We start from the raw sequence: 41,488 nt of genomic DNA on the forward strand, positions 1-41,488 counted from the left end.
GTCATCAGCCGCACCTTCCATGGGGCGCATTGACGAGTTGTTGAGCAGCGGCGTGTTGCCCCCACCCTGACCCTCCCCCGCTTCGCAGGGGAGGGGACAACTCCCTCCCCTGCGAAGCGGGGGAGGGAAGGAGCCCGCGGCGGAGCCGTGGGAAGGGTGGGGGCAACACGCCGCCTCCTCACACCGTCCCCTGCGTGTCCTCCTTGATCCCCAGCGCCTGCATCCGCTCGTAGAGCGAGGCGCGCGAAATTCCCAACAGCTTGGCGGCCTTGGCCTTTACCCCGCCGGTGCGCGACAGGGCACCGACGATGGCCGCGCGTTCCGTGTCCTTCAGCACGTCGCTCAAGGGACGGTCGCCCGCCTCCGTCAGGCGGTCGCCCGAACCGGCAGGACCCGCCGCGCGCGGCAGGGCGCCACGAATGTGGTCGGCGGTCAGGGACGCGTCGTCGGTCATCGCCGACACCCGCTCCAGCACGTTGCGCAACTCCCGCACGTTGCCCGGCCAGTCGTAATCCTCCAGCACGGCGATGGCCCCGGCGGTCAGCTCCCGCGACGGGGCGGCGGTGGTGAAGGCCAGCTCGTCGAGAATGCGGTCGGCGATGCTGCCGATGTCCTCCGTCCGGTCGCGCAGCGGCGGCAGGGTGATCGGAACCACGTTCAAGCGGTAATAGAGGTCGGCGCGGAACTGCCGCTCGCGGACCAGGGCGTCGAGGTCACGGCTGGTCGCCGCGATCACGCGCAGATCGACGCGCACCACCTTGTTGGAACCGACCGCCTCGAACTCCCGCTCCTGCAGCACACGCAGCAGCTTGGCCTGGAGCGGCAGCGGCATGTCGCCGATCTCGTCGAGGAACAGAGTGCCGCCGTCGGCCAGCTGGAACTTGCCCTCGCGCATCTTGCGGTCGGCACCGGTGTAAGCGCCGGGGGCAACGCCGAACAGTTCCGATTCCAGAAGGTTCTCCGGGATCGCCGCGACGTTCACCCCGACGAAGGGCGCGTTGGCGCGCGGGCTGGCGGCGTGGATGCCGTGGGCCAGCAACTCCTTGCCGGTGCCGGTCTCGCCCAGCAGCAGGACGGTGCTGTCGAGCTGGGCGGCGCGGCGGGCCAAACGCTTCACCTCGCGCATGGAATCGCTGTTGCCGATCATCTGAGACAGGGAGTATTTCGCGCGCCGCTCCTGCGCCAGCTCCTGCCGGGCACGGGTCAGCTCCTCTTGGAGCTTCTGGTATTTCGACATCAGCGGGCGCAGCCGGTCGGCCCGGTCGAACAGGGCGAAGCCGATGGCGCCGATCAGCGTCCCGTCCTCCTCGCGCAGCGGCAGGCGGGTCACCACGATCGTCCGCTCCCCGATGTCCATAAGGTCGAGCAGCATGGTCTGCCCGCTCTCCACCACATGGCGCATCTGGCTGTTGGGAATGACCTCCTCCACCGGGCGGCCCAGCGCATCGTCCGGGTTGCCGGAATAGCCGAGCAGTTCCAGATAGCGGTCGCCGATCCAGGCGATCCGCGCGTGCTGGTCGACCACGATCAGCCCAACGCAGGCATCCGCCAGATGGTGGAACAGCGACTCCACCGCCCTGGCCCGCAGATGTTCGAAGTTTGGTTCGAGGCTCATGCCTTCTTCCTTCTTGGTGGGGGGCTTGGTGGGGCGCCCGGTGGGGGGCGTCGCGGACCTAGCATCAGGTGGGGGCACCATACCAGGGAATCCAGTTGGGGGATGGCCCGGCCCGCACGCACGACGGAAATCCTATGCCGAATTACGCCGTGTGCCATGGGACACGCTGTTGTATGGTGCGGAACGACGCTGACCGACCGAAGACCTGTCCCTGGCATGCTGCCGAAGGCCGATTCGAACGACCCGACCATGCCCGACCACGAGCAGCTTCTGCTGGCCGTCGCCCGCAACCGTGATTCCACCGCCTTCCGCGCGCTGTTCGATCATTTCGCGCCGCGGATCAAGGCCTACATGCGCCGGCTCGGCGCCGACAGCAGCGCGGCTGAGGAGTTGGTCCAGGACGTCATGATGGCGGTGTGGCTGCGGGCGGACCGCTTCGACCCGGCGCTGGCCAGCGCTTCCACCTGGATCTACACCATCGCCCGCAACCGCCGGATCGACCGCGTCCGGCAGGAGCGGCGGCCCGAGCTTCAGCCCGATGACCTGATATCGGACGGTGGGGAGGAGCCGACGCCCGACCACCAGTTCGAAGCGGCCGAGACGGCCTTCCGTCTGCGCGCGGTGATCGGCAGCCTGCCGCCGGAGCAGGCCGACGTGCTGCGGCTCGCCTATTACGAGGACAAGGTTCATGCGGAAATCTCCGCCGAACGCGGCATCCCGCTGGGTACTGTGAAGACTCGCCTGCGGCTGGCCCTCGTCCGCCTGCGCCGATCCTTCGGGGAGGGGGTGTGACCGTGCCGGCCCATCATCCCGCCCCTGAACTTCTTCTCGACTACGCCGCCGGCAGCCTGCGCGAGGTGCAGTCGCTGCTGGTCGCCGCGCATCTCGCCTATTGCCCGGACTGCCGGGCCCAGGTCGCGGAGCTGGAAGCCTGCGGCGGCGTCCTGATGGCCGACCTGCCGCCCGAACCGGTGTCCGACACCCTGTTCGGCACGCTCATGACCCGGCTGGGCGAGACCGCCGCCCCCCCGCCCGTTCCCGCGCCGGTTGGCAAGAGCCTGTTTCCCGGCCCGCTGCGCCGAGCCATCGGGGCGGAGCCGGAGGCGCTGGAGTGGGTGCGAGTCGTTCCGGGTGTCCATCTGTCCGCCTGGGGGCTCGGCGCCGGGACGGCCTCGGCCTGTCTGCTGCGCATGGCGCCGGGGTCGCGGGTGCCGGCCCACCGCCACACCGACAGCGAGATGCTGCTGGTGCTGAAAGGCGGCTTCTCCGATGAGTTCGGGGGCTACCGGGTTGGCGACGTGGCGTCCTACGACACCGGCACGCCGCACCATGCTGTGGCCGACGCGGACGGGGAATGCCTGTGCCTGCTGGTGCAGGACCAGCCGCTGGTGTTCACCGGCCCGCTCGGCTGGCTGCTCAACCGCGGTTTCCGCTTCTGAGCGGAAAACTGGAACGGGACAGGAACATTCCTTCCCCGCCGCGGGCCCTCTGCTGCTAGACTGCGGCCATGGCTGTGTTCGACGATTGCAAGGTCCTTTGCCGCGACTGCGCGGCGGCCCTCCGTGGGAGCGAGCCGCGCTGCCCGAAATGCGGCGGCCGGCGGCTGGTCCGGCATGAGGAGCTGCACGGCCTCGCCATCGGACACATCGACTGCGACGCCTTCTACGCCACGGTGGAGAAGCGCGACCGGCCCGAGCTGGTCAGCCGCCCGCTGATCATCGGCGGCGACCGGCGCGGGGTGGTCGCCGCCTGCTGCTACATCGCGCGGATGGCCGGGGTGCGCTCGGCCATGCCGATGTGGCAGGCGCTGGAGGCCTGCCCGGACGCCGTGGTGCTGCGGCCCGACATGGCGAAGTACAAGGCGGTGGGCCGGCAGGCGCGGGAGCTGATGCACGCCTTCACGCCGTTGGTCGAGCCGCTGTCCATCGACGAGGCTTTCCTCGACCTGTCCGGCGTGGCGGAGCGGCTGAGCATCAGCCCGGCCCAGGCGCTGGCCGAACTGGTCCGCCGCTTCGAGAACCAGTTGGGCATCACCGCCTCGGTCGGGCTCAGCTACAACAAGCTGTTCGCCAAGATCGCCTCCGACCTGGAGAAGCCGCGCGGTTTCTCGGTGATCGGACGGGGGCAGGCGCTGGACTTCCTGGCGCCCAAGCCGGTGTCGATCCTGTGGGGCGTCGGGCCGGTGCTCCAGCGCAAGCTGCAATCGGACGGCATCCGCACGGTCGGCGACCTGCGCGGCTGGTCGGAGATCGACCTCGTGCGCCGCCACGGCAAGATGGGCCGCCTGCTGCACCGCTTCGCCCGCGGCCAGGACGACCGACGGGTGGAGCCGGAGTCGCCGAGCAAGAGCATTTCCGCCGAGACGACCTTCGATTGGGAGACCGCCGACAAAGCCGCGCTGAAGGACGCGCTACGGCCCCTGGCCGAGACGGTGGCGCGCCGCCTGTCGGCTGCGGGCCTGCGGGGGCGAAGCGTGGTGCTGAAGATGAAGTCCGCCGATTTCCAGACCATCACCCGCTCCCGCCGCGTCGATCCGCCGGCTCGGTCGGCGGGGCTGATCTGGCAGACCGGCTGCGAGATGCTGGACGCCGAGCCGGACGGGCGTTCGATCCGCCTGATCGGCGTCGGCTGCACCGATCTGCTCGACCCGGAGACCGAGGCGGAGCCGGGCCTGTTCGACGGTTTCGGTCCGTCTCCGCCGGGTTGAAGCGAATTCGGACCAATCCGGTCCAGGGCCCGCTTGCCGAAGGGCGGTGGCGGCGCCCACTCTTCTCCAAGACGTTTCGGGATGGAGGAACGGGATGAGTCAGGCGGTGTGCGCGGGCGCCATGATGACCTGCAGCTTCGGGGCGGCGCCGTCCGCCCTGGTGGTGCTGCCGCTGAACCGGACGATGGCCGGCGGGCCGCCGATGGCGAACATCATGGACAACAAGCCGATCATGAACATCCCGCCCTTCGGCGTGTGCACCAGCCCTGCGAACCCGGTGGTGGCCTCAATGATTCCCGTGCCGCCGCCGGGCGTGATCAAGCCGCAGCCCTGCGTTCCCTGCACCGTCGCCCCCTGGGTGCCCGGCGCCCCGACCGTAATGGTCGGCAACATGCCGGCTTTGACCTCCACCAGCAAGCTGATGTGCAACTGGGGCGGGGTGATCCAGATCGTGGTGCCGGGGCAGTTCACCGTGCAGACGCCGTAGGGAGTGTGTTGGGGTGAGGTGTAGGGGGGATTGCCCCCACCCTAACCCTCCCCCGCTATCGCAGGGGAGGGGACTACCGCCGCTTCGCAGAAGGCACCCTCCCCTGCGAAGCGGGGGAGGGCCGGGGTGGGGCAACATCGTCACTCCAGGGTTTCCCTCACCCCGCCGGAGGCTGCAACACGGCAATTTCCTTGCCGTCCTCCGAATAGGTCCGCAGCGGTTCGATCAGCAGGCCGCGGCGGTAGACGCCGTGCTGCATCAGCGCGCCGGAGGGGAAGAAACGGCGCAGCACCCCGTCCTGGAGTCCGTCCAGGAAGGCCGCGCGCTCGCTCACCGTGCCGTCGTCGTAATAGCCTAGCACCGGGCCGTGCAGGCGGTCGTTGGCGTAACTCTCGCGCCGCATCGGGCGGCCCTGCGGGCTGTGGAACAGGGCCTCGCCCTCGCGCTTGCCGTCGCAATACTGGAAGACGGCGGCCACTGTGCCGCTCTCGTGGAAGAAGACCGAAGGTCCGTTGAGAAGGCCGCCTCGGTAGGTCATGCGGCAGGTCGGGCGGGCGTTGGCGTAGAAGGTGGTCTGGCCGTGCTGCACGCCGTCCGCATACTCGGCGACCTGAACCAGGGCGCCGCCGGGGGCGTAGTTGCGCACCTCCCCGTGCAGCGTCCCGGCGCGCAGCCGGGCGCGCAGAATCGGGTGGCCGTCCTCGCCATAGGCGGTGTAGAGGCCGTGGAACTGCTCGTCGCGCATCTCGCCGCTGCGGACGATGCGGCCCAGCTCATCGCGCTCCTCGACGGGTTGGGGATCGGATGCGGCGTCGTCAGCGGTCGCGTCGGCCATCTCAGTTCACCTTCACCAGGGTGCCTTTGACGGTCATGATGGCGCCGGCGCTGACCTCGCCCATGGTCTGGGCCTTCAGCGTCGCCGACAGCCCCTCGGCGGTCAGGCCGAGGCCGGCCTTCAGGTTCATCGCCATGCTCGCCTTGACGTCCATGCCCATGCCCGACTTGATCTCCATCGCCATGCCGGACTTGGCGTTGAAGGCGCCGCCGGCGTCGAGCTTCATGTCCGTCCCGGACTTGACGCCGACCTCGCCAGAGGTGGCGGTCACCTTCACCGACTTGCCCTTGATGACCACGTCGCCGGTCACGTCGATGGTCAGGTTGCCCTTCACCGTCAAAGTGTAGTCGCCGTCGGCCTTGTGGGTGAAGTCGGCCTTGTTGGTGTGGGTCTCGTTGCCCTTCACCGTCACGGCGCGCGTGCCCTTCGCGACCTCGTGAGTCTCGTTGCCGTCCGACACGGTGATGCTGTGATCGTTCTTCACGGTCAGCTTGCGGTCGTGCTGGATGTCGATGGTGCTGTCGTTCTCGACCGTCTCCACCTCGTCGTGCTTCACGAGGCGGGTCACGTCGTTCAACACCTCGACGTTCATGTCCTTCTGGGCGTGAACGAAAATCTCCTCGGCGTCGGCCTTGTCCTCGAAGCGGATCTCGTTGAATTTGCCGGTGCCGTTCTTCGATGTCTGGGTCTTGATGGTGCTCTTGGTCGAGTCGTCGGGCAGGGTGTAGGGCACGGTCTGCTCGGCGTTGTAGACGGAGCCGGTGACCAGCGGACGATCGGGATCGCCGTCGAGGAAGGTCACCACCACCTCCTGCCCGACGCGCGGGAAGAACATGATGCCGTAGTTCTTGCCCGCCCAGTTCTGCGCGACGCGGACCCAGCAGGAGCTTTTCTCGTCCTTCTTGCCCAACCGGTCCCAGTGGAACTGCACTTTGATGCGCCCGTACTTGTCGAGCCAGATCTCCTCTCCGCTCTTGCCAACGACGATGGCGGTCTGGGTGGAGTGGATGCGCGGCTTCACCGCCGTATCGAGCGGGCGGAAGGGCAGGTCGGGCGGGAAGGCGGTGAAATGGGCGTTGAAATGGCCGCTCGCCCCGTCGATGCGCACGGAGTACAGGACATACTCGGCGTTCAGGTCGCTCTTGCTGTGGCCGGACACGGTGATGCGCGTCCCGGCCTCCAGCGACCGGCATTCGCCGCTGCCGCGCACCCGGCGTCCGGGGAAGGCCAGGGCCTGCTGGCGCAGCTTGGCCATCGCCTCGCCATCCGACGAGGTGGTGTGGCGGCCCATGTAGTCGCTGACCGTGCCGAAGCCCGACGCGCCTTCCGCCGTGGCGTAGAGGTCTGTCGAGGGCGTTTCGAAATGGTAGCCGTCGATGCCGTAGCTCTTGGTCGTCACGCGCCGCTCGACGCTGAGCCCGTTCAGCACATGGTCCTCGTCGTCGTGCCCTTCGGTGGTGCGGTATTCGAAGGCGTCGAGCAGCGTGCTTTTGGCGAAGGCGTTGGCCCCGTCGCCCAGCACCAGCGTGTGCTTCCCGTCCTCATGCGCGAAGTAGTAGAAGATGCCTTCCTCTTCGAGCAGACGGGCGACGAAGTTGTAGTCGGTCTCGCGGTACTGCACGCAATATTCGCGCTTGGCGTAGGTGCCGGTAAGCGACTTCTTGAGGTCGGTGTAGCCGGCGCCCTTGCAGACCTCCTCAACGATCTCCGGGACCGTCTTCTCCTGGAAGATACGGCAGTCGCCGGAGTGGGTCAGCATCCACAGCCAGGGGTGAAGCTCCGCCTCGTAATGGGCGACCTGGCCGCGGTCGTCGACGTGGGTCAGCTCGATCCGGCCGACGATGGCGTTGATGTAGCGCACCGTCTCCTGGTCGCCGAGCGTGATGGCGACGGTCACCGCCTTGCCGACGACGCGGTCGAAGGCGATGTCCTCGTCCGACGAGATCATGGTGACGCGGTAGGTGAACAGCGACGACAGCCGCTCCTCCCCCACGATGGTGCGCAGGGCCAGCGCGTCCGCCCCCAGCGGGGTGGTGATGGACAGATACTGGCCGTCTTGGGAAAAGCGCTTCGCCATCCTCGCCGCTCCCCGGTCAGGCCGCCGTGCCGTCCACGCTGACGGTGAAGCGGCCGTCCGCGCCATGGTCCACGGTGATGCGGCCCACCGGCTGGCCGGCGGCGACGCGGTCGAGGATGCGGATCGCCACCTCCGGCACCACGAACTCCGACAGCAGCGTGTCGATCATGCGCGCCCCGGCGTCGGAGTTCAGCGCCCGCAGGACCAGCGCCTCCACCGCCGCGTCGGTGACGGCCAACTCGGCGCCGCGGTTGCCGGCGGTGCGGCGTTGCAGCTTGTCCAGCTTCATCGTCACGATGCGGCGGATCTGCGCCTCGCTCAGCGGGTAGTAGGGCACGACCGACAGGCGCCCGAGGAAGGCCGGACGGAAGCGGCGGCGCAGCACGTCGGAAATGGCCGCCAGCCCCTCCTCGCGCGCCTCACCGATGCGCCCGGCGTCGAGCGCGTCGCGGCCGAGCGCGAACAGCTCCGTGTCGCCGAGGTTGCTGGTCAGCAGAATCAGCGTGTTGCGGAAGTCCACCTCCACGCCCTCGCCGTCCTCCAGCACGCCCTTGTCGAAGACCTGATAGAACATGTCCAGCACGTCGGGGTGGGCCTTCTCGACCTCGTCCATCAGCACCACGGCGTGGGGGCGGCGGCGCACCGCCTCGGTCAGGACGCCGCCGCTGCCGTAGCCGACATAGCCCGGCGGGGCGCCGCGCAGGGTCGCCACCGCGTGGGCCTCCTGATACTCGGACATGTTGATGGTGATCAGGCTGTCCTCGCCGCCGTTCAGCAGCTCGGCGAGCGCCAGAGCGGTTTCGGTCTTGCCGACGCCGCTCGGGCCGCTCAGCAGGAAGACGCCGATGGGGCGTTGCGGCTCGCCCAGTCCGGCGCGGTAGCCGCGCACGGCCCGCGCGATGGCCTGGAGCGCCTGCGGCTGGCCGACGACGCGGGCGGCCATGCGGTCCTCCAGCGTGGCGACCACCTCCAGGTCGTCCTTGGACATCGAACCGACCGGGATGCCGGTCCAGTTCGACACCACGGCGGCGACCACCGCGCCGTCCACCCGGTGCGGGACCAGCGGGCTGTCGCCCTGGATCGCCTTCAGCTTTTCCGTGGCCGCAGCGGCCTCGACGGCGTGGCCGGCCTTCAGGGCGGCCTCCACCGCATCGACCAGATCGCGCTCGCGCGTCCAGCGCTCGTCCAGAGCGGCCTTCTCCAGGGCCAGCGCGCCGCGGCGTTGCGAAATCTGCGACAGGCGGGCGTGGTGGGCGGTGCCGGGTTCGGCCTCCAGCCGCTCCGCCTCGCGGGCCAGGATGGCGTCCTCGCGCTCCATCGCCTCGATCGCTTCGGGCTTGGAGCTGCGGGCGATGGCGACGCGGGCGCAGGCGGTGTCGAGCACGCTGATCGCCTTGTCGGGCAACTGGCGGGCGGGGATGTAGCGGGCGGACAGGGCCACGGCGGCGGCGATGCCGTCGTCGAGCACGCGGACCCCGTGATGCTCCTCGAAGCGGCGGACGAGGCCGCGCAGCATCGCCGCCGCCGCCGTCTCGTCCGGCTCCGGCACCGCGACGGGCTGGAAGCGGCGGGCCAGCGCCGGGTCCTTCTCGAAATACTTCTTGTACTCGGCCCAGGTGGTGGCGGCGATGGTGCGGAACTCGCCGCGCGCCAGGGCGGGCTTCAGCAGGTTGGCGGCGTCGCCCTGGCCGGCGGCCCCGCCGGCACCGATCAGCGCGTGCGCCTCGTCGATGAAGACGACCATCGGCACGGGAGAGGCCGAGACCTCCTTGATGATCGACTTCAACCGGTTCTCGAACTCGCCCTTCACCCCGGCTCCGGCCTGGAGCAGCCCGAGGTCCAGCGTGCGGATGACCATGCCGCGCAGCGGCGGCGGTACGTCGCCCTCGGCGATGCGCAGGGCCAGCCCCTCGACGATGGCGGTCTTGCCGACGCCGGGGTCGCCGACCAGGATCGGGTTGTTCTGGCGGCGGCGCATCATCACGTCGACGACCTGCCGGATCTCGCGGTCACGCCCGATCACCGGGTCGATCTTCCCGGCCTTGGCCTGGGCGGTCAGGTCCTGGCTGTACTGGTCGAGCATGGCCCGCCCGTCCGAGGCGGTGGAGACCGGAACGGCGGCGGGAGAGGAGTCGGATGCGGCGGCGGACGGCCCGCCCGCCTTCAGGGCGCGGACCAGCTCCGGCAGGTCCGATGCGGTGCGCTCGCGCGGCAGGGTGAGCAGGGAGGGGGCGGACTCCGTCACCACCGCGCGCACGGAATCGCAGGCGACCGCGGCCCAGAGGATGGCCGGGAGGAGGATCTGCGGGCTGTCCAGATGGGTGACGGAGATCAGCAGCGCCGTCTCCAGCATCTCCGGCACGCGGGGTGAGAAGGCCGGGGTGCGGCTGTTGCCGCGGCGGATGCGGTCCAGCGCGGCGTCGAGTTCCGTCTCCAGCCGGCTTGTCTCGACGCCGTAATGGCGCAGGATGCCGGCGACGGTGGCGTCCTTCAGCCGCAGCAGGGCCAGCAGCACATGCTCCGCCTCGACGTCGTAATGGGTCTGCGAGACGCACAGCGCGGCGGAGCGTTCGAGAACCTTGCGCCCGTCGCGGTCGAGCTTTCCGATGAGGGACTTGATGTCGGCGGTCACGGGACGGCTCCCTGGGATGACGTTGCGGGCGGGGCGGGGTCGAGGGTCAGGCGCCCGTCCTTCAGGTTCGGGCGGCCCGGCGCCCGCAGCCAGGAGGTCCAGCCGAGGCGGCTGCCCTCTGGCGGCTTGGTGGACAGGCGGGTCGGCGGCACCTTCGTGGCCTCCAGCACCAGCACGATGCGGAAATCCATGCCGTCCCCGGTGTGGAAGCGGGCAAGCGCGCAGAGCGTCTGGTGGTGCCGCCCGTCGGGCAGGAACTCGCGGAAGCGCTCCAGGCTGTCGAGCGTCAGTTCGATGGCGTAGCAGCTCTGCTGGTCCCAGACGCGGCGGCCCAGCACGACCGTGCGGCCGAGGCTGTTGTTGCGCGCGCCGAAGCCGCCGCCGATACGGGTCCGGCTCTCCTCGTCTAACGGCAGCCAGCGCCCGACGAAGCTCTCCACCCGCACCTTCACCCGGAAGACGGCGCCGAGGATCGCCTCCAGCCCGGCCGACGACCGGCGGCGGTTGCCGAGGATGCCGGAGAAGGCCAGCAGCATGCGGTCGGGCGTGCCGGGCAGGCGCTGCTCCAGGCCGGGCGTGCCGATGCCGGCCAGCGCGCGCAGCACGCGGGCCATCAGGGTGCGTTCTGGGTCGCGCTCCAGCAGGGGCAGGCTGCCCTGGCGCGTCCGGTAGAAGATCGACATCAGGCGGTGGTTGAAGATGTCGTAGAAGGCAGAGCCCGCCGTGTCGCGCCGCGCCGCCCGCTCCACCAGCAGTTCGGTAGCGACGTAGGGCAGGGGGCCGTTGATGCCGGCCACGCCCAGCACGGGGGAGCGCACCACGCCGCGCCCGTCCTCGGTCCGCCGCGCCTCGACGACGTCGCTGGCGGGGAAGACGAAGCTCGGGTCGTGCTCGATGCGGACGGCCTCCTGCTCCGGGTCGATGCCGGTGCCGAGCGGCGCGTAGCCGGGGGCGGCGCGCTCCAGCAGGGCGATGGCCTGCAGCAGGTCGAAACCCCAGGGCTCGGCCTCCAGCCGGTCGATCAGGGCGGGAGGTTGGCCCGAGGGGTGGAAAGGGCGGTCCGTCACAGGACCGGCTGGCTGCCGGCGAGGCGCGACCATGCCTTCCAGACCCCTTCCCGTTGCACCGAGCGCAGCCGAAGCTGGGCGAAGGCGTTGACGTTGATGTAGAGCCCGAGGAAGCGGCTGAGCACGCCGCCGAAGACCAGCGGGCTGGCGCCGACGAAGTTCCGCTCGTCCAGGGCCACCGTCACCTCCAGCCCGCGCACGAAGCCGCGCCAGGCGTCCTGCCCCATGCGGTGCAGCACCGGGCGGGAGGACAGGCCCTGCACGCCGCGGATCTGGTGCTGGGCCGACGGATCGTCGGGCGCGTGCAGCAGCAGGATCGATTGCAGGGCGCGCAGCCCCTCGGCGTCGCCGGTGAGGCTGAGATGGTTGACCGACAGGTGCGAGATCAGCTTCCAGGCCGAGGAGCCGCCCGCCGGGGCCGGGCGGCCGGGCGTCGGCTTGTGCAGACAGCGGATGGTCGCGATGGGGGCGGATTCCTCGATCATCAGCGCCGCCCCTGCCGGCACCTGCTCGGCCAGCGCGCGGTTGGTGCAGAGCGTGCGCACCAGAAGCGTCTCGTCCGCCGGGTCGGTCGGCGTCAGGTCGAGATGGTGCAGGCTGAGATGGATGTCGGTGCCCGGCACGTCCTCCCGCTGGGTCGGCTCACGCGCGGCCAGCCAGAAGCCGCGCGGCTCCGTTTCGGCCTCGGCGTGCTGGTGCGAGAAGAGGGGGACGTAGCGGTGGTGCATGCCGTCGCCGTCGCGCAGGCCGCTGACCTCCAGGATCGAATGGACCTCGGTCGTACGCTCGCGCAGGGCGTCGGGGACGACGCGGTAGGCGGTGCGCCGGTGGTTCAACCGGATCGGTTCCGCCGTGCGGTTGAACAGGTTGACAATGGGCGTGCAGCCGAGGACGAAGCTGTCCTTGCGCAGGGTCAGCCGGTTGGGCAGCGGGCGCGACATGGCGATCAGGATGTCCACCACCTCCCCCGACAGCCGGCCCTGGGGAATCGGCAGGTCGTAGAAGTCGAACTTCTGCGGAAACTCGAAGTATTCCTGGAGCAGGCCGTAGGCGGGCTGGGCGTGCTTGGGGTGGGGCAGCACCGTCTCGTCCGGGCCGAAGCCCACCGGGGCGATCAGGGTCTCGCCGCGCAGCCGAACCGGCGGCTTGCCGGGCTGGACGTAGGCGATCTCGACGACGCCGCACAGGAACAGCTCGTGCAAGGCGGAGGTGAGGATCGTCTCGCCGTCGATGAACAGCCGCAGCTTGTCGATCGGCAGATTCTCGAAGGACTGGTTGCGCGTCTCCAGCCGCAGCCGCAGCACCGAGGCGGTGGCGGCGCCGTCGAGGAAGTCGTAGCGGTCCGCCGGTTCAACCGCGGCGTCGGTCACCGCGACCGGCCACAGCGTCACGTCGTAGGCGGTGCGGAAGCGGCAGCGGATGTTGTCCTCGGCCACGGCGTGCAGCGGCGTGCCGCGCGGCACGCGGAAGCCGCCGGTCAGCCGCCCCTCGCCGGGGGTCGGCTCCATCCGCGCGATGCCCATGGCCGGGATCGGCGCGATCATCTGCGGGTGCAGGATGCCGAGCAACGCCTCGGAGAAGCGCGGGAACTCGCGCTCCAGATTCAGTTGCAGGCGCCCGGACAGGAAGGCGAAGGACTCGATCAGCCGCTCGACGTTGGGGTCGGCGGCCTGATCCGGTCCCAGCGCCAGCCGGCGCGCGATCTTGGGATAGCTGCGCGCGAAGGCTTCGCCCGCCCGGCGGACGTAGAGAAGCTCGCGTTCGTAATGGTCGAGGAGGTCCTCGCGCCGCATCCTGGTGCGTCCTTTCAGCCGGATTCGGCGTGGCCGCGCAGGCCCACGTCGAACTCCAGCCGTTCGGTGACGGTGCCCGCCACGACCTCGCCGGAGATGCTGGTGACCATGGTGCCGCGCCCGGTTCCGGCGCTGACGGTCACCCGCGGGCGCTTTAGCCGCGGCTCGAAGTCGATGATGGCCTGTCGCACCATCCGCTCCACCTGACGGCGGTCGGCGTCGGAGGCGGCGTCCAGATGCGTGATGTCGGAAATCCCATAGTCCAGCGCCGTTCCGCCGAGGTCGGGGCGGCGCGTGCCGGTGCTGCGGCTGTCGAGGATGCGCGCGACCTCGCGCCGGATCGACGCCTTGAGGTCGGGCATGGACAGCACCGTGGCCGACGGCTCGTCGCCCGTCGGGTGGTCCGGTTCGAAGTCGATCAGCCGTTCGAACAGCAGCGACCGTCCGCCGGTCATCGTCTTGGGCTGGGTCATCGCCGTGTCCGTTGGGGGTGATATCCCTCTCCCGCCCCGGGAGAGGGAAGGGGCCCGCGCGGAAGCGTGGGAAGGGTGAGGGTCGTGCAAAGGAACAGTACCTGATCCTTGCACGACCCTCACCCGCCCGCTTCGCGAGCACCCTCTCCCGGGGCGGGAGAGGGTTGTTCACAAGTTTAGCTGTCGGAGACGGTGCCCTTCAGCAGGTTGAACTTCACGCCGCCACCGCCTTCGTGCTTCTGCTCCTCGGTGTAGCGCTTGTAGGTCCAGTAGATCTCGGTGGCGTTGATCTCGATGGTCTCGGTCGTGTCGCCTTCGTTGACGCTCAGGCTGTGCTTGGCGATCAGCGGGTTGGTCAGCTCGATCGTCAGGAACTCGCCCCACTGGTGGGTGTCGCCGATCGGCTTCAGGCAGTGGATGGTCCACTGCTTCTTCGCCGTGTCGGAGTTGGCCGAGCGCAGCAGCAGCGAGATCAGCTTGGGCGAGGCCCGGTCCCACTTGCGCTCAAGCGTGATGTTCTCGACCTTCGGGGTGTGGACCGTGCGGCGGGCGTTGGTCGACACTTCCATTTCGACGGTCATGTCCTGCGACAGGGATTCGCACAGGATCATGTCCTTGAACACCACGCCCCCGGCGATCTCGACCGCGGACTCCCCCTGGACGTTGGGGATATCGAGAATGATCATAGACATGCGGATTTACTCCGGACGATGCGTTCGGGGGGAGGGGATCAGGCTTCCGGCGCCGGCAGTTCGGCGACCATGCGGATGGAGGCCGACAGCTCTTCGAGCTGGAAATGCGGACGAAGGAAGATGTTGGCGCGGTAGACGCCCGGACGGCCCGGCACGTCGTAGACGTCGATGCGGGCCTCGCGCAGCGGGAAACGGGCCTTCGTGCCCTGCGACGCCTCGTCGTCCAGAAGGACGTAGTTGGCGATCCAGGTGTTCAGGTGATCCGTGATGTTGTTGCGCGTCAGGAAGGCGCCGATCTTGTCGCGCAGCATCACCTTCAGGTAATGGGCGAAGCGCGACGACACCAGCATGTACGGCAGCATCGCGGAGATGCGGGCGTTCGCGTTGGCCTCGTCGGTGTTGTAGACCTTCGGCTTGTTGGTGGTCTGGCCGCTGAAGAACGCCGCGTAATCGGTGTTCTTGCAGTGGACCAGCGAGATGAAGCCGAGGTCGTTCAGCTCCTTCTCACGGCGATCGGTGATGGCGATTTCCGTCGGGCACTTCAGGGCGATGTCGCCCTCGTCGGTCTTGAAGGTGTGGCTGGGCAGACCCTCGACCTTGCCGCCGCCTTCCACGCCGCGGATGGCCGCGGTCCAGCCATGCTTGGCGAAGCTGTCGGTGATGCGCGCGGCCAGCGCCCAGGAGGCGTTGCCCCACAGGTACTTGGAGTGATCGCGGCCGTCGGTGTCCTCGACGAAGTTCATGCCTTCGACCGGAACGGTGTTCGGGCCGTAGGGCAGGCGCATCAGGACGTGCGGCATGGTCAGCGAGACGTAGCGGGAGTCTTCCGACGCGCGGAAGGAGCGCCACTTCACCATCTCGGCCGTCTCGAAGATCTTCGACAGGTCGCGCGGGGCGCCCAGCTCGCCGAAGTTCTCCATGTCGAACATCGCCGGCGACACGGCGCTGATGAACGGCGCGTGGGCGGCGGCGGCGAGGTTCGACATCTTCTCCAGCAGGGAGATGTCCTGCGGGTGGCGGCCGAACTCGTAGTCGCCGACCAGCATGCTGTAGGGCGTGCCGCCCAGCGTGCCGTACTCGGCCTCGTAGACCATCTTGAACATGGCGCTCTGGTCGAACTCGACCGCGCTGTCCAGATCCTTCTGGAGGTCCTTGCGCGAGACGTTGAGGACGCGCAGCTTCAGCGTCGTCGAGGTCTCGGTGTTCATGACGAGGTAGTTGAGGCCGCGCCACGTGCCTTCCAACTTCTGGAAGTCGGGGTGGTGCATGACCTCGTTCAGCTGGTCGCTGATCAGCTCGTCGATCTGCGCGATGCGCTGGTTGATCGCCTCGACCACGTCGATGGCGGAGGCGTCGCCGGTCTCGGCGAGGACCTGGTCGACGAATTCGGTCAGAAGGTCGCGGGCGTAGGGCCGCTGGCCCTCTTCGCGCGCCATCTTGCCTTCGACCATCATGCGGTCGAGCAGGGACAGACTGGCGGCGCTCTCAACGGACGTTTCCGTGCTCACCTGTTCGCTCCGTGAAGGGGGTTCTGATTGGGCTTGACGGGACGGGCAATCAGGCGGGCTCGCCCGCGGGCTCGCCGGCCGGGGCACCGGCCACCGGGCCGAGGAGCTTCTTCAACTCGTCCTGCTGCTCGGTGCTGGTGATGACGTCGTTCAGCAGGCCGTTCAGCTCGTCGTTGCCGTCCAGCTTGGCCAGCAGATCCGACAGCTTTTGACGGGCTTCGAACAGGCGGCTCAGCGTCGGCACCTGCTTCAGCACCTCGACCGGCTGGAAATCGTCCATGTGGCGCATGTTCAGCAGGATGTTCAGCTTGCCGCCGTCCTCCTGAAGCTTGTTGTCCACCTGGAAGGCGAGGCGCGGGCCGACGGAGGCCATCACGTCGTTGAAGTTGTCGCGGTCGATCTCGACGAACTTGCGCTCCTTCAGCTTGGGAAGGGGCTTCTCCGGCTTGCCGCTGAGATCGGCCAGGATGCCGACCAGGAAGGGCAGCTCCTTCATCTCCTGGGCGCCGCCGGTGTGGACCTCGTAGGTGAGCTTCACCCGCGGCGGGCGGACGCGCTCCAACTTCTTCTGACTGCTCTCGCTCATATCTGACGACCTCATAGGGTTGTGCGCGTCGCGCGCCGGCTGTCGAGCTTCGCCATCATTCGAAAGGCACCCCCGTGGAGGCCAGCCGAGATGGACCCCAATTGGACGACATCGCCCCGGAACACCTCCGTTTCGGAGGGAATGCCCGGCGTACGAAGCATCGCCCGCTCAGCTTCGAAGGTGCTGCAAGAGGAAGTTGCGGGCCTCCAATAGTTGACTCATCCGCTCGGCACTGGAGAGCAGGCCGGTGTCGGGGTGGAAGATCGGGGCCAGCGTGCGGAAGCGGCTGTTCACCACCTGCGGGTCGAGGCCCCATTCATGGGTGAAGCCCAGCACGTAGGTGGCTTGCCAGGGCTTGCGGATCGGCTGGCGCAGCGGGCGGAAGGCCAGCGTCTCCAGCGCCGCGGTCAACTGTTCCAGCCGCAGGCGGCAGCGGCTCATCTCGCTTTCCACGGCGTTCAGCTCGCCCGCGGTGATGAGATGCGCGCCGTCGTCATTGCCGATGGTGGCGGCGACCCAGGCGGCCTTGCGCACGGTCGCCGCGTCCAGCGGCGTGGCGTGGCGCACCCGCAGCTTCGGCACCACCCGCACGCGGCGGGTGCCGCCGTTCTTCAGCGTCACGGTGCGGTGGGAGACGTCCACCGGCTCGGGGCTGCCGGGATCGGGCAGATGGGTCAGCGCCTCCGGCCCGACCAGCGTCAGGCAGGAGCGGATCAGGGCGGGCACCGTCATGCCGCGCGCCGTCGCCGCGGAGTCCACGGCGGCGAAAAGGGCATGCTGACAGGGTGCGGTGATGGTGGGCAAAGGGCCTCCGGGTACGCACGGCGGTAATGCCCCGCAAGGTGTGCGATGACGGGCCGCCGCGGAACGCCTTGTTGGTCCACTCCCGGAGTCACGCCGCCGGAACTGCGTCCGTTGCGGAGCGAAGGCGGTCAGGCGTCCTTGCCGCCGCGGAATTCCTCCATCACGGCGCGGATACCGGTTTCCAGCGCCCGGACACGGCGGCGCTGCCGCTCCTCCCGCCGCGTGGCCTCCTGCGCCTCGCCGCGCAGGCGGTCCACCTCCTCGACCAGCGAGGGGGCGACGGTGCCGCGGTCGGTGTAGAACAGCCCGACCTGGATGACTTCGTAGAGGGTGGTTCCGGCGGGCATCAGCCGCTCCAGCGCGGAGAGGGCGGCCAGCCGCTCGCCGGAGCTGTCGCTGCGCAGCCGGGCGAGGATTGCGTGCAGGCGGGCATCCCGGTTCATGATGGCCGCTTCATGATGGAGCGTGTCCTTTGTGGTTGGCCGGGGAGTATCGCAGGGGCTGGGGAGCGGCAAAAGCAGATCAGACCAAGTTGGGCCAATCTGAACGGGATGCACCCGCGGAAAGCCGCTATAGCCGGACCCTTGGGAGGCTGGCCATGCTCTACGGTTTCGGGCGTCTGGCGCTTGTGTTGTGGCTGTGCGCCGTGGGTGGACAGGCGTTCACGCTGTTCGCCTTTCACAACGCGGTGGCGGAGGCGCACACGGCGGAAATCGCCGCGCGCGCGTCGGCGCTGGCGAGCCGCGTGGCGGCCAGCGCGGCGGAGCGCGCCGCCATCGGCTTTCCGCTCGCCGACCAGAATGACCTGCAACGGCTGATTGAAGTGGCCTCCACCGGTGGCGGGGGCGTGCGGCTCTATGTGGTGGACCCGCGCGGGACCGTGCTGTTCGCCACCGCCCAGGCGGCGGGGACGCCGGTGCCGGCCTCCTGGATGGGCGCCGCCGCGGGGCTGCCGGCGGAGCCGTGGGACCTCGCGGACCGTGACGGCGTGCTGGTCGGCGTGCCGGTGGCCGACGCCCTGGGCAAGCCCGCCGGCGCCGTGCTGGGCCTCGCCCCGCAGCAGGACGCGCGGGTGGAGGTTCTGGCCGCGTTGCGCGAGACGGCGACGGTCACCGCCGTCTTCCTGGCCGCCATCGGGATTCTCGCCGTTCTGGGCACGCGGCTGCTGCTGTCCGGGGTCTGCCGGTCGGTTCTGGAGCGGACGGCTTTCTACGCCGCCGAGGCGCGGCAGCTTCAGGCCGATGGGTCCGCCGCCGTCGCGGTGGGCGATCCGGCGCTGTCCGCCGTCCTGGCCGGGCTGCGCGCGGCGGAGACCGAGGCCGCCCGCATCGACGGGGAGGTGCTGCGATGACCCGCCCGATGACGCTGTTCCCCCAGCGCAGCGTGTTGCGGCGCTTCATCCCGCTGATGGCGGTGGTGGTCGTCGTGCCCTGGCTCGCCACGTTGGCGGCGGCGCTGATCGCCGCGGCGGGCCTGGCCGACCGGGGAGCCGCCTCCCGCGCCGAGATCGTCGGGACGGGGATCGCCCATGACCTGGAGAAGGCGCTGGCCCTCGGCCTGCCGCTCGACCGCATGGCCGGGATGGACGACTACCTGGGCGAGGCCGGCGCGGTCTTCCCGGAGATCAAGCTGATCCTGGTGGTGGACGGCGCCGGCCGTCCCTTGTTCCAGAAATCCGACGCCGCGCGGCCCGACCTGTCGGTGCGGCTGGTGCCGGCGGAAACAGACTGGTCCGCGCTGGGGCTGGTCCTTCAACGCTTTCCCATTCGTCAGGGCGCCGCGACGGCGGGTGAGGTCCTGCTGGGCCGCAGCGCCGTGGCGCAGCCGGCCAACGCACCGCGCATCCTGATCGACTTCGCGGTGGCGCTGAGCATCGCGCTGGCGCTTGGCGGGCTGGCGCTGCGCACCATGCTGAACGCCCAGGTGATGGCGCCGCTGCGGCTGGCGGCGTCCTTGGAGGCTAACCTCGCGCGCTCCGCCTACGACCGCATCGCCCCGCCGGTGGAGCAGAGCCTGATCGGCACGCTGCTGGCCGAGATGAACCGGGTGGTGACCGGCGTGAACGACCGCTTCGCCCGCCTGCGCAGCTATCTGGCCGAGGTGCGCGATCTCAGCTTCAACAAGGACGCCGCGGCGGAGGTGGCGCCGCTGATCGAACGGATCGAGCGGCTGGGCCGCTTCTCGCCCGACCGGCTGACCGCGCTGGCCCCGCCGGACGCCGGGTCGTTGCCCTACGCCACCGCCTTTTGCGCCGGTGTGGGGGCGGCCGTCGCCACGGCGGTCGCGGCGCGGCACCTGCCGCCGGCTGTGGCGCTCGGCGGGGTGGTTCTGGGCATGGCCGCGGCGGTGCCGCTCGCCCTGGCGCTCGTCCGCCGCGCGCCCATCGCGGGAGCGCTGGCGCTGGGCGCTTGGGCGCTGCTGAACGGGCTGGGTGACGGGGCTGCACTGTGGTTGGCCGGCGCGGTGCTGGGCGGCCTTTCCGCGGCGCTTCCCTTCCAGGCGGTGCGGCCCGCCGCGGAAAGCCTGCGCGCCGGGCCCGCGGTGTCCGCCGCGGGCGGTCTGGTGGCCGGAACGGGGCTGTCGGTTCTGTGCATCGGTGGTGGCGTGCCGGGCGTTCTCATGGCCGGCGCGGTGCTGTCCGGATTGGCCGGTCTGCTGGCCGCCGTCCGGCTGGAGCGGCGGAGCGGCCTGACGCTGCCGCGCATGACCCTCCGCGCTCTGCTGGCGGTGGACCGTTGGTGGGCGGACGGGACGCTGCGTTCCAAAGGTTGGGGGTTGTGGCTGGTCACAGCGCTGGCCTTGGCGGTGTTGAGCCGGGCCGACGACGGCGGAGCGATGGACGCCCGCCGGGTCGCGGAACTCCTCTGGCTGCACGCCACCCCGGCTTGGCTGGCGGCCGCGCTGGTCGCGGTGCTGGTGCCGCGGGGGGCTGCCGCGCTGTTGAGTCTGGGCGCGACGGCGGGGGTCGGGCTTCTCCTGGCGCTCGGCCCGGTGGAGCCGGGAACGGCCGTCGCGCTGGGCGCCGCCGCAACGCTTGGCGCCGGCCATGCGGGATTCGCGGCGTCGGGGAACTGGGGGGGGCTGACCGCGGCCCGCGCCGCGCTGACCCTGGCCGGAACGCTCGGCGTGCTGTGGCTGTCGGGCGGAAGCAATGCGGTGGTGGCCGCCGGAACGCTCCCCTCCCTGGCCTTGCTCGCCGGGATCGCCGCGCTGCCGCCGCTGGCGCTGGCCCTGTGGCGTCACGCCATGCCACGCCGGCGCGTTCCGGTCGAAGAGGAGGCCGCGCGATGACCGGTCTTCGCCAGCGCATGACGGTGGCCGCGGCCGCGGTGGTCCTTGCCGTGCTCGTCACCGCCGCGGTTTTCGCCCTGCTGCGCATCGAGAGCGGGGCCACCCGCCACGCCGAGGACGAAGGGCGGATGACCCTGCGGCTGTGGGAAGGGCTGCTCGACCAGTCCGCCGCGGCCGCTCGGGTGGCGGTGGGCGATCCCCGCCTCACCGATGCCCTGGAGCGCGGCAACGCGACGGCGGTGGCGGAGCGGCTCGGCGCTTTGGGCTTCACGGCGGCGACGGTGGTCAACGGGGCGGGACAGACCTTGCTCACCGTCCCGGCCGACCAGCCGATCCGCCTTCTCGACGAGCGGCGCATCGGGCAGGTGCTGGCCCGCAACGACACGCAGGACGGTCTGGTGCTGACCGGCGGTGCCGCGCAGCTTCTGCTCGCCCGCCCCCTCGGCGCGCAGCGTCCGGCCGACCGGGCGCTGGTTGCCATCCGTCCGCTGACGGGCAGCCTGGAGGCGCTGGCCGGCGTCCTCGGCGGCTCGGCCTTCCTGGTCGGCAGCGACGGCACCTTGTACGGCCACGCCGGACCGCTGGCCTGGGCCGACGTGCGTCCCGCCGCGGAACGCGGCGAGGAGGTGCAGGCGACCATCGGCGCCCGCGGTTACGGCGTGCGCAAGCTGCGTCTGCCCAAGGTGGCGGGGACGGAGGGGGACGGCACGCTGTACCTCGTCACCGTGCGCGAGACCACGCTGGCCGCCATGGCCGACAGCCTGCTGGACAGTTCCGCCATTCTCGTCGTGCTGATGGTGCTGGTGGCGGGGACGCTGGGGCTGGACTGGTATTTCCGGCGCGTCTTCACGCCGGTCTACGCCTCGATGTCCGCCCTGTCCGCTCTGGCGGCGGGGGACACCGGCGTCGCCGTGCTGGGGGCGGAGCGCGCCGACGAGGCCGGGCAGCTCGCCCGCACCGTCGAGGTCTTCCGCAGCCGCAGCCGTGCGCTGCGCGACGCCGAGGAGCGGCGCGCCCGCCACTGGCTGCGTCAGCAGTCCTTCATCCGCCGCCAGATGCTCCGCCTGTCCGAAACCCTACCGGAGCAGGGGCGGCGGGAACTCCTCGCCGACCTTGCCCGCATCGAGGCGGCGTCGGAGGGCCGGACGCCCTGCGCGCGCACCGACGATCCCGGCGCGCTCGCAGTCGCCTTCGAGGTGATGGCGGAACGCGTGCGCGACCAGCACACCGCGCTCGACGGCATGGTCCGCCAGCTTCAGTCCGCGCTGGACACCCGCACCGAGCTTGTGGAGTTGCAGAAGCAGTTCGAGATCGCCCGGCGCATGCAGGCGGCCATCCTGCCCCCCGACCTGACCACGGCCCCCGACCTGGAAGCGTCGGGCCTGATGCGCCCGGCGGCGGAGTTCGACGGCAGCTTCTACGATTTCTTCCTGACGGCGGACGGCTCGCTGGCGGTCCTGATCGGGCAGGTGTCGGGCGGCGGGCTGGCGGCGGGCTTCATGACGGTGACGGCGCGCGCCGCGCTGCGGACGCTGGCGGCGGCCGGGCTCGGGCCGGCGGCCTGCCTGACCGGTGCCAACCGGCTGCTGGCGGCGGACAACGCCGCGGGCCTGTCGATCGGGCTCGCCATGGGCGTCGTGTCGCCGCGCTCGCGCCGGCTGGTCTTCGCCGCGGCGGGCGTGCCGGAGCCCTTCCTGCTGCGGCGCTTCGGCGACGTGGTGGACCTGCCGGTGGCGGCCAACCCGCGGCTCGGCCTTGATCCGGCGATGACGGCGGTGGAGACCGCGCTCGACCTGCCGGTGCCGACGACGCTGGTGCTGTGCAACGGCGGGCTGCTGGATGGCGAGAACCGCTTCGGCGTCGCCTTCGGGCGGGCGCGGCTGACCGGCATCCTCGGCAACCTCGACGACCTGTCCTCGGCCAGCGTCACCGCGGCGGTGTCCGCCGGTCTGGCCGAGCATGGCGGCGGCGCCGCGATGGCGGTGGACCGGCTGTGCGTCGCTTTGCGGGTGCGGGCATGAGGGCGGGGCGCATTCTGGCCGGCGCGCTCGCGCTGATGGGCGCCTTGCTGGCCGGGCCGGCGGCAGCGGAGGTGGCCCCGGCGTCGGACGGTGGGCCGGCGCTGTTCCAGTGCAGCCGCTACCTGCGCAACGGGGAGGCGCTCTACGGCATCCCGCCGGGCATCCTACACGCCATGAGCGTCGTGGAATCCGGGCGGGCCGGGATGCCCTGGCCCTGGGCGCTGAACGTCTCGGGGCGCCCGCACTATCCGGCGACGCGGCGCGAGGCCCTGCGGCTGATGCAGGACGGCGAGGGCGGCCTGCGCGGCGACGTGGCGGTCGGCTGCATGCAGATCCACACGCGCTGGCACGCCGGGTCCTTCGCTGGGGGTGAGGACATGCTGGACCCCGCGGTCAACGTCGCCTACGCCGCGCGCTTCCTGCGCGAGCTGTACGACCGCCACGGCTCCTGGACGGAGGCGGTGCGCCGCTACCACGCCAGCGATCCGACGGCGCAGGACACCTATCTCTGCCTCGTGCTCGACCGGCGGGTGCGGCTCGGCTACCAGCGCGAGACGGCGGAGATGCGCCGGCTGTGCGGCGGCCCGGAATCGTGAGCGTGGCGCCATGAAGAAGCTCCTGGTCGGCGTGCTGGCGCTGCTCCTCCTCCTGGTGGCCTTCGCAGGCGGCTATTTCCTGGCGGGCGGGGGCTTGCCGGGCGCCGCGGACGACCCTGCGCCCGCCGAGGCGAAGGCCGCGCCCGCCGCCGCGCCGCAGGAGGCGGCGAAGGCGGAGCCGGAGAAGGCCGCCCCGGCCGCCGTCCCGGTCCGGCCGGCTGCCGCCGTGAAGGCGGCGACGGCGCGCTTCTCCATCGAGCTCGGCGTGTTCCGCTCCGCCGGGAACGCCCAGGATTTCGCGGCGGCGCTGGCCGGGCGGGGCCTTCCGGTGGAAATCGTCGAGACCATGGACGCCGCCGGCGGGCAGTGGCACCGGGTGCGCGCCGGCGCCTTCGCCGACCGCTGGCAAGCCGAGGCGCGCCGCCCATCCTTTGAGCGGATCGCCGGGCTCGGCGGGGTGGTGGTCGAGGAGCCGCTTCCCGCCGTCCAGCCCGCGAAGGCCCGCGGCGGCGAATGATCCAGTTCGGACCAAGGGGGTAACCCGCCGGATTCGCGGGCTTCTCCGCAGGACGGGGGCGGCCTCCGGGCCATCGCCGCGAAACCCCCGCCGGACTACGCCAGAACGAACCAGACAGCGCGCGGATTTGGGCCGCCGGGATGCTTCTATCAGGCTGGGCCGCCGTCCTGTGGGGCGGGCGGTCCATCCGACGGTTCTTCTTCCCCAGGATTTCCCGCGATGACCACGATCACGCTCGGACGATGGCAGGTGGCGGCTCTGGCCGCCGGCGTCGCCGTGCTGACCGTCGTGGCCCTGCTGCTCGGCGCGGTGATGGCGGCGCTGATCCTGACGGGCGGTGGAGACACGCCGATGGCGTCGGCCTCCGCTCCTGCCACCGCGTCCGCCACCACGCCCCCCGCTGGCGGCGGACTGGGCGCGATGGCTCGGAGCAACATCGCCGACAGCTTCGAGGCCCGCCAGGGCGTGATCGAGACAGCGGACATTTTCAGCGACGAGGCGCGCGGACGGGCGATTTCGGCCACCGAGCCGGTGACCCGCGGCGCCGCGGACGCGGCCCGCCGCTTCCTGCCCGGCTGGATGGCCGGTACCGCCGCCCACGTCATCGAGAAGACCGGCTACCGCGTCACCGAATTCGCCGGCAACAGCGTGGAAGGCATCGTCGAGGACACGCTGAACGACCGGCTGGACTCAATGAAGGAAGACGGTGCGGTGCCGGTCCGCCATTACGCCATCGAACTCGGGCGTTTCGCCACCCCGGCCAACGCGGAGTCCTTCGCCGCCGCCGCCGCCCAGCGCGGTGTGCGCGGCACGGTCGATTTCGCGCCATTGCCGGGCGGCAACGCTCCCTACGCCGTGCGCACCGGGCGCTACGCCGCCGCCGACGAGGCCGCCCGCGCGCTGGACGCGCTGACGCGGGCGAACGGGGTGTCCGGAACCGTCGTCACCCTTGCCGAAGCGGGAGAGCGCTGAACGCCATGAGTCCGGTGAACGGAAAACGAGTGGGATTTGCCGGCGCGCTGGCGCTGGCGCTGCTGGTCGCGGGATGCGCGGACAAGCCGCGCGCCGCGCTGGACAGCGTGTCCTTCACGGTCGCCCCCGCCGCCAACGACACCACGCCGGTCGCCATCGACCTCGTGTCCGTCCGCGACAAGGCGCTGGTGGACAAGCTGGGGGCGCTGACCGCCGCGGAGTGGTTCGCCCAGCGCGAGCAGTCCATGCGCGACCATCCGACCACGCTCGGCGTGACGAGCTGGGAGCTGGTCCCCGGCCAGACGCTGAAGACGGACCTGCCGCCGGGCGAGCCGGCCTGGGCCCTGCTGGTCTTCGCCAACTATTCCACGCCGGGGCCGCACCGCCTGCGCGTGCCGGACACACGAACGCTGACCCTCACCGCCGGGGACAAGGATGTCGAACTGGTTCCGTGATGTTCTTCCCTTTGCCGTGAGGATCGCATGACCGAGGCGCGCGACATTCCCGACGCCATCGACTGGCACGACGGGATGCTGCTGGCCCCGCAGCATTTCCAGCAGCAGGCGCTGCGGCACGAGCGGCAGCTGACCTACCATGTCCGGCAGGCGCGGCCCTTCCATTGGGGCGTCGTCCATCTCCAGGTCGACCGGGTGCAGCTCGTCTCCGGGCTGGTCCAGGTGCGCGAGCTGGAGGCGATCCTGCCCGACGGCCTCGTCGTGGACTACCGCGCCGGGACCGACGAGCCGCTGGAGGTGGACATCTCCGCCTACGCCGACCCGGTGGGGCAGACGCAGATCACCATCCACCTGATCGTTCCCGCCGCCCGCGGCGACCGCGCGCCGGGACCGGGGGAGACGCCGCGCTACGTCTCGGTCGAGGGCGCGCCGGTCGCCGACCAGCACGGCGGGGAGGAGCTGTCCATCGCCCGGCTGCGCCCACGGCTGGCCCTGTTCGCCACCACCGGCCCGACGCAGAAGCCGCCGCAGAAGTTCGTCTCCATGCCGATCGCGCAGGCGACCTTCCGCAACGACGCCTTCGTGCTGACCGACTTCGTGCCGCCGGCGCTGACCGTGGCCGCCAACGCGCCGCTCGGCCGGCTGGGGGCGGAGGTGGTGCGGCGCGTGCGCGAGAAGGCGCTGTTCCTGGCCGAGCGTTCCGGCGTCGGCAACGGCAACCCGGCGACCGAGCTGGCCGAGGCGGCGCGTGCGGAGATCCGCAGCCTCGTCACCGGCCTGCCGCCGCTGGAGGCGCAGCTCGGCGTCGGTATCTGCCATCCGTTCGACGTCTACCTGTCGCTGTGCACGCTGGCCGGGCATCTGTCGGCCTTCGCCAGCGGCGCCGTGCCGGCCAAGCTGTCGCGCTACGACCATGACGATCCGATGGCGAGCTTCGGCGAGGTGCGCGACTTCATCCTGCGCATGATCGATCGCGTGAAGGAAGGCGTCGCCCGCATCCCCTTCACCTTCGAGGACGGCATGTTCGGGCTGCCGATGGACGAGGCCTGGCTGAAGGGCCGGTTGGTCGTCGGCGTGCGCGGCCCGGCCTCCGCTCCGGTCAGCGAGGTCGCCGCCTGGATGGAGAACTGCATCGTCGCCTCGCGCTCGCGGCTGGAAACGTTGTCCGGCCTTCGCGTGAAGGGGGCAGAGCGCGTCGCGCTGGACGACAGCGGCGAGGGTGGTGTGGCCGCCCCGCGCGGCGTGGTGCCGTTCGAGATCAAGGTCGATCCCCGCTACATCGTCCCCGGCGAGCGGCTGGAGATCTGGAATCCGGACTCGCTGGGCAGCCGCTTCCGCCCCGTCGAGATCACCCTCTTCGTCAGCGCCTGAGGCCGGGAATGACCGCCATGCTGCACCGCCGGGACTTGGTCGATCACTTCCTCGCCTTCGCGCGGGAACTCCAGAAGCACCGCGCCGCGGTCGGGGCGGGTCGTCCCGCCGCCACGGTGGCGAAGCCAGAAGGCGCCGCGGGGGAGACGGCGGACAGCCTGCCGGCCTTCCTGACCGAGGACGCCCTCGCCATCCCGGCGCCCCGCGGTGCCGCCGCGACGGTGCCGGCCCTGGCGCTGGAGCCCGACGCCGAGATCATCATCCGCCGCCTTCAGGATTTCCTGGAGGCTCAGGCGGTGCAGGTCGGGCGCACCGGCACCGACCTGATGATCAGCCAGCACCGCGAGGCGCAGTACGCCATGGCGGCGCTGGCCGACGACCTGTTCATCCACGATGTGGAGTGGAACGGGCGGGAGCTGTGGCGCAGCGTGCTGCTGGAGCAGGCGGTGTTCCGCACCCGGCTGGCCGGCGAGCGGGTGTTCGACCGGATGGAGGCGCTGCTCGCCAGCAACGACCGGCGGCTGGTCCAACTGGCGGCGGTCTATCTCTGCGTGCTCGGCATGGGCTTCAAGGGGCGCTGCCGGGTGCCGGGCGGCGAGTCCACCCTGCGCGACTACAGCGCCCGCCTGTTTGAATTCATCGCCGGCCGCGAGTCCGAGCTGGGCGCCGGGGTGCTGCCCGGCGGGCGGACGCTGATCCCCGCCGCCTACGCCTACACGCTGACCGACGGCAAGGCGCGCACGCTGGCGCGCGGGCCCCGCTGGCCGCTGGTGCTGGGGGCCATCGCCGGCCTGTGGCTGGTGCTGGGTCAGGCGCTCTGGTGGATGTCCACCGCACAGCTTTCCAACGCGGCGGATGCGGTGCTTCAGGCATCGGTCCGCGTGACCCGCTGACGGGAGAGGACGGTCATGGAACTCCTGGCAGCGGTCCTGTCCGGCATCGCCGGCAACCAGATCTGGGTCTTCGCGGGGCTTCTCGTCCTCGTGCTGCTGATCATCGCGGTGATGGTGGCGATCCTGCTGCGCGCCCGCAACGCCGCACCGCCCGCCCCGGCGGAGCCCGCCGCCCTGCCGCCGCCCGACGCCGCGGTGGAGGAGGGCGGGGCGGTCCCGGCGCTGGCCGGCACGGCGCCCGACGTCACCATCCGCGACATCCGGCGCCTGTTCCGCGACGGCTTGGCGGCCTATCGCGAGACGCTGTCGCGCAACGTCTATCTGGTGCCCTGGTACCTGCGCACCGGGGTCGCCGCGTCGGACGACGCCGGCCTGCTGTCCTGCGCGGAGGAGGTGCGCCCCCCGGTGACCGCCGAGCGGCACGCCGGCTTCTCCTGGCGCTTCTACGACCGGGCGGTGGTCATCGACGTCGATGATCCCCGCGCCGCCTGGGCCGGCGTGCTGGACCTGCTGGGCCGCCGCCGCCCGATGCTGCCCGCCGACGGGCTGATCCTGACCGTCCCGCTGGCCGAGCTGGACGACGTGCGCCGCGCCACCGCGCGCGGGACGGAGCTGTACGCCCGGCTGTGGGAGATCCAGCGCACGCTGGGCTTCGCCCTGCCGGTCTATGTGGTGGTGACGGGCTGCGAGGATGCCCCCGGCTTCGCGGCGCTGGCCGAAGCGCTGCCCCCGACCCTGACCGGCGGGATGCTCGGCTGGTCGAGCCCCTACGCGCTGGAGACCGCCTTTTCCCCCGACTTCGTAAGCGAGGCGCTGCAGTCGCTGGCGGATGGCCTGCTGGCGGTGGAGCTGGAGGTGTTCGGCGCGACGGCCACGCCGGACGGCGCCCCGCTGTTCGCCCTGACCGAGCGGCTGACCGGGACGGAAGCGGCTTTGCGCGCCCTGCTCGGCACCGCCTTCAAACGCACCGCCTATCAGGAAACGCTCTACGTCCGTGGCCTCTACTTCACCGGCCGCCCCGATCCCGACGCGGCGGCGCTGTTCGGGCGCGACCTGCTGAACCGCAAGATCTTCCCCGAGGCCGGCCTGCCCAAGCCGACCCGAGCGCTGGCCGCGTCCCGCGCGTGGCGCCGCTACTCCTGGCCGGTGGGGACGGGGGTCGCCGCGCTGGCCGCGGTCCTGCTGCTGTGGGTGGGGGTGCAGCGCGCCTCCACCCTGTCGGACCGGCTGGTTCCGGTCCTGGCCGACATTCCGGGCGGGCTCCAGCAGCTCGCCGACCAGCGCCCGGCGGTCGAGGCCGGGGCGCCGATGACCGCCGCCTACGGCGATCCCGCCGCCCGCTTCGTTCAGGGCGTGACGATGCTGCCCACCGACTGGACCTTCAACCCGCTGCCGGCCTCCTGGATCAGCGGTGTTCCGGATTCGGTGTCGGGCGCGCTGGCCGTCGGTTACCGCCGGCTGGCCCTGTCCACCGTGCGCGACGTCGCCGAGGACCGGCTGCGCCGCCTGACCCGCGACGGCGGGGTGGGGCCGGCGGGGGCTGGCGCCTTCGAGCGGCTGCGCGCCTTCGCGGGCGAGGTCGGCATCGCCGAGGGGCTGGCCCGCGCCTACAACAACGTGGACGCCCGCGACCCGGCGCTGCCGCTGGACGAGGTGCTCGACTTCGCGCTGGGCTCCGGCGTGGCGCGCGGCTTCTCGGCGCGGCTGCACGGCTGGGAGATCGACCAGCCGCCGGGCGGCACCGCCATCCCGGCGCCGGGACCGGGGGCGCAACGCCCCATCGACCTGACCGCCCACCGGGCCGAGGTCAGCCGCCGCTTCCGGCAATACGCCGACGCCTATCTGCGCGACCTCGCCATGGGCGGCCTCGCCGCCGCGCGGCTGTCGGTCGCCGCCAGCGAACTGGAGCTGCTGGCCGGCGGGGCGCGTTCCGGCGCCGACGCGGCGGCGGCCTACGTCGAGGTGCTGTCGAGCCTGGAGGACGCCGCCCGCGGCCTGGGGGCGGAGCGCGGCGCCTGGATCGGCGCCAACGGCCCCGTCCTGCCGCCGGAGTTCGAGGCGTTGCTTGGCCGGCTGGAGAAGTCCGACCTGCTCGGCCCCAACCTGCGTGCCGACATCCTGGATCTGGCGCAGCGCCGCTACGACGAGGCGGGCGTCGGTGCCCGCAGCCTGGATTCCGTGATCGGCCGTCTGCTGGAACAGGCGCCGAATGGCGGCGCCCGGCTGGCCCCGGCGGCGGAGCAGCTTCGCCGCACCCTATCGGTGTGGATGGCCCGCCGCTTCATGAAGACGGACGACAGCGGCGCCCTGACAATGCCCGCCATGGGCGCCGGCTGGGACCGCGCCGCCCTGGACAGCATCCCGCCGCTGGTCGAGGACTATCTGCTGTTCGACGCCAAGGACCTGCCGCAGGCGCCGGCCATGCTCCGCACCTCCATGCGGGCGGCGGCGCAGCACCAGCTCCGCCAGGGGGTGGAGCGCATCCTCGCCCGCGCGCTGGCCGGCAGCCCGGCGGGCGGCGGGGTGGACCGGGCGGGTGGGCTGGCGCAGCTCCGCGCCTCGGCGCACGCGCTGCGCACCGCCTTCCCGGTGCTGGCCGAGACCATGCAGTCCTTCCGCCAGATCGGGCTGACCACCTCCGCCGACACCATCCGCGACACGGTGGCCCGGCAGGCCAACGCCGTGCTGGCCCAGGCCGACCGGCTGCTGGAGGGCGACCAGCTCTACCGGCCCGACGCCCACGCCTTGGACGTCTGGGTGGACGGGCCGCTGGTGCCGCACCTGCTGTTCGGGCAAACCACGCCGGCCGGGCTGGCGCTCTATCTCGGCAACGCCCGGCAGGAGGTGACGGTGCTCGCCCGCGACATTGCCGCCCCGGTGGTGGAGATCCTGGAGCGTCCGGTGATGGGCGCCGGGACCGGGTCGGGCGCCGCCGCCAAATGGGCGCGCATCATCACCGAGCTGGACAAGTACGACGGCGGGCGCCCGAACAGCTCCCTGGCGCAGCTGGAAAAGTTCGTGACGGTGGAGAGCGCCGCGGTGGACGCCGCCGGCTGCCAGAATCTCGGCGCCATCGACGGGGTGCCGGACGACTTCTTCCGCAGCCGTTTGGCCGAGCTGAAGCAGTGGATCGCCACGCGCTGCGTGCTGGCCGCCGACGCCCGCGTCTACGACGCCTACGTCGACATGGCCGCGTCCTTCAACGAGATGCTGGCCGGACGCTTCCCCTTCGCCGCCGCCGCCGTACCGGGCGAGGACGCCGACCCGGCGGCGGTCCGCGCCTTCTACGAGCGGTTCGACGCGCGGTCGGCCTTCGTGCTGGAGGGGCTGCGCCGCGGCGAGCGTTTCGGCACCGCCGGGCGCGAGGCGCTCCGCTTCGTGGAGACGATGGAGCGGGCCCGCCCGCTGCTGATCGCCGCGGTGACCCCGGACCAGAGCGGCGGCTTGGCGCTCGACCCCGCCTTCCGCGTCAACCGCGGGCGTGAGGCCGGGGGCAGCGACATCATCGAATGGAAGCTCGCCACGCCGAACGGCGCCCTGTCCAGCGTGCTGCCGCGCACGCCGCTGCGCTGGTATCCGGGCGACAAGCTGAGCGTGACGCTGCGCTGGGCCAAGGACGGCACGGTGCTGCCGGTCTCCGGCGTCGGTGCCGGGGCGTCGGTGGACGGCCCCTCGCTGCGCTTCGACTATGACGGCCCCTGGGCGCTGTTCGCACTGGCCGCCCGGCAGGCTGCGCCGCAGCGTGACCGCCGCCCCGGCCCGGACACCGATCCGCTGCTGCTGTTCGAAGCCACGGCCAGCGGCCCGGTCAAGGACGCCGCCGTTGCTGCCCCGCTGCCGATCGCTCCGGCCGTGCAGGCGGCGCCGCAACCCGTGGTGAAGCCCAACGTGCGGGTGTTCATGACGCTGGCGGTCAAGCGCACCGTCCTGTCCGACGGCAAGCCGCCGCGCGAGGAGAAGGTGGCCGTGCCGGCGCTGCCCGCGCAGGCGCCGCCGCTGGCCCCGGTCGGCAGCATGCGGCGGATGCCGGGCTTGGCCGGATGGCCGGCGCCCTCCGGGGCGGTGGCTCCTGCGGACCGCGCCTTCTTCGATCTGGGAACTCCGCCGTCCCAGCCCCCGATGCTCCGCCCCGCGGCCCAACGCTTCCCGTGAGCAGCCAAATGACCGCATCCCACCCGCTGATCGACATCGGCGCCCTGCTCCAGCCCATCCCCGGCGACGACCCGGCGGGCGACGACCTGCGCCATGGCCCGGAATTCGACGCGCTGACCGAGGCGCGCCGGATGGACGACGATCTCGACCAGGGCATCTGGCAGACCACCGTCAAGAAGGCCGACTGGAAGGGCGTCGTCCAGCAGTCTTCGGACCTGTTGACGACCCGCACCAAGGACCTCCAGGTCGCGGCGTGGCTGGTCCAGGCGCTGGGCCACCTGCATGGTCCGGCGGGGTTGGCGCCGGGACTCCTGCTGGTCCACGGGCTGGTCGAGGATTTCTGGGACGGCCTCTACCCGCGCCTGGACGACGGCGACCCGGAGCCGCGGCTGGCGCCGCTGGTCTGGCTGGACAGCCAGCTGTCGCGCGATCTGATGGCGACCGCCATCACCCAGCCGGGGCCGCACACCGACGAAACTCACCGCTTCCAGGACTGGCAGAACGCGCAGCGCCTGCGCAAGCTCGCCACCCGCGACCCGCGCGCCTTCCACGCGGCGGTCGATGACGGGGAGGTGACGGTCGAGCAGATCCTCGCCGCGCAGGACCGCACGCCGCCGGACTTCTACCAGACCCAGCACGGTCATCTGCGCGACACGGTAACGGCGGTGCGCACCCTGGCGGCGGAACTGGACGCCGTGGCCGGGCGCGCCGCCCCCGGCTTCAGCCAGCTTTTGAAAACTCTGGAAAGCCTGATCCAGTTCCACCGCGAAGCGCTCGCCAAGCGCGGCATCGATCCGGACGGCGCCTCCGCCGCGGCGGAGGAGGCCGAAGGCGAGGAGGGGGCCACCATCGACGCGTCCGCCGAGATCATCCCCGCCGCCGCCTTCGCCCGCCCCGGCGGGCCGCGGACCCGGCAGGAAGCCTACGCGATGCTGCACCAGATCGCCGATTTCCTGGCGCGGGAGGAGCCGCACAGCCCGACCTCCTACCTCGTTCGCCGCGCCGCCGCCTGGGGGAACCTGTCCCTGCCGGAGCTGTACGCCGAACTGCTGGGCGATCGCGGCGAGGTCGGACGGATCTTCGGTCTTCTGCGGCTTGAGGAGCGCTGAGCCATGCCCCGCATCCTGCTCGACTACCCCGGCATCAAGGGCGAGTCGCTGATCCGCAATTACAAGAATTTGGCCGACTGCGTCAGCTTCGACCTGTCGTCGGGCAAGCGCGAGGTCGGCGGCTTCAATTACGACGACCCGATCGAGGACAACTCCTACGTCGGCAGCCGCAAGGCGCAGAAGCAGGACAAGCTCGGCGTTGACAGCCTGAAGCTGGAGCGCCACTTCGACCTCGCCTCGCCCAAGCTGATGCAGGCAGCCTTCGATCCGCAGAAGAAGGACGTCACCGCGACGATCCACTTCTTCCGCACCTTCGCGCAGCTTCAGGGTGGCGAGTATTTCGGCGAGAGCGACATCTTCGCCGAGCCGTACCTGACCATCATCCTGAAGAACACGCAGATTACCGAATACGTGCTGTCGATCGACGACGATGACAGCAGCAACGGCACCGAGACTATCTCGCTGGCCTTCGACCAGCTGCAGATGACCTACCAGCACCAGATCGACGGCCGGAAAATCGGCCAAATCCGTGGCGATATCACTTTGGCGAGCAAGTCATGACCCAGTCGAACCCGTCGGCCCTGACCGGCGACACCACCCTCCTGTCCCGCAACGGCGAGGGGCGCCGCGGTCCGGCGCGCCGGGCCGAGCATTTCCTGGAGCAGGTGATGTTCCAGAGCCGCTGGCTCCTGGCGCCGCTCTATGTCGGCTTGGTGGGCGCGCTGCTGATGATCGGCTGGCGTTTCGCGCTGGAACTGGTTCACGCGCTGCCGCTTCTGATTCACGGCACGGAAAACGACATCATTCTGATCGTGCTCGGTTTGGTCGACCTGACGATGGTCGGCAACCTCGTGCTGATGGTGATCTTCAGCGGCTACGAGAACTTCGTCTCGAAGATCGACGTCGCCGGCCACGCCGACCGTCCGGAATGGATGGGCAAGCTGGATTTCAGCGCGCTGAAGGTGAAGCTGATCGCCAGCATCGTGGCGATCTCCTCCATCCAGATCCTGAAGACCTTCATGAACGTGTCGGAGGTGTCCGACCGTGACCTGATGTGGCTGGTCGCCATCCACGTCACCTTCATCGTCTCCGGCGTGCTGCTGGCGACCATGGACGTGCTGGTCAAGAAGAGCCACGCGCACTGACATCCGGCAGGAAAGGAGAAGGCATCATGATTCGGTACGCGCTGGCGTTCCTCGCCATCCTTCTGACCGGCCTGCCCGGAGCGTCGAGGGCGGAGCCGGCGAAGGTGGTGGTCGGCACCTACGTCAACCAGATCACCGGGGTGAATCTCCGCGACAATCAGGTCAACGTGGACTTCTACGTCTGGTTCCGCTGGGACGACGACTCCTTGAACCCGCTGGAGACGTTCGAGCTGATGAACGGGCGGATCGAGTCCCGGACGCCCACCCCGGTCCGCAAGCTGAAGGACACCAACTATGGGCAGGCGCGCGTCCAGGCCGTTCTGAACCAGCCCTGGGACGTCAGCCGCTTCCCCCTGGACACTCAGACCATCCGTCTGGTGATCGAGGACAGCGACCAGACGGCGGAATACGTCGTCTATGTGCCGGACACCGACAACAGCACCGTCGATCCAGACGTCGACGTCTCCGGCTACTCGCTGATCAACAATGGTGCCACCATCTCGGCGCACCGCTACCGCACCAACTACGGCGACATCACCCTTCCGAAGAACCACGAGTCCGTCTATTCCCGCTACACCCACGCGATCACGTTGGAGCGGCCGGACTCGGTCTATTACATCAAGACCTTCTCGACCATCTTCATCTCCTCGGTTGTGGCCTTCCTGGCCTTCCTGGTGAAGCCGGTGGACCTCGACCCCCGCTTCGGCCTGGGCATCGGCGCGCTGTTCGCCGTGGTCGCCTGCTACTTCGTCATTGCCAGCGACCTGCCGCGCAGCAGCGGCTTCACCCTGTCGGACCGGGTCAACCTCGCCTCCATGGGCATGATCTTTCTCAGCCTGATGCAGAGCGCGGTGTCGCTGATGATCTACGAGCGGAACGCGGCGAAGTCCCTGCTCCTGGACCGCTGGTCCCTGGTGGTCTTCCCTGTCGCCTACGCTCTGCTGTGCGTCTGGCTGACGACGGTGTGACGCGGGTGATCTGACACCGCTGCGGGGCGCCGCTCCGGCCTGAGCTTCGCCACAATCCTTCGTCATGCTCCGCAGGGAGCGACGAGGGAGAGTGGGATGATCGGAAACCGGACGGCGCTGGCCGCGGCGGCGTTTCTCGCCATCGGGATTGCGGTGGCGGGCTGGTCGGCGGGGCGCGAGGTCGCCCAGGTCCGGCTGGCCGACCGCTTTGTCACCGTGAAGGGCTCCGCCGAGCGTGAGGTCAAGGCGAACCTTGCGCTCTGGCCCGTGCGCTTCGTCGCCACCGGCGACGACCTGTCCGCCGTCCAGGCGAAGACGGCGGCGGACGAGAAGGCCGTGCTGGCCTTTCTGGAACGCTACGGGCTGGGCGCCGACGCCGTCGTCTCGCGCTCGCTCGATCTCGTGGACCTGCTCGCCCAGGCCTACCGCCAGGGGCCGGCAGACCAGCGCTACATCCTCACCCGCACCCTGATGATCCGCAGCCCCGACGTGGAGCGGGTCGACCGCGCCAGCCAGAATCTGGCGGAGTTGCTCGACCAGGGCGTCACCCTGGGCGGGGAGCCGGGCATGGGCTCCGGCCCCAACTACCTGTTCACGCGGCTGAACGACGTGAAGACCGAGATGATCGCCGAGGCGACGGCCAAGGCGCGCGAGGCGGCAACCCAGTTCGCGACCGACAGCGGCGCCACTCTGGGCGGCATCCGCCGCGCCAACCAGGGTCTGTTCCAGATTCTCGCCCGCGACGAGGCGCCCGGCATCATGGAAAGCCGGCAGATCGACAAGATCGTCCGCGTCGTGTCTACGCTCGACTGGGAACTGGTGGATTGACGGGGCGGCAGCGCTCCAACCGTCCCCTCGTTGTATAGATCATCTACATATTGGATTCGCCGCATCCGGCCGTCTCCTGCCCAGAAAGCGGCGGGCGGCGCGGCCTGCGAACGACTCATGGGACATGATGATGCGGAAACCGACAATCCTGCTTCCGTAATCCGTTGATTGTGCCGCCAAGCGAACAATAAACCTTCGTCCGGCACCAAAATACGCCCAGGAAATCGGCAGATTGGGCAGATGCCGTGCATCGTTTGCTCGATGCATTTCGTGGATTGAGCGGGTGTTAAGACCGGCATCCTGCACTCTTGCACCGATATTCCTCGAAAAACGGCGATTCTGGCAGAAAGCGCTAGTTCACCTGCGCGGAGCATGGTTATATAGACAGCGTATATAGCGAATTTGAGGTGCCCGCTGATGTCCGTCCAACCGCAGGTGTCGTTCTCAGGGCCGCACGCGTCGCCGATCGGCGCGGAGCGCATCAGGCTGCTGGAGGCGGTGGGGCGCGAGGGCAGCATCTCCGGCGCGGCGCGGTCGGTCGGCATCACCTACAAGGCGGCCTGGGACGCCATCGACGCCATGAACAACCTGTTCGGCCGCCCCTTGGTCGAGGCGCAGGCCGGTGGGAAGCGCGGCGGCGGGACCGCCCTGACGCCGGACGGCGTGCGGCTGGTCGCCACCTTCCACCGCCTGCAGAGCGAGATGGTCCGCGCCTTCCAGGTGCTGGAACCGGAACTGAACGGCACCGGCCTCTCGGCCGCCAGCCTGATGTGGGGATTCTTCATGCGCACCAGTGCCCGCAACGCCCTCCGCGGCACCGTCACCGCCATCACCGACGGGGCGGTGAACGCCGAAGTCACCCTGGCCGTGTCGGACCAGACCGCGATCGTCGCGATCATCACCCGCGACAGCGTGCGCGACCTGGGTCTGTTCCCGGGGCGCGCCGCGACGGCGCTGATCAAGGCGCCCTTCGTGATCCTCGCCCCGGCGGACGAGGCGAAGCGCACCTCGATGCGCAACCGCATCGAAGGCGTGGTGGCCCGCCGCGAGGACGGTGCGGTCAACAGCGAGATCACCCTGGACATCGGCGGCGGCAAGACGCTGACCGCCATCATCACGCTGCGCAGCGCCGACGACATCGGCCTGAAGGCCGGCGATCCGGCCTGCGCGCTGATCGACGCATCGCACATCATTCTTGCGGTGGATTGACGATAGGATCGGAAGGAGTTTTCAAATGACGCGTTTCCTGCTTGCCGCCGTCGCGCTGCTGTCCGTCTCGGCGACGGCCCGGGCCGACGAATTCAACGTCGCGGTCGCGGCCAATTTCACCGCCCCGGCGAAGGAGATCGCCACCGCCTTCGAGCAGAAGACCGGCCACAAGGCCGTCCTGAGCTTCGGCGCGACCGGCCAGTTCTATGCCCAGATCAAGCAGGACGCCCCCTTCGTCGTCTTCCTCGCCGCCGACGACGAGACCCCGAAGAAGGCGGTGGAGGAGGGCTTGGCCGTTCCAGATTCCCGCTTCACCTACGCCGTCGGCCGTCTGGTGCTGTGGACCAAGGCCGGCGACGCGCCGCTGGGCGAGGACACGCTGCGCAAGGGCGCCTTCGAGAAGCTGTCCATCGCCAACCCGGCGACCGCGCCCTATGGCTCCGCCGCGGTGCAGGCCATGAAGAAGATGGGCGTCTACGAGGCGATCCAGCCGAAGATCGTCCAGGGCAACAGCATTGCCCAGGCCTTCCAATTCGCCGACACCGGCGCCGCCGAGCTGGCCTTCGTCGCCCTGTCCCAGGTGATCGCCAAGCCGGAGGGCACCCGCTGGCCGGTTCCGGAATCGCTGCACGACCCGATCCTCCAGGACGCCGTCCTGCTGAAGAAGGGCGCCGGCAACGAGGCCGCCACGGCCTTCCTCGCCTTCCTGAAGGGACCGGAGGCCGCCGCGGTGATCTCCAAGTACGGCTACGGCACGAAGGCGCCGAACTGACCGTGCCGGCCTCCCTGGGAAGGACCGCCCGCCGATGAGCTGGCAGCCGATCATCCTGACCCTGGAGCTGGCGGCGCTGACGACGGTCATCCTGCTGATCGTCGGCACCCCCCTGGCTTGGTGGCTGGCGCGGTCCGGAGCCTGGTGGAAGGAGGCGGTCGCCACGGTGGTGGCGCTGCCCCTGGTCCTGCCGCCGACGGTTCTCGGCTTCTACCTGCTGATGCTGCTGGGGCCGAACGGCCCCGGCGGGTGGCTGGCCTCGCTGTGGGGCGCCCGCTCCATGGCCTTCACCTTCGAAGGGCTGGTCATCGGGTCGGTGCTCTACTCCATGCCCTTCGTCGTGCAGCCGATCCGCAACGCCTTCGAGGCGTTCGGCGACCGCCCGCTGGAGGCGGCGGCGACGCTGCGCGCCTCGCCGCTCGACACCTTCTTCACCGTGGCGGTGCCGCTGGCCCGCCGTGGCTTCCTGACCGGCGCCGTGCTGGGCTTCGCCCACACCATGGGCGAGTTCGGCGTCGTCCTGATGATCGGCGGCAACATCCCCGGCCAGACCAAGGTCCTCTCGGTGGCCATCTACGACTATGTCGAGACGCTGCAATGGGACGAGGCCCATCTGCTGGCCGGTGGCATGCTGGTCTTCTCCTTCACGGTGATCCTGACGATGATGATGCTGGAGAAGCGCATCGGGCGGGGCGGGCGATGAGCCTGTCGGTGCATTTCCACGGGACGCTCGGCCAGTTCGCCCTGGACGTGGCGTTCGAGGCGCCGGGCCGCGGCATCACCGCACTGTTCGGCCCGTCCGGCTGCGGCAAGACCTCGGTGCTGCGTTGCGCGGCGGGGTTGCAGCGGCTGAACGGGCGTTTTGCCTTGGACGGCGATGTCTGGCAGGAGGGGCGGACCTTCCGGCCGACGCACAAGCGGCCCATCGGCTACGTCTTCCAGGAAGCCAGCCTGTTCCCCCATCTGTCGGTGCGCACCAACCTGCTGTTCGGCCATCGCCGGACGGTGGGGCGCGGCGTGCCGGAGCACATCCGCCTGAACGACGTGGTCGATCTGCTGGGGCTGGGGCACCTGCTCGACCGCTCGCCGGAGCATCTGTCCGGCGGCGAGCGCCAGCGGGTCGGCGTCGGCCGCGCGCTGCTCTCGCAGCCGCGCCTGCTGCTGATGGACGAGCCCCTGGCGGCGCTCGACCGCTTCAGCAAGGAGGAGATCCTTCCCTATCTGGAGCGGTTACACGGTGTCCTGTCCGTCCCCGTCCTCTATGTCAGCCACGACATCGCGGAGGTCGAACGGCTGGCCGACCATCTGGTGCTGCTGCGCCAAGGGCGCGTCGTCGCCGCCGGCCCGATGCAGGAGCTTCAGGCCGATCCCACCCTGCCCATCGCCCGCATGCCCGAAGCCGGGGTGACCCTGCCCGCGGTGGTGGCGGGGCGGGAGGACGCCTACGGCCTGACCCTGCTGCGGCTGGACGGCGGCCATCTGCTCGTTCCGGGCGACCTTGGGCCGCAGGGCACAGCGCGGCGGGCCCGCATCGCGGCGTCCGACGTCAGCCTCGCCCGCAACCCGCCGGAGGGCAGCACCATCCTGAATGCGCTGCCCGCCCGCATCGTCGCGGCGGAGCGCCAGGACGAGGTCCAGATGATGGCGGTCGTCGCCTTGGGCGAGGAGGGCAGGGGAGCGCGCATGCTCGCCCGCGTCACCCGCAAGAGCTGGGACGCCCTTGGCCTGTCGCCGGGCCAGCCGGTCTACGCCCAGGTCAAGGGCGTCGCCCTGGTCCAGGAATCGCTGTGATTCGGGTGGGGGCGCTGCGCGTCACCCCGGGGTGATGCGTTTGGGCCGGCGCAGCGCCCCCGTCCCCATCGCGATTCCGAACAGGACGCACAGCAGTCCGGCGGCGTGGGCCAGCGTAAAGGCCTCGCCGAGGAACAGCACGGCGGCCAGCACGCCTGCCGCCGGGATCAGCCCGGTGAACAGCCCGGCCCGGTTGGCCGGCACATGGGCGATCCCGCGCATCCACAGCACCACCGCCAGCAACCCGCCGGTCAGGCCGGACGCCACGAACAGCAGCCAGACCCAACCGGGCACCGCGATCGGATCGAAGCCGCCCAGCGTCGCCAGGGCACCCGGCGCCATCATCGCCGCGGCCAGGACATTCGCCAGACAGGTCAGCGTCAACGGCGGAATCCGCCCGCCAAGCTGCCGCGCGAAGACGCCGTACAGCCCCTCGGACACCACCGCGCCGAACACCAGCGCGTTGCCAACGACGGAATCGTCGGGTCCGCTGTTGCCTCCTGGCCGCAGGTTCAACGCGACCATGCCCAGGACCGCCAAGGCGATGGCCGTGGCGCTGCCGGCCCCGATCCGCTCGCGCAGGATCAGCGCCGCCCCCAGCGCCGTCATGGCCGGGATGGTGCTGGTGATGATTCCGGCGGCCACCGCGCTGGTCTCGCGCAGCCCATAGAGAAGGAACAGGTTGAACAGCACCATACCGAACAGGGAGAGCAGGGCAAGGCTTGTCCAGTCCTGACCATTGCGCGGAATCGCCGCCGCTCCACCCCTGAGGGCAAAGGGCGCCAGCAGCACAGCGACCAGCGCGAAGCGCATTTCCGCCGCCACAAGTGGCGGGATATGGGATACGATCGCCTTGGAGGCCGGAACGGACAGCCCGACCAGGGTCATCGACAGGGCGAGGTTGAGATAAGCGGCGCGCATGGGCCGCATTCTATGGGCGCCGCCGCCGTCTTACGGAAGCGGCATTTTCACGCAATGAATTTGCAAAGAATGCGTGCCATTCTTCGCGCCAAGGTCGCGGTACACAAGGGGCGGGGTATGTCGGAGCCGATCCTCGGGATCACCAACTGGATGCATTTGTTCCGCTGGATCGTGAAGCTGATCCGTGACGAGTACGGCGTGGATGAAAAGGTCCTGACCCGCAACGCCGTGCTGGACGGGGGAATCGGCCTCACCGCCGAACAGCTCGAACAGGTCCTGGACCACATCGCCGAGACCTTCGAATTGACCTTCCCCGAGAACACCCTGAACGAAACCGTCCGGCTGGAAGACCTCTGCACGCTGACGGCCTGGATGCGCGGCCTCTTCAAGAAGCCGGACTTCGTCACTCCGCCGTTCGAAGAGCGCTGCCGTTCGCTCAACAACGTGCCGGCCTGACCCGCGGGCTCCATTCTCAACAGTGTATGGCTGGAAACGCCGCAACGGAATCCCATCTGCGGCAGCGGACCCGTCCCGCCAACCCTTCTCCCTGAGCCGTTCATGCCGTTGCATCTCATCAAGCTCGCCGTCGGGATCGATGACCTCGACCATCTGGCCGCGGTGCAGGCGCGTCGCACGCGGACCGTCGACGGCCGGTCGATGATCCCCGTGTTCACGCGCCGCGTGCCGAAGCGCGGGGAGGAAATCCTCGCTGGCGGGTCGATCTACTGGGTGGTCCGCGGCTCCGTCGCCGCCCGCCAGCGGGTGATCGCCATCGACACCACCGTGGACGAGGAAGGGGAGTCCTGCTGCATCCTCGGCATGGACCCGCAGCTCGTTGCCACCGTGCCGACGCCCCACCGGCCCTTCCAGGGGTGGCGCTATCTCGATCCGGAAACGGCGCCCAGGGACTTGTCCGACGCGGGCGGGCAGGGCGACGAATTGCCCGCCCATCTGGCCGCCGAATTGCGCTCGCTCGGCCTGCTGTAATCGGTTTGCCCGGCTGCGGCCCGCCAACCCGTTGATTTTTCTCAATCGGGCAGAATTTTCATCTCCTTGTCAAAAAAGCGCTTGCGTGTTCGTGGGGGAGGCGCCTATAACCCCCTCCACCGACGCGGTGGCCGCCAACGAGGCGCCGACGGGTCGGGAACACAAAAGACAGTCTGGCCCTGGCGGCCCACTCCTCGAAGGGGTTGGGCGCGGG

Annotated in this window: 38 protein-coding genes; 25 read left to right on the forward strand and 13 right to left on the reverse strand. The window is 70.3% G+C overall.

Translation table 11 applies throughout. The features are described from left to right. Positions 1-178: 178 nt before the first annotated feature. A complete protein-coding gene (locus FHW79_RS30205; protein WP_183182345.1) occupies positions 179-1,615 on the reverse strand; it encodes a sigma 54-interacting transcriptional regulator in 1,437 nt (478 codons plus the stop codon). A gap of 216 nt (positions 1,616-1,831) precedes the next feature. On the opposite strand from FHW79_RS30205, the gene FHW79_RS30210 reads away from it, so the two are divergent. The 4 genes from FHW79_RS30210 (at position 1,832) to FHW79_RS30225 (ending at position 4,809) form a co-directional block, all read left to right on the forward strand. Continuing rightward, entirely contained in the window at positions 1,832-2,407 is a 576-nt protein-coding gene (locus FHW79_RS30210; RefSeq protein ID WP_183182346.1) for a sigma-70 family RNA polymerase sigma factor, read from the forward strand. Continuing rightward, positions 2,404-3,054, forward strand: coding sequence for a ChrR family anti-sigma-E factor (locus FHW79_RS30215; RefSeq protein ID WP_183182347.1), 651 nt, complete (start codon positions 2,404-2,406; stop codon positions 3,052-3,054). The genes FHW79_RS30210 and FHW79_RS30215 overlap by 4 nt, the downstream gene beginning before the upstream one ends. A 68-nt stretch (positions 3,055-3,122) precedes the next feature. Then, entirely contained in the window at positions 3,123-4,322 is a 1,200-nt protein-coding gene (locus FHW79_RS30220) for a DNA polymerase IV (protein ID WP_183182348.1), read from the forward strand. Between the two features lie 94 nt (positions 4,323-4,416). Next, positions 4,417-4,809 (forward strand): DUF4280 domain-containing protein, encoded by a 393-nt coding sequence (locus FHW79_RS30225; protein WP_014198555.1) that lies wholly within the window; start codon positions 4,417-4,419, stop codon positions 4,807-4,809. 157 nt (positions 4,810-4,966) lie between these two features. Here FHW79_RS30225 and FHW79_RS30230 read toward each other — a convergent pair whose 3' ends face one another. The 11 genes from FHW79_RS30230 to FHW79_RS30280 all read right to left on the reverse strand — a co-directional run bounded on the left by FHW79_RS30230 (position 4,967) and on the right by FHW79_RS30280 (position 17,719). Next, on the reverse strand, positions 4,967-5,644 hold the full coding sequence (locus FHW79_RS30230) for a toxin-antitoxin system YwqK family antitoxin (protein WP_183182349.1): 678 nt from the start codon (positions 5,642-5,644) through the stop codon (positions 4,967-4,969). A gap of 1 nt (position 5,645) precedes the next feature. After that, the gene (gene tssI, locus FHW79_RS30235) at positions 5,646-7,721 is read right to left on the reverse strand and encodes a type VI secretion system tip protein TssI/VgrG (protein WP_183182350.1); all 2,076 of its coding nucleotides are present in this window, start codon (positions 7,719-7,721) and stop codon (positions 5,646-5,648) included. A gap of 16 nt (positions 7,722-7,737) precedes the next feature. Continuing rightward, positions 7,738-10,353, reverse strand: a complete 2,616-nt coding sequence (gene tssH, locus FHW79_RS30240; RefSeq protein WP_183182351.1) for a type VI secretion system ATPase TssH — start codon at positions 10,351-10,353, stop codon at positions 7,738-7,740. Beyond that, positions 10,350-11,420, reverse strand: coding sequence for a type VI secretion system baseplate subunit TssG (gene tssG / locus FHW79_RS30245; RefSeq protein WP_348984317.1), 1,071 nt, complete (start codon positions 11,418-11,420; stop codon positions 10,350-10,352). The genes tssH and tssG overlap by 4 nt, the downstream gene beginning before the upstream one ends. Next, positions 11,417-13,213 carry a type VI secretion system baseplate subunit TssF gene (gene tssF, locus FHW79_RS30250; RefSeq protein ID WP_183182353.1) on the reverse strand — a complete coding sequence of 599 codons (1,797 nt, stop codon included), beginning with the start codon at positions 13,211-13,213 and terminating at the stop codon, positions 11,417-11,419. The genes tssG and tssF overlap by 4 nt, the downstream gene beginning before the upstream one ends. 14 nt (positions 13,214-13,227) lie before the next feature. Further along, complete coding sequence (tssE, locus tag FHW79_RS30255; protein ID WP_137116493.1) at positions 13,228-13,686, reverse strand: type VI secretion system baseplate subunit TssE; 459 nt, start codon at positions 13,684-13,686, stop codon at positions 13,228-13,230. Positions 13,687-13,862: 176 nt separating this feature from the next. Next, complete coding sequence (locus tag FHW79_RS30260) at positions 13,863-14,378, reverse strand: type VI secretion system tube protein Hcp (RefSeq protein WP_109071735.1); 516 nt, start codon at positions 14,376-14,378, stop codon at positions 13,863-13,865. Between the two features lie 38 nt (positions 14,379-14,416). Next, a complete protein-coding gene (gene tssC / locus FHW79_RS30265; protein ID WP_040134770.1) occupies positions 14,417-15,886 on the reverse strand; it encodes a type VI secretion system contractile sheath large subunit in 1,470 nt (489 codons plus the stop codon). 49 nt (positions 15,887-15,935) lie between these two features. Next, positions 15,936-16,472, reverse strand: coding sequence for a type VI secretion system contractile sheath small subunit (gene tssB / locus FHW79_RS30270; RefSeq protein ID WP_014198564.1), 537 nt, complete (start codon positions 16,470-16,472; stop codon positions 15,936-15,938). Between the two features lie 168 nt (positions 16,473-16,640). After that, positions 16,641-17,276, reverse strand: coding sequence for a hypothetical protein (locus tag FHW79_RS30275; RefSeq protein ID WP_183182354.1), 636 nt, complete (start codon positions 17,274-17,276; stop codon positions 16,641-16,643). Between the two features lie 128 nt (positions 17,277-17,404). Next, positions 17,405-17,719 carry a hypothetical protein gene (locus FHW79_RS30280; protein WP_183182355.1) on the reverse strand — a complete coding sequence of 105 codons (315 nt, stop codon included), beginning with the start codon at positions 17,717-17,719 and terminating at the stop codon, positions 17,405-17,407. A 155-nt stretch (positions 17,720-17,874) separates the two neighbouring features. Here FHW79_RS30280 and FHW79_RS30285 point away from each other — a divergent pair, with 155 nt between their 5' ends. The 19 genes from FHW79_RS30285 (at position 17,875) to modC (ending at position 39,366) form a co-directional block, all read left to right on the forward strand. Then, positions 17,875-18,627, forward strand: coding sequence for a hypothetical protein (locus tag FHW79_RS30285; protein WP_247884687.1), 753 nt, complete (start codon positions 17,875-17,877; stop codon positions 18,625-18,627). After that, on the forward strand, positions 18,624-20,567 hold the full coding sequence (locus tag FHW79_RS33075; protein WP_247884688.1) for a hypothetical protein: 1,944 nt from the start codon (positions 18,624-18,626) through the stop codon (positions 20,565-20,567). The genes FHW79_RS30285 and FHW79_RS33075 overlap by 4 nt, the downstream gene beginning before the upstream one ends. Further along, on the forward strand, positions 20,564-22,588 hold the full coding sequence (locus FHW79_RS30295; protein ID WP_183182357.1) for a SpoIIE family protein phosphatase: 2,025 nt from the start codon (positions 20,564-20,566) through the stop codon (positions 22,586-22,588). Before FHW79_RS33075 ends, FHW79_RS30295 begins: the two co-directional genes overlap by 4 nt. Further along, positions 22,585-23,184: a lytic transglycosylase domain-containing protein gene (locus tag FHW79_RS30300; RefSeq protein WP_183182358.1), complete on the forward strand. Its 600-nt coding sequence runs from the start codon at positions 22,585-22,587 to the stop codon at positions 23,182-23,184. The genes FHW79_RS30295 and FHW79_RS30300 overlap by 4 nt, the downstream gene beginning before the upstream one ends. Positions 23,185-23,194: 10 nt before the next feature. Continuing rightward, positions 23,195-23,701 carry an SPOR domain-containing protein gene (locus FHW79_RS30305; protein ID WP_183182359.1) on the forward strand — a complete coding sequence of 169 codons (507 nt, stop codon included), beginning with the start codon at positions 23,195-23,197 and terminating at the stop codon, positions 23,699-23,701. A 219-nt stretch (positions 23,702-23,920) separates the two neighbouring features. Continuing rightward, positions 23,921-24,673 (forward strand): SPOR domain-containing protein, encoded by a 753-nt coding sequence (locus FHW79_RS30310; protein WP_183182360.1) that lies wholly within the window; start codon positions 23,921-23,923, stop codon positions 24,671-24,673. 5 nt (positions 24,674-24,678) lie between these two features. Further along, positions 24,679-25,128: a hypothetical protein gene (locus FHW79_RS30315; protein ID WP_183182361.1), complete on the forward strand. Its 450-nt coding sequence runs from the start codon at positions 24,679-24,681 to the stop codon at positions 25,126-25,128. Positions 25,129-25,155: 27 nt separating this feature from the next. Then, a complete protein-coding gene (gene tssK, locus FHW79_RS30320) occupies positions 25,156-26,499 on the forward strand; it encodes a type VI secretion system baseplate subunit TssK (protein WP_183182362.1) in 1,344 nt (447 codons plus the stop codon). An 8-nt stretch (positions 26,500-26,507) separates the two neighbouring features. After that, entirely contained in the window at positions 26,508-27,392 is an 885-nt protein-coding gene (locus tag FHW79_RS30325; protein ID WP_183182363.1) for a DotU family type IV/VI secretion system protein, read from the forward strand. Positions 27,393-27,407: 15 nt separating this feature from the next. Continuing rightward, complete coding sequence (locus FHW79_RS33440; protein WP_183182364.1) at positions 27,408-31,544, forward strand: type VI secretion protein IcmF/TssM N-terminal domain-containing protein; 4,137 nt, start codon at positions 27,408-27,410, stop codon at positions 31,542-31,544. 8 nt (positions 31,545-31,552) lie between these two features. Further along, positions 31,553-32,653 (forward strand): type VI secretion system protein TssA, encoded by a 1,101-nt coding sequence (gene tssA / locus FHW79_RS30335; protein ID WP_211108550.1) that lies wholly within the window; start codon positions 31,553-31,555, stop codon positions 32,651-32,653. Positions 32,654-32,656: 3 nt separating this feature from the next. After that, a complete protein-coding gene (locus FHW79_RS30340) occupies positions 32,657-33,214 on the forward strand; it encodes a type VI secretion system tube protein Hcp (RefSeq protein WP_183182366.1) in 558 nt (185 codons plus the stop codon). Then, positions 33,211-33,798, forward strand: a complete 588-nt coding sequence (locus FHW79_RS30345; protein ID WP_014198581.1) for a TIGR00645 family protein — start codon at positions 33,211-33,213, stop codon at positions 33,796-33,798. The genes FHW79_RS30340 and FHW79_RS30345 overlap by 4 nt, the downstream gene beginning before the upstream one ends. A gap of 26 nt (positions 33,799-33,824) precedes the next feature. Continuing rightward, positions 33,825-34,766 carry a hypothetical protein gene (locus FHW79_RS30350; RefSeq protein ID WP_183182367.1) on the forward strand — a complete coding sequence of 314 codons (942 nt, stop codon included), beginning with the start codon at positions 33,825-33,827 and terminating at the stop codon, positions 34,764-34,766. A 96-nt stretch (positions 34,767-34,862) separates the two neighbouring features. After that, entirely contained in the window at positions 34,863-35,594 is a 732-nt protein-coding gene (locus FHW79_RS30355) for an SIMPL domain-containing protein (protein ID WP_119509459.1), read from the forward strand. Between the two features lie 417 nt (positions 35,595-36,011). Then, the gene (locus FHW79_RS30360; protein ID WP_183182368.1) at positions 36,012-36,803 is read left to right on the forward strand and encodes a TOBE domain-containing protein; all 792 of its coding nucleotides are present in this window, start codon (positions 36,012-36,014) and stop codon (positions 36,801-36,803) included. Between the two features lie 25 nt (positions 36,804-36,828). Beyond that, positions 36,829-37,575: a molybdate ABC transporter substrate-binding protein gene (gene modA, locus FHW79_RS30365; RefSeq protein ID WP_183182369.1), complete on the forward strand. Its 747-nt coding sequence runs from the start codon at positions 36,829-36,831 to the stop codon at positions 37,573-37,575. Positions 37,576-37,609: 34 nt separating this feature from the next. After that, positions 37,610-38,278 (forward strand): molybdate ABC transporter permease subunit, encoded by a 669-nt coding sequence (gene modB, locus FHW79_RS30370; RefSeq protein ID WP_014198586.1) that lies wholly within the window; start codon positions 37,610-37,612, stop codon positions 38,276-38,278. Beyond that, a complete protein-coding gene (gene modC, locus FHW79_RS30375) occupies positions 38,275-39,366 on the forward strand; it encodes a molybdenum ABC transporter ATP-binding protein (protein ID WP_183182370.1) in 1,092 nt (363 codons plus the stop codon). The genes modB and modC overlap by 4 nt, the downstream gene beginning before the upstream one ends. A 21-nt stretch (positions 39,367-39,387) precedes the next feature. Here modC and FHW79_RS30380 read toward each other — a convergent pair whose 3' ends face one another. Further along, positions 39,388-40,287 (reverse strand): DMT family transporter, encoded by a 900-nt coding sequence (locus tag FHW79_RS30380; RefSeq protein WP_183182371.1) that lies wholly within the window; start codon positions 40,285-40,287, stop codon positions 39,388-39,390. A gap of 117 nt (positions 40,288-40,404) precedes the next feature. Here FHW79_RS30380 and FHW79_RS30385 point away from each other — a divergent pair, with 117 nt between their 5' ends. Next, positions 40,405-40,743 (forward strand): hypothetical protein, encoded by a 339-nt coding sequence (locus tag FHW79_RS30385; RefSeq protein WP_040134734.1) that lies wholly within the window; start codon positions 40,405-40,407, stop codon positions 40,741-40,743. 102 nt (positions 40,744-40,845) lie between these two features. Further along, positions 40,846-41,274, forward strand: coding sequence for a DUF1489 domain-containing protein (locus tag FHW79_RS30390; protein ID WP_183182372.1), 429 nt, complete (start codon positions 40,846-40,848; stop codon positions 41,272-41,274). Positions 41,275-41,488: the final 214 nt, after the last annotated feature.

Origin of the sequence: Azospirillum sp. OGB3, assembly GCF_014192915.1 — a bacterium.
Taxonomy (GTDB): domain Bacteria; phylum Pseudomonadota; class Alphaproteobacteria; order Azospirillales; family Azospirillaceae; genus Azospirillum.

What these genes read in the sequence shown, in the direction of transcription:
- FHW79_RS30205 (WP_183182345.1), bottom strand. Translation starts at nt 1,615, where the DNA reads ATGAGCCTCGAACCAAACTTCGAACATCTGCGGGCCAGGGCGGTGGAG.
- FHW79_RS30210 (WP_183182346.1), top strand. Translation starts at nt 1,832, where the DNA reads ATGCTGCCGAAGGCCGATTCGAACGACCCGACCATGCCCGACCACGAG.
- FHW79_RS30220 (WP_183182348.1), top strand. Translation starts at nt 3,123, where the DNA reads ATGGCTGTGTTCGACGATTGCAAGGTCCTTTGCCGCGACTGCGCGGCG.
- FHW79_RS30225 (WP_014198555.1), top strand. Translation starts at nt 4,417, where the DNA reads ATGAGTCAGGCGGTGTGCGCGGGCGCCATGATGACCTGCAGCTTCGGG.
- FHW79_RS30230 (WP_183182349.1), bottom strand. Translation starts at nt 5,644, where the DNA reads ATGGCCGACGCGACCGCTGACGACGCCGCATCCGATCCCCAACCCGTC.
- tssI (WP_183182350.1), bottom strand. Translation starts at nt 7,721, where the DNA reads ATGGCGAAGCGCTTTTCCCAAGACGGCCAGTATCTGTCCATCACCACC.
- tssF (WP_183182353.1), bottom strand. Translation starts at nt 13,213, where the DNA reads ATGCGGCGCGAGGACCTCCTCGACCATTACGAACGCGAGCTTCTCTAC.
- tssE (WP_137116493.1), bottom strand. Translation starts at nt 13,686, where the DNA reads ATGACCCAGCCCAAGACGATGACCGGCGGACGGTCGCTGCTGTTCGAA.
- FHW79_RS30260 (WP_109071735.1), bottom strand. Translation starts at nt 14,378, where the DNA reads ATGTCTATGATCATTCTCGATATCCCCAACGTCCAGGGGGAGTCCGCG.
- tssB (WP_014198564.1), bottom strand. Translation starts at nt 16,472, where the DNA reads ATGAGCGAGAGCAGTCAGAAGAAGTTGGAGCGCGTCCGCCCGCCGCGG.
- FHW79_RS30280 (WP_183182355.1), bottom strand. Translation starts at nt 17,719, where the DNA reads ATGAACCGGGATGCCCGCCTGCACGCAATCCTCGCCCGGCTGCGCAGC.
- FHW79_RS30285 (WP_247884687.1), top strand. Translation starts at nt 17,875, where the DNA reads ATGCTCTACGGTTTCGGGCGTCTGGCGCTTGTGTTGTGGCTGTGCGCC.
- FHW79_RS33075 (WP_247884688.1), top strand. Translation starts at nt 18,624, where the DNA reads ATGACCCGCCCGATGACGCTGTTCCCCCAGCGCAGCGTGTTGCGGCGC.
- FHW79_RS30295 (WP_183182357.1), top strand. Translation starts at nt 20,564, where the DNA reads ATGACCGGTCTTCGCCAGCGCATGACGGTGGCCGCGGCCGCGGTGGTC.
- FHW79_RS30300 (WP_183182358.1), top strand. Translation starts at nt 22,585, where the DNA reads ATGAGGGCGGGGCGCATTCTGGCCGGCGCGCTCGCGCTGATGGGCGCC.
- FHW79_RS30305 (WP_183182359.1), top strand. Translation starts at nt 23,195, where the DNA reads ATGAAGAAGCTCCTGGTCGGCGTGCTGGCGCTGCTCCTCCTCCTGGTG.
- FHW79_RS30310 (WP_183182360.1), top strand. Translation starts at nt 23,921, where the DNA reads ATGACCACGATCACGCTCGGACGATGGCAGGTGGCGGCTCTGGCCGCC.
- FHW79_RS30315 (WP_183182361.1), top strand. Translation starts at nt 24,679, where the DNA reads ATGAGTCCGGTGAACGGAAAACGAGTGGGATTTGCCGGCGCGCTGGCG.
- tssK (WP_183182362.1), top strand. Translation starts at nt 25,156, where the DNA reads ATGACCGAGGCGCGCGACATTCCCGACGCCATCGACTGGCACGACGGG.
- FHW79_RS30325 (WP_183182363.1), top strand. Translation starts at nt 26,508, where the DNA reads ATGACCGCCATGCTGCACCGCCGGGACTTGGTCGATCACTTCCTCGCC.
- FHW79_RS33440 (WP_183182364.1), top strand. Translation starts at nt 27,408, where the DNA reads ATGGAACTCCTGGCAGCGGTCCTGTCCGGCATCGCCGGCAACCAGATC.
- tssA (WP_211108550.1), top strand. Translation starts at nt 31,553, where the DNA reads ATGACCGCATCCCACCCGCTGATCGACATCGGCGCCCTGCTCCAGCCC.
- FHW79_RS30340 (WP_183182366.1), top strand. Translation starts at nt 32,657, where the DNA reads ATGCCCCGCATCCTGCTCGACTACCCCGGCATCAAGGGCGAGTCGCTG.
- FHW79_RS30345 (WP_014198581.1), top strand. Translation starts at nt 33,211, where the DNA reads ATGACCCAGTCGAACCCGTCGGCCCTGACCGGCGACACCACCCTCCTG.
- FHW79_RS30350 (WP_183182367.1), top strand. Translation starts at nt 33,825, where the DNA reads ATGATTCGGTACGCGCTGGCGTTCCTCGCCATCCTTCTGACCGGCCTG.
- FHW79_RS30355 (WP_119509459.1), top strand. Translation starts at nt 34,863, where the DNA reads ATGATCGGAAACCGGACGGCGCTGGCCGCGGCGGCGTTTCTCGCCATC.
- FHW79_RS30360 (WP_183182368.1), top strand. Translation starts at nt 36,012, where the DNA reads ATGTCCGTCCAACCGCAGGTGTCGTTCTCAGGGCCGCACGCGTCGCCG.
- modA (WP_183182369.1), top strand. Translation starts at nt 36,829, where the DNA reads ATGACGCGTTTCCTGCTTGCCGCCGTCGCGCTGCTGTCCGTCTCGGCG.
- modB (WP_014198586.1), top strand. Translation starts at nt 37,610, where the DNA reads ATGAGCTGGCAGCCGATCATCCTGACCCTGGAGCTGGCGGCGCTGACG.
- modC (WP_183182370.1), top strand. Translation starts at nt 38,275, where the DNA reads ATGAGCCTGTCGGTGCATTTCCACGGGACGCTCGGCCAGTTCGCCCTG.
- FHW79_RS30380 (WP_183182371.1), bottom strand. Translation starts at nt 40,287, where the DNA reads ATGCGCGCCGCTTATCTCAACCTCGCCCTGTCGATGACCCTGGTCGGG.
- FHW79_RS30385 (WP_040134734.1), top strand. Translation starts at nt 40,405, where the DNA reads ATGTCGGAGCCGATCCTCGGGATCACCAACTGGATGCATTTGTTCCGC.
- FHW79_RS30390 (WP_183182372.1), top strand. Translation starts at nt 40,846, where the DNA reads ATGCCGTTGCATCTCATCAAGCTCGCCGTCGGGATCGATGACCTCGAC.